A 57,671-nucleotide genomic window follows, 5' to 3' on the forward strand; every position below is an offset into this window, starting at 1 on the left:
ATAGGGACCGCCTATTCCCGACGCGTTTCATCATCCAGGAGCCAATTTATTGATAATAATTCGCAAAAACACCATTGACTCTTGCAAACGCTATTGATAATCATTCCTATAACGAGGCCATAAATTGTAGATGTGAACAGAAGAACGGTTGAGACATGTTGGATAATCAATCCGGTCGCAAAACCAGCAAGCGGATGATTATGCTTGTGGATGAAACCTTGCAAAGTGGCGATTTGTTTGCCCGCGGCAAGGAACTCACGATCGTTCATAACAGTGAATTTTACAAATTGCGGCTTACTGGAAACGGAAAACTGATTTTAACGAAATAAGCAATTAGCCCGCCACCCAGCGAACCGGTACCACCGGCAGCCAGGCAGCAAGCAAACGCGACACAAAAGAAAGTTGTTGTTATGCGTCGACTTCTGCCGCCTGCCTGTCTGGGCATTCTTCTCTGCACGACATCCCTTACGCCGATTTATTCCGCGGTCGCGGACGATACGCCTGCCGTGTCCCTGGACACTGTTACGGTCTACGCCACCCGCACGCCGCAATCCTCCTTCGATGTTCCGGTGATGACATCGAATATTGAGACGGACGCGCCCGGCAATGCGCTTGCCGGGGATACGGGCGACCTGCTTGAATTTACGCCGGGAGTGGAGGTCGCCAACGGGCCGCGCCGGAACGGACAGACGGTTTCCATTCGCGGTTTTGACAATGAAGCAATTATCACCCTGATCGACGGGCGGCGACAGAATTTCGAGGCGGCGCATGATGGCCGGTTTTTCGTTGACCCGTCGCTTCTGAAGCGGGTGGAAATTGTTAAAGGTGCGTCCTCGGCGATTTACGGTGGCGGGGCCATCGGTGGCGTACTGGCCTTTGACACCAAGGATGCGGCTGACATGCTGCAGCCCGGTCAGGATTTCGGTGTCTACACCTCGATGGGTTACCGGACGGCCAATGAGGAATATTCGCCGGTCATATCGGCCTATGGCCGCACGGGTGCGCTGGATATCATCGGCATAGCGGCGCTGCGTAATTCCGGCAATATCCGGCAGGGAGACGGAAGTGAGCTGATTGCCGAGGACAACCTGCTCTCGGGGACGTTCAAGATCGGCTACAGCCTCAATGATTTCAACAGCGTGAAATTCATTTATCAGGGCCTGAATAACGACGGGCAGGAGCCGAACAACGGCGGCGGCGCGATCACGGCCTCCAACCCTGTCGTCGACAAGAAGGTAACCGACAACCAGTTCGGCCTAAAATATGAGTTTGAGGATCCCGGCAACAGCTGGCTGAAACCGAAGCTGCATCTCTATTACAACACGACAAACGTCCGCGAAGAGGATATTTCCGGCACTAATCTGGGACGCGTGCAAATCCGGGATATGGATACCATCGGTTTCACCGCTGACAACCAAACCGTCGCTTCCGTGAGTGAGTCCCAAAAACATACATTCTCTTATGGTTTCGAAATTTATCACGACGAGCAGACGGGTACGATCACCGGCGGCGGCACACGGCCTGGCGTGCCGAATGCGGATGCCACGAACTATGGCTTTTACCTGCAAGACGAAATCGACGTGATGACATCTGCGGGCCGGTTTCTGATCATTCCGGCGGCTCGGTTCGATTCCTATCGCAGCAGCGATGACGCCGGCAATTCCCAGAGCGAGCACAAGGTTTCGCCCAAGATTTCAATGAGTTACTTGCCGACCGAAAATATCATGTTCTTCAGCAGCCTGGCGCAGGCTTTTCGGGCGCCTAACCTGACGGAACTCTATGCCTCGGGCCAGCATTTTCCGGCCGTCCCGCCCTTTTTCCCGGCGAATTTCTTTATCCCCAATCCGGACCTTCGCCCGGAAACGGTGACGACATTCGAAATTGGCGCCGGGATCAATTTTGACGATGTCATCGCCGATAAGGACGAAATGTCGGTAAAGGGATCATGGTTCATCAGCGAAGGCAATGACTTCATTACCCAGGACGTCAATATCTTCGCGGGGACGACGGAATATGTGAATATCCCAAACGCCCGCCTCAGCGGCTTCGAAGTGGATGCCCGTTATCAGCTCCACCCGGTGACGGCGAAGCTGGGTCTTTCCTATGTCGAGGCTGAAAACAGGGATACCGCAGAGTATCTTTCCAACAACCTGCCGCTGACCTTCGTGGCGGATCTTTCCTACAATGCAACGGCGCTAGACAGTATATTTGGGCTGCGCGGGCGGTTCGCCGCGGCAAATGACAAGGTCTCCAGCTCGCAAGTGGCGACACCGGGATACTCTGTCTATGACCTATATTATCGGTGGATCCCGAGTGAAAAAGGCCTCGAGACGCTTACCGTTGATCTTGGTGTCTCCAACGTCCTCGATAAGGCCTATACAACGGCATATGCCGGCCTGCTTGAAGAAGGGCGGAGCTACAATGTGAGGGTTGCCTACAAATGGTAGGGGCGGCGTTCGCACAGTCGGCGGATCGAAGCGGGAGATGGGTTGTCTATCTCGCTTTGTCCCTCTGTGCGAACGCCATTTTCCTGACATTCTTTGCGCCCGCTTTACGCACACAGCCGGAAATCGATATACCGGTTCTCAAGGTAAATCTGATGACCATTGCCCGGCCGACACCGGTTGCACCGTCGCCTGTCGCCATATCGGAGACGCTACCCGATAGCTCACCGATGCCGGAACCGGTGGTGACGGAACCCGTGGTAACGACGGCTTTTGCGCCCGAGAAGATTGCGGTTCTGTCCAAGAAGGCGCAGCCGGGTCCTCGTCCCGTTGTCAAGGCGAAAGCCGCGCCGGTTCCGCTTCCTCGCGTCCGGCCCAAGACGTTAACGGTCGACTTGTCCAAAATTGAACCGGTAAAGGAGCCCGTGACCTCCGCGCTTGCTGCCACGCTGGAACGGCCGGACGACGTCGTGACCGATGACAAATCCGAGCCTGAGCAGAAGCCGGCCGTGGCGGCGGAACCGGTCATCAGCGCAAACAAAGGGCAGGACGAGAGCACGGTCGTCCATGAAGCTCGATATCGTCGCCAGGTGCCGCCCGCCTATCCGCGTCGGGCGCTGGACCTTGGCCAACAGGGCACCGTGACGCTGCATGCGGAAGTGTTGCCAAGCGGTGATCCGCGGGAATTGAAAATCGCCAAGTCATCGGGGCATCGGCTGCTCGATATGGCAGCCCTTGCCGCCGTCAGGAAATGGAAATTCGAACCGACGAGTGTCGACGGGGCCGCCATCGTGAGCTGGGTCCGCGTTCCCGTCAACTTCGTCATCCGCTGAATTTGTCATCATAAGGGATTGGAATACAATGAAGGACTCAAGAGCAACGACGACATCGCTTTCGCCGGAGGATATCCGGGGGAAGTATGAGCAACTGAAATCGGCAGGCGCGATCCGCGCCCGCAACGCGGCGGAGCAGATCGGCGTTTCTGAAGGAGAACTGGCAGCCGCGCGCGTCGGTACCGAGGCGGTACGGCTTTCCGGCAATGCCGAAGCGATCCTCAAGGATATTGCGGCCTTGGGCGAGGTGATGGCGCTCACCCGCAATGAGCATTGTGTCCATGAAAGAAAAGGCATCTATGAGAACGCAAGCTTTTTCACCCATGGTCCCATGCGGACCGGTCTTTTCGTCAATCCGGATATCGATCTGCGCCTTTTCATGTCGCATTGGAAATTCGCATTTGCACTAAGTGAAGATGGTAAGACGGGGATCCGTAAAAGCCTACAGTTCTTTGACGCTGCGGGTCAGGCAATTCACAAGGTTTATCTGACGAGCAAATCAAAAGAGTCCGCCTATGATGATCTGGTTGCAAAACATCGTCATGTGGAACAGGCGACGACAATCGAAACAGAAGGCGCAGCGCCGATTGCAACGGCGCGGCCGGATTCAGAAATCGACTGGGACGGGTTCCGCAACGCCTGGGAAAATCTCAAGGACACCCATGACTTCTTCCCGATGCTCCGCAAGTTCAGGGTCGGGCGGGTCCAGGCATTGCGAAGGATCGGCACGGATTTCGCCGCCGAACTGGACAACAGTGCTTCCCGGCGTGTTCTCGAGCTAGCGCGCGATTGCGATTGCGAGATCATGGTTTTTGTCGGCAACAAAGGTTGTATCCAGATCCATACGGGACCGATCCGGAAATTGGTGGAGGCGGGGAGCTGGTACAATGTCCTCGATCCCAAATTCAACCTGCATCTCGATGAAACCGGCATCAGCCATTCCTGGGTCACCCGCAAGCCGACGGAAGACGGTGTCGTCACCTCCGTTGAGGTCTTCGATAAAAATGACGAACTGATCGTCACCTTTTTTGGCAAGCGCAAACCGGGCATGCCGGAACTCGGCCTCTGGCAGGAAATTGTCGCGAAACTCCCCGGCAAGGAGATGACGAATGTCGCCTGACGCATCCTCCCTGGTTGTCCTGCCGGAATGGTTCATGCAAATGGGCTTGATGGCATGGCCTCTCGCGGTTTGCTCCATTTTGGCGCTGGCCGTGGGGCTGGAACGTCTTGTTTTTCTGGCGCGATCGATGATTGCGCAAAAATCCCGCTATAACCGGCTTGCCGCGTATCTCACGGAACATCAACATCATCCGAAACCCCTCCGCGACGAACTTGCCGGTGTGGCGCTCAATGATCTGAAGAGGTCCTATTACAGCGGGATCAAGCTGCTCCGGCTGATCGGGATGATAAGTCCGATTATCGGCCTTCTCGGAACCATACTCGGCATTATTTCGGCCTTCAGGGTAATTTCCGTCCAGACGGGGCCGGTTGCGCCTTCGCTTATCGCAGACGGCCTGTGGGAGGCCATGCTGACCACCGCCGCCGGGCTGATGATTGCGCTTCCCGCGCTCCTGATGGCGCATTTCTTCAGTGCCTTCAGCGACCGGCAGCTGGATCGGTTTTGCCAGGATCTCAACCGTCTGTCTCTGTCCTTCGAGCTGGTCTCGCGCGGGAAAAGATCGCAGGTGGTGGAGCTGAATGCGGAGGCACGACGGTCTTGATCAAATTGCAATCTGGCGATCCAGATAACAACACTTTGCGCGACCTCGCGCCGGATCTGACGCCCATGCTGGATATCCTGTTTATTTTGCTGGTGTTCTTTTTGCTGACGGTCGGGACCGTTCTTCGGGCGTTCGATCTCGAGCTTCCTTCCGCGGTTGAAGAAGAGTTGTCGCCGATCGAAACCCCGAGACATATCATGCTCGAGATACGGGAGGGGTCCTATGCCCTCGACGGCGAAGCCATCGCCGGTTTCGACGGGCTGAAAGCGGCGATTGGAGAAGCGCTGGCGACAAAACAGGACTATGAGGTGATCGTCGCCGGCGATCGCCGCATTGCCATTGAAGAGTTACTGAAAGTGCTGACCTACCTGCAGTCGCAGGGGATAGAGGCGGCGAATATTCTCATGCGAAAAGAAACCAACCCATGATCAGATTTTTTTGTCTTATTCTCCTGTTGTTGCCAACTGCCGCTTCTGCGGATGCGCCGATGCGCATTGTTTCAATAGGGGGGGCGCTCACCGAAACTATTTATGCAATTGGCGCCGGTGATCGCATTGTCGGCAGCGATACAACCAGCTATTACCCTGAGGCCGCCGCGGCCTTGCCGAAAGTCGGATATCAGCGCGCGCTTAGCGCCGAAGGCATTCTCTCGCTTGGGCCGGAGTTAATCATTATGTCGGATGAATCCGGTCCGCCTGCCGTGCTTGAGCAATTGAAAAAAGCCGGCGTGAACATGCTGACCCTCACTGCCGGCCGGTCGCTGGAAGATGTGAAAACAACTATCGAGACGATTTCAAAGACGCTTGAAAAAGAGAGCGAGGGGGCGTCCTTGATTGCGCAGATTACCGGAATGCAAGATCGGCTACGGGAAGTATCAGACCGCCAGACTGATCCGCCGCACGTTATGTTCATCCTGCAGCACAGCGGCGGCGCGCCGATGGTTGCCGGAAAAAATACGGCCGCCGATAGCATTATCCGTCTTGCGGGGGGCATCAACGCCGTAGCAGATTATGAAGGATACAAGCCGCTGTCCCCGGAATCGGCCGCCAGCCTGGCGCCGGACGTGCTGCTGCTCACGACGCAGGGGTTGGCGCAGGCAGGGGGCGAGGCGTCGCTTCTATCAGTGCCGGGACTATCGCTCACGCCGGCTGCCGGGAACGGCCGGATTATCGCGATGGATGCCCTCCTTCTGCTCGGTTTTGGTCCGCGAACGGCCGAGGCCGCCCTCGAGCTTAACAAGCAGCTCTACAATCCATGACCGCCGCGTCAAAAACCATTGCCATCCCGTTCACGCGCAGGCGCATGAAATTGCCGGCGCTTCTGCTGCTTGTCCTCATTTTGGCAGCAGCGTCTCTTGTTGCGATGTCGATCGGCGCCGTTCCCATTCCCCTGGGCAAGATAATTTCGGTCGGCCTTTCGGAACAGCAGGCTGCGGTCCTGAGTTCGATCCGGTTGCCGCGTGTTCTCCTCGCGATTGTTGTCGGGGCTGCTCTCGCCGTTTCGGGCGCGGCGATGCAGGGTCTGTTCCGCAATCCGCTTGCCGATCCCGGGCTGATTGGTATTGCGACAAGCGCCGCCCTCGCTGTGGCGATAGTCATCGTGCTTGCCGGACCTGTTACAGGATATGTCGGTCTGTACGGAATGAGCGTTGCCGCGTTTATCGGCGCATTGGCCTCCTGTTTCGCGATTTTTCGCCTCGCAAAAGTTACGGGGAGTTTCTCCGGGACCTATATGCTGCTCACCGGCATTGCCATCAATGCCCTCTCGGCGGCTGGTGTCGGGTTTCTGACGTTCCTGAGCGATGATCAGCAATTGAGGTCGCTTACTTTCTGGACGATGGGCAGCCTCGGCGGGGCGTTATGGATTTCCGTAGTCGTCGTCACGAGTATCGTCGTGCCGGCTGGTATTATCATGATCCGTAATGCGCGGGAGTTGAACGTGCTGCTTCTCGGGGAGAACGAAGCCCGCTATCTCGGCGTTGACGCGGAACGATTAAAACGACGGATCGTTATCTGTACCGCGCTGTCCGTGGGCGCGGCAATTTCCGTAAGTGGGATCATTGGGTTTGTCGGGCTTGTCGTCCCGCATCTCATCCGTCTCACGCTTGGGCCGGACCACCGCCTGCTGATGCCGGCCTCCGCATTGCTCGGCGCCATTTTACTGCTGGCGGCGGATACCGCGGCTCGCACGATTGTCGCGCCCGCGGAAATGCCGGTCGGCGTGCTGACCAGTCTGATCGGCGGGCCGTTTTTCCTCTGGCTTCTGGTGCGGCAATATTCCGGAAGGCCCGGGTTATGATTGAAGCAGAGAATATTGTTTATTCCATTGGCGGGGAGCGGATATTGGCAAATATTTATGCGACCTTTCAGCCCGGAAAAATAACCGCGATACTTGGGCCAAACGGGGCCGGAAAATCGACCCTTCTGAAATGCCTGACCGGCGCACTCACGCCCGACAATGGTTCCGTTTTTCTCGACGGAAAGAATCTCTGGGACTACAGTCTTGACGCGCTCTCGCGAATGCGGGCTGTCCTGTCGCAATCGGCACCCGTCAACTTTCCATTCACCGCCCATGAGATCGTTACAATGGGGCGCAATCCCTATTCTTTCGACAAGACGGACGCGTGGAATTCAGAGATCGCCGATGACGCACTGGCGCTTGTCGACGCCTGGCATTTACGGGACCGATCCTTTCCCACGCTTTCCGGCGGGGAGCAACAACGGGTTCAGTTTGCCCGGGTTATCGCGCAAATCTGGGAACGGGACGAAGCGTATCTGTTCCTCGACGAGCCGACCTCGGCGCTCGATCTCAAACATCAGCATCACCTGCTCGATCTTGTACAAAGGTTGTGCAGAGAGAAGCGGCTAACGGTTGTAATCGTCATGCATGATCTCAATCTTGCGTATCACTGCACAGACAATTGTTATTTCATCAAGGAAGGATGGATTCGCGGCGGCGGTGCGAGTCGTGAACTGATCAATAAAGACGTCATCTCCGAAATCTTCGATCTGGCGCCCGAATATGCCGCCATGCGTTTTGGCGGCGAATTGTCGGAATAGGGGCTTGCACCCTATGCGCTTTTGCTCCGCCCAGTAGTTTCGCCTGCCAAAAAAAGCGACATGGCGGGAACCGACACACTTGGATGAAAAAGGTGCTTGCGCACTGGCGGCCTTCTCTGCAAGCATAGGCGCCACAGTACGTCCATGCCGTCATCAGCGAAGAAAAAAACAAGAACAACAACGCGTGAGAAAGAAAAAAAGAAATGCCGAAAATTTCCGCTAACGGGATTGAAATCGAATATGAAACGCGCGGCGATGCCGCGGGCGATCCGCTGGTTCTGATCGGCGGGCTTGGTGTCCAGCTGATGTCCTGGAACGAGACTTTCGTAAAGGCCCTCGCCGACGCGGGATTTTATGTCATTGTTTATGACAATCGCGACGTCGGAAAATCGACGAAATTTGAAGATTGGGGTCCGGCCGACATCCCGGCTGCGTTTGCCCAGGCGCGGGCCAAGGAAAAAGTGACGGCGCCCTATACCCTCGACGACCTGGCTGATGACGCCGCCGAACTGGTTCTTGCCCTCGGATTTGACAAGGCGCATTTTGTCGGGTCTTCGAACGGCGGGGCGATTGCCCAGACGCTAGCGTACCGGCGGCCCGAGTGCGTGAAGTCAATGGCGTCCATCATGGCGACATCCGCCCGGCGGGGATTGCCGCGCCCGGAAGGCGCTGCGGCGGAATGGCTGACCCGGCCGCGAAATCCCGCAGGAACCCGCGAAGGAGCGATGGAGGATGCGGTCGAGACAGCGAAAATTATCGGAAGCCCGGCATTTCCGGTTGAGGAGAGGGTGTTACGGGAGCGCGCTGGCGCTCTCTTCGACAGGTCCTTCTATCCTGATGGCAACGGTCGTCATCTGCTGGCGAGCCTTGCGTCAGGGGACAGCCGGGTGGCCCATCTTGGCGAAATAAAGGCGCCGGTCGTCGTCATTCATGGCCGCGAGGATCCTCTCGTTCCTCTCGGCTGTGCGGAGGACGTTCATAACTCCATTCCCGGATCGGAAATTGTTGTTATAGACGGTATGGGGCATGACATTCCGGACGAAGCCGTTCCGGTGATCGTTGCCGCCATCGTCAAAAATGCGAAAAAAGCTTGAGCTGAATATGGGCGATTAACACGCCCTGATCTGCCGACGTGAATGACAATTGCGGGTGTTTTTGACAGGGATTTTTCGTCCTCGGTTTCCATCTCGCCGGATGAGCGGCCGGGTTAGCAAGTTCATGTGACATGGCGAACGGATTGGCGTAAAATATCCGCAAATGACGAATATTTCGGGAGGATAACATGTCAACTGCATATGAACGGGGCATGCAAAAAGGCGCGCATATGCGAGACGGGCAACCGGTCATTGCGCCCGTCGGCAACAGATCCTATGTCGCAGGGGAAACGTCCAACCCGCTTCGCCGCCAGACAATTCCCGATATGTTGAAAGAGACGGTTGCGAAATTTGGATCGCGGGAGGCGGTTGCGTTCCCGCTGCTCGGAATTTCCCTGACCTATGCAGAATTTGACCGCCATGTAGACGAATTGGCCGCCGGATTATTGGCACTCGGTCTTGAAAAAGGCGACCGTATCGGTATTTGGTCACCCAATAATCTGCAATGGATTCTTACTCAATATGCGACGGCGCGGCTGGGATTGATTCTCGTTAATATCAATCCCGCCTACCGTTTGTCCGAACTCGAATATGCGCTTAACAAATCCGGTTGCCGGGCATTGATCGCCGCGGATAAGTTCAAGACATCGGATTATCTGAAGATGATCCGAACGCTGGCGCCGGAGCTTGAAAATTCCGTACCCGGCCAGCTGAAATCGGCAAAGCTTCCCAAACTTGAGACCGTAATTGGCATAACCGGCGATCCCGGCGATGGCATCTTTCCCTTTGCGCGCGTTCAAAAAATGGGCGCCGCCGCGGACCTAGCGCGCCTTGACAAGATTTCGAAATCGCTCTCTCCCGATGATCCGATCAATATCCAGTTTACGTCCGGGACGACAGGGGCGCCGAAAGGGGCGACCTTGACCCATTTCAATATCGTCAATAATGCCGCCCATACGGTCGGGCGCATGAATTTTACGGAAGAGGACCGGCTCTGCATCCCGGTGCCCCTCTATCACTGTTTTGGCATGGTCATGGGCTCGCTTGGTTGCGTGAATACGGGCGCGGCCATGGTGTTCCCGGGGGAGGCTTTTGATCCCGTCGATACCTTGCAGGCCGTTGCAAAGGCGCGCTGCACGGCGCTTTATGGTGTGCCGACGATGTTTGTTGCCATGGTTGATCACCCGCTGTTGAAGGAGTTGGATATTTCAAGTCTTCGAACGGGCGTGATGGCGGGCGCGCCATGCCCCATCGAGGTCATGAAGAAGGTCAATGACCGCATGCATATGTCGGAGGTGACAATCTGTTACGGAATGACGGAGACCTCTCCCGTTTCCTTCCAGAGCAATGTCGATGATCCGATCGAAAAACGTGTCTCCACCGTTGGTCGGATCCATCCTCATGTGGAAGTCCGGATTGTTGACGAGACTGGCGCCGATGTCCCGGTTGGTCAACAAGGCGAGCTCTGGACGAAGGGCTATTCCGTGATGCGCGGCTATTGGGATGATGAGGAGAGAACCAAAGATGCGATCGTCGATGGCGGCTGGATGCGGACGGGCGATCTTGCCGTTCTCGATGCGGAAGGTTATTGCCAGATCGTCGGACGTCTTAAGGACATGATCATCCGGGGTGGCGAGAATATTTATCCGCGCGAGATCGAGGAATTTCTCTTCACCCATCCAGACATTCAGGAAGTGCAGGTTTTTGGCGTACCCGATAAAAAATTCGGCGAGGAGGTCTGCACCTGGATCGTCAAACGCGACGGATCCCCTCTCGATGAGGACGGAGTAAAGGCCTATTGCAAGGACCAGATCGCCCATTACAAAGTGCCGCGCTATGTGCGATTTGTGTCCGAATTACCGATGACCGTAACCGGTAAGCCGCAGAAATTCATCATGCGAGACGAGATGGTCAAAATACTGTATAAATAGTAGTTAACCGGTTAATTTCTTAGAAATTTTATTTTCGATACTTTATTAGAATAATACTCTAACTATCTGATATATAACATATTTATATATCAGAAATATGTTTATCAAAGATTTTCCTTGCGCGTCCCCATACGCCGCCTTCGATGTCGTCAAGTGTGAGAAGCGAGGGGAACAGCTGCGCGGCATAATCCTCGCTGCTCTCGACCGGCAGCATGGAGGGGAGATTGTCGATCGCCATCACGTCAAGCGGCGGTCGCCCCTCAGATACGCGGATCACCGGATCATCAAAGGAAGTGGCGTGTTCATAGACCGGGATCGGATTAAAGGGACTGCTGGGATCGCAGGAAACATCCGCAATCACTGACAGGCGGCGCGGGGCCGATAGCGCCGATTTTGGAACGAACACGGGCACGCCCTCGCGGGCAAGAATGCAGTTCACGAAAATATCATGATCGAGAATTTCGGGAAAGGGTCCCCCATGTGCCGTTTCCTGCATGTCCCACCGGGTGACGGGGAGGCCGAGGGCCTCAAGGCAATCGCCGGCCCCGGTTCCGACGCGGCCAAGGGCACCGATGACGATGGCGCTTGGTTTTTGCGCGCCCGTCTCCAGCGCCTTTGCAAGACGCTCTTTCAAGTCCCCGATAAGCGTATCCCTGCCGGGATAAACGCCAACCTTCTTCGGTCCCGGTCCTTCGCCGAGTTGCTCCGCCGTCCAGACCATGACGCCGATCGCGGCGCCTGCAAATCCGGCCCAATAGCCGAAGGCGGCGACGCGACGCCCATTTTCGTCCGTCAGGTATTCAAGGTCATAGAGCGTGCCACCGCCTTCCTTGAACCGACGGAGCAGGGCGGGACCATCCGCCTGACCCTTGAAGGCGTGACCGAACATGATATGCCGATGGCGAAGGGGTTCGGCGCTCGCGGGCAATTCTTTGAGGCCGAGGATAATGGCCTCTTCCGGTGCATTCGGCCAGCTGCCTTCCCTGGCGATGGTGCAGCCGGCTTCGAGATATGCCTCGATAGGGAGGGCGCGGCAGCTTGAATCTTCTATGGTGACCTGCATGCCCGCCGCCATGAGCGCCCGCGCGCCTTCAGGTGTGACGCCGACGCGTTGTTCATGTTCGCGCTGCTCGGCGCGTACCCAGAGGTGGGTCATCGATCATCTCTCCTGACAAGTTGCCGGCCCGTTATTTTTGAAGGGCATTGGTATCCTCCTATCTATCGGGATTCGGTTGCAGATGAAAGGGCCGAAATAGGACAAGACCTAACTGGCTGCCGCGGTCGGGCGATGACGGCGCAAAGGGAAGGGATTCATGTCATCCAGTCGTTAAAATGGAACCGAAAGGCTGATCGCGCCGAATTCATCGTCACCTGTCTGTCCCTTATATTCATGAGAGCGAAACACATGCGTGAAGGCGAGCCGCGCGTCATGGATTGTCACCGCGACGCCAACCTGCGCATCGGCGACAAGCGGTTCTTTGTCGACGCTGCGGCTGTCCCGGAACGTGTTTCCGTCGAGAAAGATATTCCTGGCGACGGCGCGGGCATCCAGGCCGGCGAAGAAATAAAGACCGAATACGTCATTCTGCTCGAAAAAGCCGGAGCCCGGAAGGCCCGGTTGAATGCGCGGCGGTCCGTAGTCATTCGGAAGGTTCCAGCCGAAGCGCATGGTCGCGCCGGCGTTGGCATAGGTATAGACATTGCCAAGAGCGCCGCCGATATGCGGTGTCATATCAATGGAGAATCCGTTGATCTCCGTCGAGACCAGCGCCCGCCAGCTCCTTTGATAGGTTATGACCAGTCCGGGCTCATTCTTGAGCTGAGTATCCCAGCCTTGCGGTTTTTCGGAGCCGATAACCTTGTGCACGAATGTTTGCGACTGTTCGGCAAGTGAGGCGGGCCCTATCACGCCGAATTGCAGTTGGAACTGATCAAGCTGCTGCTCCCCGGTTTCAACGACGATGCCGACGGCGGCGTATAACCAACCGGCATAGGGACGCTCGTCCAGCGGCGGGTTGGGATCGGTGATGTCATTCGGCGTGTACATATTCTGCCCGATTGCGTAGCTGGAGCGGACCTTTCCGTCCTCAGGAAAGAAAGGTAGAAGCCGCGCGGTCTTAAGCGCCCAGAGCGGCGCATAATCCGGCTCTGACATCCAGGCAAGCATGATACCGTTTGTATAGTCCCGGTCGCGCCCGAAAAAGAGGTCGTTCTCGAGAACGAAAGTGAAGGTGCCCGTCTCGGCCTCTTCCGTCTCGGAACCATCATCGGCGAGGGCAGCGCTACACAGGGCCATAACGAGGCCAAGGGCAAGAAATGGAATTTTGAAGACGGTCATCCCGTGGCTTTACCTGTCGATGATGGTGATAATTTGTTCGAAAGTGTGCGATTTCATAGCGGAGCGCGGATATTTTAACAAGCCGGGAAACGCCGCCAGGCTATTTAGGCGCTAATAACTCGCCGGTTGCCCTTGCGTCTACTTGATGTGAGGATAGCGCGTCAAGGTCGGCGTTTCGGCGTCCTGCCCGAGAAAAATCAATAATGAAAGGAGCAGAAAATGGCTCAGCTTAGCCTCACGCGGGAAAATCATATCGCTATCGTGAAGTTCAGAAATCCGCCGATGAATTTCATGGACGACAAGACGGAGGCGGAGCTCGACGCGATGCTCGGCGAGATCGAACAAGATGCGGAGATCCGGGTCGTTATCCTGACCGGCGCGGAGCCGAATGTCTTTATCCGGCATTATGATGTCGGTCTTCTTTTTGAACGGAGCAAGGCCATGGCGGAACGCGGCCTCAAATTCGATCCCGCCCGACCCGTGCCCGAAGCTCCGATTCATAGATGCTACAGCCGTATCGAGGCGATGCCCAAACCCTTTATCGCCGCGATCAACGGCACGGCAATGGGCGGCGGGTTCGAGCTTGCGCTCGCCTGCGATATCCGGATTGTAAAGGACGGGCCCTATGACCTTGGCCTTCCGGAAGTGAATTTGGGAATACTGCCCGGCGCCGGTGGCACGCAGCGCATGACGCGTCTCATCGGCAAGGCAAAGGCCCTGGAACTGATGTTGCTCGGTCGGACGCTGTCCCCGCGTGAGGCCGTGGCGATGGGTCTCGCGAGCCAATGCATCGAGGGGGACGTGCTGGAAAGGGCTTTGGAAATTGCCGGGCTTCTGGCCGCGCGATCGTCAAAGGCGGTGGGCCATATCAAGGACCTGATCCAGGGTGTCGATAACCGTGTTCCGGAAGAAGGATTTGCGCGCGAACGGACACTCTTTTGCGATTTGATGGTGGATGAAAGGGGCCTCACGGAAATGGGCGACATGGCCGCCGGAATGCGGGACATCAAGGATCCGGCGTTGGACCGTTTCAAATTTTGAACAGGTCCGACGCACTATAGACCGGGCTTTCTTCTCGCTGATCGCAGTCTGATATTCCGCATCAAGACCATTGACCGGTTGCCAAACCAAGGTGACTGTGGCGAGCCAGATTCAATGTGACCTTTCCGCAGTGCTGCGGATAGCGGAAAAAGAATGCCCTGCCGCGGGCCTGTGCTATGATCGCCGGAGAGAATATATTCGCAGCAGGGGGAAAAGCGGCAACAGACCGCTGGATCCAAAAAAAGAGACAGCGTCAGCACGGGAGGTGACGATGGATTTGAGTCAGTTCAACCGCGACTATTCGGTGGCGGTGAAAAATTTTCATATCGATATTCCGGAAGATTTCAATTTCGCCTTTGACGTTATCGACAAGCGGGCGACGGAGAAGGACGGCATTGCCGTGATTGCGGTTTCGCACGATGGCCAGACGATCCGGAACATCAGCTATTCGGATTTCTCCGACCAATCAAGCCGCCTTGCCAACGCCTTCCTGTCCCTTGGTATAACAAAAGGGGATTTCGGCTGTCTTGTCATTGGCCGGATTCCGGAATGGTACACCGTGCTGTTCGGCTGCATGAAAATCGGCGCGGTGTCGATGCCGGGGACGAACCTCCTAACGGCGAAGGATATTGCCTATCGGGTTCAGAGATCGAATGCGCGCTTCATCGTCGTGACACCGGAACATTGCGCCAAGGTTGATCAGGTGCGCGGCGAATGTCCAACCCTTGAACATTTCATCGTTGTCGGCGGCAGCCATCCGGGCTGGCACTCCTTTGAAGATCTGACGGCTGCCGCGTCTCCGGTTCTTGAACGGAAAGATGCGCCCCCGACCGTGTCCTCCGACATCATGATGACCTATTTCACCTCCGGTACCACTTCGATGCCGAAAATGGTGCCGCGGGATTTCGGTTATGCCCTGACCCATGTGGCGACGGCGCTTTTCTGGATGGACCTGCGGGAGGGCGACGTACATTGGACCCTGACAGACACCGGCTGGGCGAAAGCGGCTTGGGGCCTGCTGTTCCCACCATTGCTCGCCGGATCGAAGGTTGTGCTTTACGACGGGGAGGGGGCGTTTGATCCCATTTTCCATCTCAGGCTGATCGAGCGCCTGGGAGTCTCCACTTTCTGCGCACCGCCGACGGTCTATCGCCTGTTCGCGCAGCAGGATTTGAGTGGGTTCGATTTTTCCTCCCTGCGGCGGTCACTTGGGGCCGGAGAGCCACTTAATCCCGAAGTCATTCGCTACTGGCAGAAAAATACCGGCAATGTCATCGCCGACGGATACGGCCAGACGGAGACGATCAATATCGTCGGCAACTTCCCGGGGATGGAAACGCGCTTTGGCTCCATGGGCAAGCCGGTCCCGGGCTTCGACATTGATATCATCGATGATGACGGCCGCCGCATGCCGGACAACGATGTCGGGCATATCGCCATCCGGACCGAGGGGAGCTGGCCGCCCGGCCTTTTTGACGGTTATTACACCGACGGCGCACCCGATACCGGATCATTCCGAAATGGCTGGTATTATACCGGCGATACCGCGAGAAGAGATGCGGACGGATACATCTGGTTTGAGGGGCGTGCGGATGACCTGATCAGCTCCGGCGCCTATCGGATAAGCCCCTTCGAGGTGGAAAGCGCTTTGCTTGAACATCCCGAAGTTGTCGAAAGTGCCGTCATCGGCGTGCCGGACGAGACGCGCGGACAACTGGTGAAAGCCTTCATCATTCTCAAGACGCCGGAGAAGGCGGGACCCGAGCTCATCGCGGATATTCAGGATTTTTGCAAGAACCTGACGGCGCCCTATAAATATCCCCGGCAAATCGAGTTCGTCGACAGCCTGCCGAAAACGATTTCCGGCAAGATCCGACGGGTAGAGCTTCGCGGCGAAAGCTAAAAATTTGTAGCGGCGCAGGTTATTCCCGCGCCATCTCCGCCTTGCCGACACCGTCGCCGTCGAGGGTTTGCGTCTCCATATGGACCGTTACCTTCCTGAGAAATCCGTCAAATTCGAACGGCGCCTCATAGTCACCAACCGGATTGCCGCGATCCCGTCCGATATCCAGCCCGGACCACGAAATCAGCATGAAGAAGCCCAAATTACTCTCGACTGAGCCCGCGTCCTCGCCGTCGATAGTAAGGATGTAGCGGCTCTTGCCCATGCCCTTGCCCATCTTCGGTTTGGCCTCGCGCGTGAGCCGCTCAACCCGGAGGCCAAGGATATGGCGTCCCGGGGGCACTTTGCTGTCGGAGCGGACAACCACATGCTCCCCACCGATATTGAGGTCATGGACAAGATGTCCGTCCTGCATGAAAAGGCTGTAGCCCGAGGTGGTATCCCCATGGGCGATCAGAACGCCGTTGCTGGCATCATTCAGGATGTCGGCGTCGGCCTCAATCCGGTAATTGCGGCTGCGCAGATCTGGCGCGACGTCAGAGGGGATATGGCCGACACCCCTGTGGAAGATCGCTTTGGTGCGCCCTCCTTGCAGGCGTTCGGCATTTTCGGCGAAACGCGGCGCGAAACGATCATCGAGCGGCAGCACCTGATGCTTCTTCGCTTCCTCCCACCAAGTCTCGATCATTTGCTCCAGCTTTTCGGGATGATCGGCGGCTAGGTCACGGCATTCGGAAAAATCCTCATCGAGATTGTAGAGTTCCCAGGTATCGTTTTCGAATGGTGTTCCCATGGGATGGAAGGCAACCGCCTTCCAGCCGTCCTTCCAGATGCCGCGATGACCGAACATCTCGAAATACTGCGGCTTGTCGCGCGATGGCGCCTCGGGATCGAAAAGGCTGTCCTTGAAACTCTGTCCCTCGATCGGCTGTTGGGGAATGCCGTTGACGCTCGCAGGCGGCTCAATCTTTAGCAGGTCGAGCAGGGTGGGCACGACGTCGGAACAATGGGCGAACTGGTGACGAAGCTCGCCGCGCGCCGGGATCGCCTTCGGCCAGCTGATGATCAGCGGATCGCGGATGCCGCCGCCATGGGTGTTCTGCTTATAGCGTTTCAGCGGCGTATTCGCAGCCATTGCCCAGCCATGGGGGAAGTTTGTATGGGTATCGGGCCCGCCGATATCCTCGATCCGGGCAAGTTTCTCCTCCATTGGTTCGGGCCGCAGATTGAACGGGCCCATCGCATTGATCAGGCCGTTGCGACCGCCTTCCTGGCTCGCGCCATTGTCGGAGAGGACCAGGATCAGCGTATTGTCCATCTGGCCGGTTTCCTCCAGGAACTCGACAATCCGGGCGATATGGCGGTCCGTGTGATCCAACATTCCGGCATAGGCCGACTGCAGGCGGGTGAACAGGCGCTGTTCCTCCGGGCCGAACTCGTCCCAGCCCTTGACGCCGTCATTGCGCGGCGGCAATTCCGTATTTTCCGGAACGATGCCGAGTTCCTTCTGACGGGCGAGGCGCTGCGCCCGTTCCTTGTCCCAGCCGCTTTCGAACATCGGATCATAGCTCTTGATGATTTCCTTCGGCGCCTGATGGGGGGCATGACAGGCGCCGAAGGCGCACCAGAGGAGCCATGGCGTTCCGTCCAAAGCGGCCTCATGCTCGGCCAGCATCTGGATGGACTTATCCACAAGATCCTCGGTCAGGTGATAACCGGAGGCGTAAGTGCCGGGCGGATCGACATGCCCGTTATCGCGGACCAGTTCCGGCGCATATTGATCGGTTTCCGCATCGAGAAAGCCATAGAAGCGGTCGAAGCCCCGAGAAAGAGGCCAGCCGTCGAAGGGACCCGTGGGGCCACTCTCATTGAGCGGATTTACGTGCCATTTCCCGATCATATAATTGCGATAGCCATTGGGGCGCAGCATCTCCGCAAGGGTTCCGGCCGTTTTCGCAATCTTGCCGCGATAGCCGGGATAGCCACTGTCGAAATTGGCAAGGCAGCCGACACCGACGGAATGATGGTTGCGTCCGGTGAGAAGCGCCGCCCGCGTGGTTGAGCACATGGCCGTTGTATGAAAGCCGGTGTAGCGCACGCCCTTTTCCGCGAGTTTATCGATGGTCGGCGTTTTGATCGGCGAGCCGTAGCAGCCGAAATCAGAAAAACCGACATCATCGAAAAGAACCACCAGAATATTCGGCGCGCCCTCAGGGGCGGTAACCGGGTCCGGCCAATGGGGCTTGTAGTCTTCCATATCGCTGTCCTTCTCGCTTTACGCGTTGTTCTTTGTTGTTCGACTTGAGAAATTGCGGGCAGCCTTAAATCCGCACGGTGCCCGTCTTGCCAATCCGCTCGAGGGTTTTCTTCGCAATATTGAGCTGATGGATTTGGCTGGTGCCTTCGTAGAGCCGGAACAGACGGACATCGCGATAGAAGCGTTCGATGCTGCTGTAATCGGCGACATAGCCGGAGCCGCCAAAAATCTGCACCGCCCGGTCCGCGATGCGCCCGCACATCTCGGTCGCGAAATATTTGCACATGGAGGCTTCCAGCGTGATGTCGATGCCGTCGTCCCGCTTGCGCGCCGTATCGAGGATCAGGGTCCGCGCGGCCGCCACATCCACATGACTGTCGGCGATCATCGCCTGAACCAGCTGGAAATCGCCGATGGGATGCCCGAACTGTTTTCTTTCCAAGGAATATTTAGCCGCATCATCCAGCATCCGCATGGCCGGGCCAGTGCTGAGGGCGGAAAGATGAATACGCTGTTTATTGAGCGCCTTCATGGCCGTCTTGAAGCCGACGCCTTCCTCGCCGCCAAGCAGCCTGTCCGGCGTGATCTCGCAATTCTCAAAATGAATTTCCGAGACCGGGGAGCCGGATTGCCCCATCATCTTGTAAGCAGGTCCAACCGTGAGGCCCGGCGTATCGCGATCGACGAGAAAGGCGCTGATGCCGCGGTGGCTGTCATCCGATGGGTCCGTGCGGGCGAAAACGGTGAAAAGGTCGGAAATCGGCGCGTTGGTAATAAAGGCCTTGGAGCCGTTCAGCACATAATGATTGCCTTTTTTGAGGGCTGTCGTTTTAAGCGCCGTCGCCTGTGATCCGGCTTCACGTTCCGTCAGCGCGAAACATCCGACGATCTCTCCGGCGGCGAGTTTTGGCAGATATTTTCGTTTCTGTTCCTCCGTACCGTCGACAATCAAGGATTCGCTGCCGATTCCGGTGTTGGTGCCAACTCGCGCGCGATAGGCGACGGAGCAGTAGGACAGCTCGAACGCCATCAGGACGAGTTCCTCTGTGGTGAGGCCAAGTCCGCCATATTCTTCCGGCACTGCCCAGGCGAAGAAACCGCGCGCCTGCATATCGTCGACCAGATCCTGTGGAACCTCGTTCAACTCGGCGACCCTGTCCTCATTCGGGATAGCGACCTTTTCAACCCATTCACGGACGTCCCTGCGTTGTTTTTCGAGTGCTTCTTTATCACGTATCATTTTATATCTCTTCAGGGATTGGTGGAGGAGGGGTCAGCCGGCGAGCAGCTGGTTCATGTTTGAAAAGGCAGTCTCGCTTTCGGTGACCAGCCGCTGCATGATCTCGTCGACGGTTTTAAGCTCGTTGAACCAGGCGATGCTCTGGCCCGTCGCCTCATAGATAAGCGGTTCGATCTCATGCTCATTGATCCCGGCGATGATATCGGCGGTGAGGACCTGCTGATAGGGCATTTTAAGGGGCTTCGGTGCGTCGGGCCGGTCCCATTCGTCGGTCCATGCGGACTTGATCAGGCGGCAGGACTTGCCGCTATGACTGAGCGAGATTGTGGTATCCAGGCTGTCAGCTTTCAGGAGCTTGGCCAGAAGCGCTTCGCATAGCGCATGTTCCTTTGACGCAAGCCAGGCGGTGCCAAGCCAGACGCCTTGTGCCCCGAGCGCGAAGGAAGCGGCAATATGTCGTCCATGGCCAACGCCGCCCGCCGCGAGGACAGGGATATCGCCCGCAACATCGACAACCTGCGGGACGAGTGAGAAAGTACCGATCGGACCCGTATGTCCGCCCGCGTCATAGCCTTGCGCGACGATCACATCAACTCCGGCCGCCTTCGCCTTTTCGGCATGGCGCGGCGCGCCAACAAGGGAGAAGGTGATCTTGCCGTGGTCCTTGGCCCGCTTGATCATTTCCGGCGGCATGCCGACAGCGGAGGCAAAACTATGGGCCTGGGATTCAAGTGTTGCCGCCATCTGTTCCTCGAATAGCTGCTGGGAGCGGATTTGCGAGGAAAAAAACGTCGGTTTCGTTGCGCGCGGCACCTTGTATTTATCGGCGATCTTGCAGACAAATTCCTTATGCTCGCGGGGAAGCGCCGCCAGACTTGCGCGGCGATCTGTCTCGTCACCGACCGAGGTTGGCAGCATCAGGTCTATCCCGAAGGGAAGGTCGCCGAGTTCCTCCTTCATGATCCGGGCCTCTTCGGCAATTTCCTCGGGCATGCTGCGCGCTGCGCCGAATACCGGATATCCGCCTGCTTTCGCCAGCGCCACCATCACATCGATACTATGGGCGAGGCCGAAGACCGGGTAGCGGATGCCCATTTTCTCGCAGATTGGTGACGTCAGTTTCATGGTCTTGTCCTTGTTTTTGTTGTTTTCAGGTCCCGAAAATATTGAAAAGACGCAGGTTTTGCGCGACCGAGGCAAGGCGCGGCCCGAGGTCATTCTCCACCTCCTCCTTGCGGGCGCGATAGGCAGGGATACCGCAGGAAATTGTCACGTCAAGGCCGTCAGACGTCCGTCCGACGGGCGCCGAAATCGCGTAAATATTTGCCCGCCATTCGCCGAAAGAGGCGCAGAAACCCCGTTCTTTGCAGCTTTTTATGCCTTTTTCGATCCTGTCTCCACTCCGCGCCAATGCGCCGGGATAGGCAAGCTCGATCTCTATAAATTTCTCGGCCCGTTCCTCTTCCGACAGCATGGAGAGAAGAGAGCGACCGGTCGCTGAATCAGCAAGCGGTATGGTCATGCCCATTTCCGGAACATGCGGGAAATTGGAAATGTCACCGGCGGTCTGGATATAAACGGCGTCCGGACCGTTAAAGACGGAGAGATGGGCATTGCCTTTCGCGAAATCAGCGAAATCACGCATTATCCCGATCGCCTGCTGCCGCCATTTCATCGACGACAGGATCGGATAAGAGAGCGCCAGAACACCGGGGGCGAGGCGGAAGCCGCCATTCGGATCGCGCCTTAAATAGCGCATGGAGATGAGCGTCTTGCAAAGACGCGATACAGTTGCCTTGTTGATGCCGACCCGCGCCGCGATCTGCGCGTTTGTCAGGCTCTGTTCCCCGACCTGAAAACAGCCTAGTATTTCCAGGCCGCGAATAAGGGTGGAAGAAAGGGAGCTATCCCTGTCCTCCATCTTATCCAGAGATATACGTCTTTTTTCGACGCGATCTATCAGATTGGTTTGATTGTCGCTCATATAATTCCTCTTTCCCGGTAAGCATCAATATCCTCTCTGCTCATCCCCAGAAATTCTTCAAACACTTTCTCATTATCCGCGCCAAGACCCTTCGCCGTCCATCTTATTTTTCCCGGATTACGGGTAAACTTCGGAACCACTCCCTGTACCCGGACGGAACCGAAATCCTCATCGGGAACGGAGACGATGGCGTCGCGCGCCTGATATTGCGGATCGTTGAAAATCTGCTCGATGGAATAGATCGGCGCAATGGTCCCCTTGGCTTTCGCAAAGGCATCCAGCACCTCATCAAGCGTGTGCGAGGAGATCCAGCTGCCGAAGATCTTGTCAAGTTCGGCCGCATTCTGAACCCGAAGACCGTTCGTTGCAAAGCGGGGGTCGTCGGCGAGTTCCGGTCGTCCGACCGCCGTTGCGTTTCCCCTGAAAGTAGCGTTGGTGCTGCCCGCGAGCGAGACATATTTCTTGTCGCTCGTCAGATACACATCCGACGGCGCGGAATACTGGTTGCGATTGCCGCTTCTCTCGCGCACTTCGCCAAGCTGGTCATATTCGATGGCCAGAAAATCAAGCAGCCGGAAGGTTGCCTCTGTCAGTGACAGATCTATCTCCTCGCCTTTTGCGGTCTCCCCGCTCGCAACCTTATAAAGGGCGGCAAGAATCGACATGGCGCCGAAAACGCCGCCGAACGCGTCGGAGATCGGGTAGCCGGTATGGACCGGCGGGCGGTCCGCATCGCCCGTGATATGGGTGAGGCCGCCCATGGCTTCAAAAATGCGGGCGAAACCCGGCTGGTTGATATAGGGACCGGTCTGGCCGAAGGCCGTGACCCGGAGAATGACCAGCTTGGGATTGGCGTTCCACAGGGTTTCCCGGTCGAGGCCCCAGCGGTCCAGCGTGCCCGGTTTGAAATTCTCGATCAGGACGTCAAATTCCGGCAGCATCTTCAGGAGAATTTCCGCCCCTTCCGGTTTCCGCAAATCAAGCGTGCCGAATTGCTTGCCCCGGTTGGCGGCCTTCCACCAAAGCGATTTTCCCTCCTTGAAGGGCGGGAATCCACGCATGCCGTCACCGGTGCCCGGTAATTCCAGCTTGACCACATCGGCACCGAAATCGGCAAGCAATGTGCCGGCAAAAGGCGCGGCGATAATGGTTGCGATATCAAGGATACGCAGGCCGGAAAGGGGGCCGGATTGGTTGTTGGTCGTCATTCGAAATCCCGTGAGTTGTTTTTATTTTTGCGGCTATTGACATCATTTGTTACTATATATAAAACAAAATAGTCAAACATAAAAAATAATTAAACGACAGGGACTATGGATTTCAATTTAAGCCCGAAAAGCGAAGAAATCCTTCGGTGCGCCGAGGATTTCTTTGACAAAGAAGTTTTACCGCGTCATCGCGAATGGGTGCAGACCGTTTGTCGTGATCGTAAACCGCCTGTTTTCATCAAGGAAATTCAGGAAAAGGCGAAGGAGCTGGGGCTCTGGAATCTCGGGCTTCCCAATCTTGCTGATGACGAACCGGGAACAAGACTCACCAATCTCGAGTTCGCGCCGATCGCCGAAATTCTCGGTCGGCTGCCCTGGGGCTCAATGGTGTTTAATTGCCATGCGCCCGAAGTGCCCAATATGGCGATGCTGCAGGCGCTTGTGACACCGGAACAGAAGGAAAAATACCTCAATCCGCTGCTGAATGGCGAAACCCGTTCTTCCTTCGCGATGACGGAGCCCGATGTTGCCTCGTCAGATGCGACGAATATCGCGACGGAAATACGGGAAGAGGGGGATGAGCTTGTTCTCAATGGCCGCAAATGGTTCGCGACCGGTGGCGCCCATCCCGATTGTTCCTTCCTTATTGTCATGGGCGTTAGCGATCCGGATGCCGGCCGCACGGCGCAGCACAGCATGGTCCTTGTCCCGATCGATACCCCCGGTCTTACCCTCGTGAGGGAGCTCCGCTTTATGGGTTGGGAGGATTTCGTCGCTCCGATCGGCGAATTCCGGCTGGAGAATGTCCGTGTCCCGAAGTCGAACCTCCTGGGCGAGCGCGGGCAGGGGTTCAAGGGGGCGCAGGTGCGCCTTGGTCCGGCCCGGATACATCATTCGATGCGCTGTATTGGTATGGCGGAAATGGTGCTGGCGCAGATGATCGCACGGGCCCATGAGCGAAAGACATTCGGCCGTACCGTCGTCGAATATGACACGGTGCAGAAATGGATCGCCGAGGCGCGCATTGATATCGACCTTAACCGCCTCTTCATCCAAAAAGCCGCCTGGCTGCTTGATACCAGCCCGCACAACAACACCTGGCGCGCCGTTTCGCAGGTCAAGGTTTCTGTACCGCGAATGCTGCAAAAAGTTACAGACCGCGCCATCCAGCTGTTCGGCGCCATGGGCGGCACCGACGATACGCTGATCCACCATGCGCATAGCTATGCGCGCTGGTTTCGCATCGGCGACGGTCCGGACGAGGTGCATCTCCGCCAGATATTCAAGACCGAGCCGGTCCCGGAATGGAGCATCGCAGAATGTCCCTACATCGCGCCCGGCGGGTTTTAGGAATAGGAGCGTATCGGTGGATATCAATTTTAAATCATTGGTGACCTGGGCCGTTTCGCTGATCGGTGTGGCGCTCGCGCTGCAGGCGATTTATGTGGCAATCGTCGGCGGTTGGGACATTACCTACGGACGTTCCTGGATACTTTGCGGCGCGGTTATCATTGCCCTGCTCGGCAATTCACTGGCGGACAGAGCGACCGGATCCCGCCATCCGGTTTTAAGCAAGGCGCCTCTGTGGCTTCTCTGGACAATTGACCTGATCCTGATCGCCATCTTTGTCTACGGAACGCTCAAATTCATCGAGATCCAGATCCTCATTGAAGAAACCATATTTGAGTATGACCCGAAGGATATCGCGATTGCCTTTGCGGCGGTGATTGTCCTGCTGGAGGCAACGCGCCGACTGTTTGGCCTGCCCATCGTGATCATTGCCGCCCTCGGTATTCTCTATTGTCTCTACGGACAGTATCTTCCGGGGTTCCTCCACCATTCCGGCTTCACGCTTAATCGTTCCATGCAGACAATCTGGTACAGTTTCCAGGGAGTTTTCGGCCTGCCAATGGGGGTTGTGCTGCAGGTCGTGCTGATTTTTGTCGTTTTTGGTGTCATTCTGGAAAGTACCGGCGCAAGTGATGCGCTGATCCGCGCCTCCGTTGCGCTTACCGGTAAGACACGCGGGGGGCCTGCCCATTCCGCCGTTGTCGCCAGCGCCGTTTTCGGCAGCATGTCGGGAAGTGTCACCGCCAATGTGGTCGGTACCGGTTCCTTCACAATTCCGATGATCAAGCGCCGCGGATTTTCGCCGGCCATGGCGGGCGGCGTCGAAGCGGCGGCGTCAACCGGCGGCCAGATCGTTCCGCCCGTGATGGGCGCGGCGGCATTTCTGATGGCCGATCTGACGGGGGAGGCCTATACGACGATCTGTATCGCAGCCCTGATTCCGGCACTCTTTTATTATGGATCGCTTTTTGCCTCCATCTCCATTCAGGCGGGCGCGGACGGGATCGAGCCGGTTCCGGAATCAGAGCGGCCTCCGCTTAACCGCAAGGACCTGATCGCCTGTCTGATGTTTATCATTCCCATCGCGACAATCGTTTTCGTGCTGGTGATGGGACGTTCGCCTGCGCTTGCGGGATTCTGGGCGATTGTCGCGGCCGTGATTCTCGGCGCCTTCAACAAGCGCAATCGGGAGAATCCGGCGGTTATCTGGGAGACGCTGAAAAAAGCGGGCCGGTCCTGCGCCTGGATTATTGTGGCAGTGGGTTGTATTGGCGTCATTCTCGGCGTATTGAACCTGACCGGGCTTGGCATTTCCTTCGCCTCCGTGGTCGCGGAATTTAGCGAATTCTCGTTGCTCGCCGCGCTGATGACGACGGCGCTGGCCGCACTGGTTCTCGGCATGGGCATGCCCACGTTACCCGCCTACCTGATTATTATTCTCGTGCTCGGTCCGGTCATGCAGAGGCTGGGGGCGGAACTCTTGGCAACGCATATGTTCGTCTTCTATTTCGGCGTTCTCTCGGCGATTACGCCGCCGGTTGCCATCGGCGCCTTTGCGGCCGCACCGATTGCCAATGCTCATCCATTTACGACAGCGGCGATTGCTGTGCGACTCGCACTGGTCGGATTTATCATTCCGTTTATTTTCGTTTATGAGCCGTCGTTGCTGTTGGTCGGGACGTTCGACCCTGTCAGTTTTTTGCGGGTAACAATATGTCTGTCTCTCGCAATCTGGCTCATTAATACAGCCCTGATAGGGTATGAGAGGCAGCTACTCGGGAAACCGGAGAGGTTGTTGCGCGGACTTGCAGGCGCGGGCCTGTTGATCCAGATACCGACTTTGCAGATTGCCTTCCTGGTGATCGGCCTGTCACTGATCACTTTCGGCACCATCCGGTCCCGCCGCAAATTACCAGGTTAGAAGACGTAATTGTAAAACTAGAAAAGAAAAAGGGAGAAACCAATGAGAAGAAGAAGTTTACTTAAATCAATGGGGGCGGCCGTCGTCGGATTGGCGGCAACGCTGGCTGTGACGCAAACAGTTGGCGCAGCCGAGTCGTTCAAGATGGCGTCTCTTGGCTCGGCGTCTCCGTCGACAACTTTCTCGATTGCAGCGATTGAGATCCTGAAAAAGGAATATGGCTACAAGATTCAGCTTTCAACCGGCGCCCCGGCAACCCGGCAGGCTGTTGACGCGGCCAAGAAAGACCTTGATCTGTTCGTGACTGCTGTATCGATCAATCACTTTATGAAAACCGGCACCAAGATGTATGCCAAGATGGCCGACTCAAAGGAGCTTTTCGCGGAGCTTCGCGGTATCCTCAACTATCCGCTCGGTTCCTACCATGGGATTGTTTGGGCTGATTCCGGTATCGAAACCCTTGATGATATCAAAGGAAAGCGCATCTTTACCGGCCCGCCGTCCGGCGCGGCGCGGACTGTCGTCGAACAGATAATCAAGGGCTCGACGGGCTATGAGCCGAAGAAAGATTTTGACGCCATTAATTTGGATTGGAGTTCTGCCCTGCAGGCATTCCAGGATAAGCAGGTCGACGTCTATTTCGTGCCGACCTCCATTCCCAGCCCGCAGGTCGCCCAGCTGGCGACGATCGGCAAAATCCGGATTCTCGGAATTCCTGATTCAGCCCTCGACTCCGAAGAGATGAAGGCCGCATCAAGCTTGCCGGGGCGTGGCTTCGTCACTCTGCCAAAAGGTCAATATGAAAATCTCGTCAATGAAACCGATGTACGTGTCCTGAACACAATGGTTGGTCTCGGCACGAACAAATGGATGAGTGAAGAAGATGCCTACAAGATCACAAAAGGGATTTTCACCCATAATGCAGAGCTCGCTCAGGCCGCTGCCTGGATGAAGAATATCACCCCTGAAACCGGGCTGCAGCAAATGAATATGCCGCTGCATATCGGTGCTTATAAATACTACAAGGAAGTGGGTGTTGAGGTTCCGGATGAATTGATTCCGCCGGAAGCAAAATAAGCTTTCTCCCAGGAATTGCGCCGCTTGCGCTTATGCGTGGCGGCGCAATTCATGTTTTTGGACTTATTTAACTAACGTGGAAAATTAATGATGCGCGCCCTCATCTGTACGGACTTCGCTGGCCCCCCCTCCCTTCATGTGGAAGACGTACAGACGCCCAGGCCCGAAGCCGGCGAAGTGCTGATCGAGGTCGTTGCCGCGGGTATCTGCTTTGCCGATACGCTGATGAGCCGCAACAAGCACCAGAACAAGCATGAACCGCCTTTTTCGACCGGAATGGAGGTGGGCGGGATCGTTGCCGGCCTCGGGCCGGATGTCGATGGATTAAAGATTGGCGATTCCGTCGCGGCGCTGGTCTATGACGGTGGTCATGCCGAATATGTTTGCGCTAAAGCCTACGAAACATTTCTCCTGCCGGAAGGGTGCGATCCGGTTCAGGCCGCAGCCCTCCTGTCCGTCGCGCTGACCTCGGAAATTGCGCTTGTTGAAAAGGGGCGGGTCGCGCCCGGTGATACCGTTCTGATCGGCGGCGCCGCGGGCGGGGTCGGACTGTCGGCTGTCCAGCTTGCAAAATTTCACAGCGCGAGAGTCATTGCCGCCGTCAGCGATGATGCGAAAGCGGCCGCCTGTCTCGCCGCCGGCGCCGACGCGGCAATCATCTACGGTCCCGACCTTCGCGAGCAGGTGAAAGCGGCAAATGAGGGACGGGATGTCGATATTGTCCTTGATCCGGTCGGCGGATCCTTTGCCGAGCAGGCCGCCCATTGCCTCGATTGGGACGGACGCTACCTCGTCATCGGCTTTGCCGGTGGGGGTATTCCGAATTTCGCCGCCAACCGATTGTTGGTCAAGAACCGATCCGTACTCGGTGTTGTGCTCGGCTATTATCGCTGGCGCAAGCCCGCTCGCCTGGCCGAGGCTGCCGATGTCGTGCTGCAAGCGATCCGTGACGGCGCGCTCAACGTCCCGACTGCCCCCCTCGAAGGTCTGGAAGCCGTTCCGGGGGCCATGCTCCGGATCGAGAACCGGCAGATGATCGGCAAAGCCGTCGTCAAACTCACCTGAGGCGGCTTAAGCCAGCGATTTTTCAGGCTCTTGCGGTTGTGACGCCGGATCCCCCGCGAAGCGGATCCCCTCATAATCGTTGCCGGCGATCGCGGAAATCCGGGCGTTGTATTTCGGTGTTCCGCCGTTATAGACGAAATAGCGGATGCGCCCGGCCTCATGTCCCTTGACGTTGGAGTTGTAGCCGGTAAACCAGGATTTGGCCTTGCGCATCAGCATGATCTTGTACATCTCGGCGACTTCATGGGTCCAGTCCGCCTCCGCCTCGGCCGTTGCTTCCGCGCGTTGGTAGCCATGGCTCCAGATATATTCGAGTAGGTCCATGCACCAATTGACACCGCTTTCGATACCACGGGGATAATTGGTGGAAGCGGAGCCGCTTTGCGGGCCGTTCGGCATCAGCAGGTTCGGGAAGCCGTGAACAAGCATACCTAAGAATGTTTCCGGGCCATCCTCCCATTTATCCTTGAGTTTCGTGCCGCCGACGCCGCGGATGTCGATATGATCATACGCGCCGGTCATCGCATCGAAGCCTGTAGAATAGACGATCACGTCGAGGTCATAGTCTTGCGCCGTTGTTCTCAAACCCGTTTCCGTGACGCGTTCAAGCGGCGTTTCGGCGAGGTCGACCAGATGAACGTTGTCGCGATTATAGGCTTCGAAATAGCCGGTCTCCAACGGTACGCGCTGCACGCCGAAGCCGTGATCTTTCGGAATGAGCTTGTTGGCGACCACCTGGTCCTTCACCCGCTGGCGGATGCGGTTCGCGATATATTCGGAAAATTCGGCATTCGCCGCCTCATCCATGAAGATTTCGCGGAAATTGCTGAGCCATATGCCGAAGCCGGGTTCGTCATAAAGGCGATCCCATAGGGCGATCCGCTCTTCCTTCGTCACATCATAGAAGGAGCGGCGGTCCGGTCGATGCACGAAACCGCCGGGCGTCTTGCTGCAGATATCGAAGATTTTATCGTATCGGGAGCGGATATCCGCCATTTCCTCTTTCGAGATTTCGCTGTTGTTAAGCGGCGCGCTCCAGTTCGGGCGGCGTTGAAAGACGAAGAGGTCTCCCGCGTCCTCGGCGACGACCGGTATAATCTGGATGGCCGTCGCGCCGGTTCCGATAATTCCGACCTTCTTGCCCTTGAGATCGATCCCATCATGCGGCCAGTAATAGGTATGGAAAGACGGCCCCTTGAAATCGTTGATACCTTCCAGTTTCGGTAGCGTTGGCTGAGAGAGAAGGCCAACGGCCATGATCACGAAACGGCAGGTTAGTTCCCGCCCGTCGCCGGTCTTTAGCCGCCAGATATTCTCATTCTCCTCAAAATAGGCTGCCTCCACCTTGCAATTGAATTGCATATTATCGCGCAGGCCGAATTTGTCGGCGACGAAATTAAGGTAGCGGAGATTCTCCGGCTGGCTCGAAAACCGTTCTTTCCAGTGCCATTCATCGAGAACTTCGGGCGAGAAGGAGTAGCCATATGTATAGCTTTCGGAGTCGAATCTGGCGCCGGGATAGCGGTTATTATACCAGGTGCCGCCCAGATTATCGCTGGCCTCCAGCACCGTCGCACGAATACCTTTGTCGAGGAGGCGCTTGATCTGGTATATCCCGGCAACGCCGGCGCCAATGACAATTACCTCATAATCCGTTTCATGCCGTTGGGTCATGTTTTGCTCCTGGTCTTGTTTATTTTTATTGCCGGTTCGCAAATCAAAGATGAGCAGTTCTTTATATTAAAGATCATTACGGGCCGTGTCACAAGGTACTTTTCATGGGGCCGAACGCGTGCAGATTGACAGGGGCAAAGCAAGACAGTAATCAGGAAGACGCAGTAGAACCCCGAATGCTGTCGTTCTGTCGCCAAAAAAAGGATCAATAAAGATGGCGCGCCAAAATGACTTTCAACCCGACGCGGAAGAATATCTCGCTCCCGCGGAATATGTCGACAGCGACGCCCCCGCCGTTCGGGATTTTGTCGCCGCCGCCTTGAAAGGATTGCCGGCTGACGCATCGGCCAGCGACAAAGCCATTCGATTGTTCGAGGCCGTGCGGGACGGATTACGCTACGATCCCTATAAGATTTCGCTGGATCCTGACGCCTATCGCGCGAGCACGATTGCGAAGGCTGACGCAGGATATTGTGTGCCTAAGGCGATCCTGCTGACCGCCTGTCTGCGCGCGGCGGGAATTCCGGCGGCGCTCGGCTTTGCCGACGTGCGCAACCATCTCAACACGGCAAAGCTTACCGAACTTATGGGCACCGATCTGTTTATCTATCATGGGTACGTACAGCTCTGGCTCGGCAATGAAAGCTACAAGATTACGCCGGCCTTCAATATTGAGCTGTGCGAGCGGTTCGGCGTAAAGCCCCTTGTTTTCAACGGAACGTCAGATGCCCTCTTTCACGAATACAATCAGAACGACCAACGGCATATGGAGTATGTGAATGATCGCGGGCTTTTCAGGGATGTTCCGATCGATCAATTCCTCAAGGATTTTCGCGAAGCCTATCCGAATATGGTCACCCATATCGACAGGGGAGAGGCACGAGACATCAAAGACACCTTTACAGCCGATGAGAGCCGGAAGGAAAAAAAAGGGGAGATATCCGCATGACCGATCGCTACGCCGCGTATACGAAGCTGAAGTTTGACTATCCAGCGCCGCGCGTCCTTCGCCTGACATTCAACCGGCCGGAAACCTTCAATTCGGTCGATGCCGAGACGCATACCCAGATCACCGACGTCTGGCGGGACATCGATCGGGACCCCGACGTCAACGCGGTCATCGTGACGGGAACCGGCAAGGCTTTTTCCGCCGGTGGCGACTTCGGAATGATCGAGGATATGACCGGTAATTTCGATGCGGTGATGCGCACCTGGAAAGAGGCAAAGGATCTCGTCTACAATATTATCAACTGCAACAAGCCGATCATTTCTGCGATCAACGGCCCGGCGGCGGGGGCGGGACTGGTTGTCGGTATCCTTGCGGATGTATCGATCGCCGGCAAGGCGGCAAAAATCGTTGATGGTCATCCGCGCCTTGGTGTGGCGGCCGGCGACGTCGCGGCGATCATATGGCCGCTCCTCTGCGGCATGGCGAAGGCGAAATACTATCTTCTCACCTGCAAGGCGGTAAGCGGAGAGGAAGCTGATCGTATCGGACTTGTCTCCATGTGCGTCGAGGATGATGTCCTGCAGGAAACGGCCCTGCAGATCGCGACGGATCTCGCCAGCGGATCACAAAGCTCTATCCGCTGGACCAAATATTCCCTGAATAACTGGCTTCGTCAGGCGGGACCGATTTTTGACACGTCGACGGCCCTCGAAATGCTTGGCTTCATGGGCGAGGATGTGAAGGAGGGGGTTGCCTCCCATCGCGAGAAACGCCCGCCCGAGTTCCGCAAGGATTGCCCGCTTTGAACGGGTCGCCTAACCATGCATGGTGAGACCGCCTGATACGGAAATTGTCTGGCCGGTGATGAAACCGGCGTCGTCAGAGGCCAGAAAGCAGACAATCCCCGGAAAATCCGAGGGCTCAGCAAGACGGCGCATCGGGATGGCCCGCTTTAACCCTTCCGCGATTTTCGCTCCCTTGTCGCCGACCGCGACGGCCGCAAAAAGGGGCGTGTCCGTCGGGCCGGGGCAGACGACATTTACTTGAATTCCGGCGCGGGCCAGCTCCCGTGCGACAGTTTTGCTAAAAGATATGATCCCGCCCTTGCAGGCCGAATAGACCGCTTCGCCGGAAGAACCGACGCGGCCGGCATCGGAGCTGATGTTGATGACCCGGCCGCCGCCGTTTTTGACCATTCCGGGAAGCACAGCGTGATGCATATGAAGCGGGCCGTAGAGATTGATATCAATCACTTTTTTCCACAGATCCACATCCGTTTCGAGAAATGTTTCCATCCGGTCCCAGCCGGCGTTATTCACCAGAAAATCGATGGGACCGCTGTCTTCCGCGGCCCTTACTGCCGCGTCTATCTGGGCTCTGTCCGTAATATCAACCGCAAATGCCGACGCGTTTCCGCCGGCGGCTTCGATCATGGCGACGGTTTCCTCGGCGCCGGGGCCATTTGCGTCAAAGATAATGACGTCCGATTCTTCTTCTGCGAAACGACGGGCGATGCTGCGCCCAATACCACTTGCGCCGCCCGTTATAATAACGCGCTTTCCTGCCAGTCCCCGCATTAAAATCTCCCTGGTTAAACCGATGATTGATTTGCGTTCTTATTTGCGTTTAACTCCGCTCCGATTTAACGTTATCGCACTGTCCGATGGACTGTCCAGCGATCTGGAAATAAATGGGAACTGTTCTTTGAGCGCGAAGCACGACAGGGAGACTGGCGGGAAAAGAGGGCGCCACAAGTCCGCGCAGACACGGGACATGATCCTCGCCGCCGCCGCGCGGAGCTTTCGCAGCAAAGGCTATTCCGCAACAAAACTCAAGGAAATAGCCGCCGCCGCCGGTATCGAGGCGGGCAGCCTTTACTACTATTTTTCTTCAAAAGAAGAATTGCTTGACGATGTCCTTGATATCGGCTGCCGGTCGGTGATCAAGGCCGTTGGAAATGCGCGGGCTGGCAGCGAAGCCAGCGGAGGCAGCTTTCGCGAGACTTTCGGTGCCATGGTCTATGAGCATCTGAACTATATCCTCCAAGCCGACGATTTCACCGCGGCGAATATGCGCAATTTTTCCATGCTGCCGCCACCGATCAGGGCGCGCCATCGCCGGGGCTTCGATGAATATGGAAAAATCTGGTTCGATTTTCTGACCAAAGCCCGGGACAATGGTGATCTTCGATCCGATATGGATATCAGAACGTTGAGGCGGGTCATCTTTGGCGCGCTTAACTGGTCAGTCGAATGGTTCAATACGGAGCAATTCTCGGTCCGGGAATATGCGGAAAAGGCAACGTCGTTGATGCTCGATGGCATGCTGATCCCGACGCACAGGTGGAAGGGACAGATCGCCTCCGGCGTTCATGTAGAGCCGATGTCCGCCGAACTGGCGGGCAAATCGAAAGCCGCGCAAACCAGACTGCATATTCTGATTTCGGCCTCACGAGTCCTTCGCGAAAAGGGATATGAAGGAATAACGTTGCGGCATATCGCCGAAGTTGCGGGCATAGAAGCGGGAAGTATTTATTATCATTTCGCCTCGAAGGACGAAATTATTGACGAAGTGCTCACAGGGGGGCTCAGGGAAATTACCTCTGGCGTCACCGAAGTGCTCGAAAACGAAACCGACTACCCGGAGACAATCGAGCGCATAGCGGCGGGTGTCCGGGCGCATATGCTGTATCTTTATGCCCGCAATGACTTTGTCACCATGAATATCCGGATTTACGGTCAGTTACCGCAAGAGGTTCGACAGCGGCACCGGCCGATCCGGCAGCAATATGTCGGGATCTGGAGCCGTATTCTGAAACAAGGGCAAGCAACCGGTAAGATACATACAGATCTGGATATCGTTCCGGCGCGTCAGCTGATGCTAGGCGCCCTAAATTGGACCACAAACTGGTTTAATCCCGAATTCAACTCGATGTACGAATCTAAATCGCTGGAAGATCTGATCAATTTGATCCTGATATTGTTCATGGACGGGTTAGACGGACGCCGCGAGGACAGGTAATTCGTTTCTTCTGCCTGTTTCGCGCCTTATCGGCGGGGGACAAAAATGATCAGTTTATCGTCCGACTGTATTTCCAGACGCTTGCAGGAGGCAGATTCCGAAAGACAGTTGTCGCCCGTTCGCCTTTAAGGCCAAAGCGGCTCGTCATTTCATCCGAAAACGGCGCCCGGGCGGAATAGGTATATTGTATCAGCGTTCCGCGCTCGTCCAGAAGTGCAACGATCTGCTCGAGTATGCTGATCCTGTCGGCGGTATTCATGTTGAGAAGCGGCAGGCTCGAAAAAACGATATCGATCGCGCCTTCGCTGTTCACCTCGATCAAGCCGGAAACGGCCCGCGCATCGCCCGTTATAACCCGGATGTCCGGGAATTTTACGGCGAGATATTTGGCAAGCCTGTTGTCCCGCTCAAGCAAGCAAAGGTGCTTGCGCGACGCGCCGCTCGCCAATAATGCTTCGGTTATGGCACCCGTGCCCGGACCGATTTCTAATATTCGCTTGCCGGCCAGATCAACGGCCCTCGCCATGGCGCGCGCCAACGGTTGACCGCTCGGGGCGAGAGCGCCGATCTGGCGGGGGTTGCGCAACAGAGCCAAAACAAAGGATTGATACATACGAAATTCGGGGCCTCGCAGCAGGCAGGGTTTCTTAGTTGGTTACGTCCGATCAGGTCCTATTGGGATTAGATCATAAAGTTCCGGCTGACGGAAGAGCTTCGGCGCAACATGATACAGTTGTTTATTTCATTTTACCGGAAATCATGAAATTTTCATGGCGAAACGCGAAAGAAAAAAGGGCTATGGGCATGGATATGCGGCCTGCGGGAACGGGTCCATAGCTACCGGCTCCGTCATCAATGTCGATGGCGGACCTGTTGGCAACCTGGGCCGTATTACCTGCTTGATCAGGCGGCCACGCCGTTGCGTAGGAGCTTGCCTGGCAGTGCCGCGATGTCTGGAACAGCCTGATTGTCGTCGATCAGCAACTCGCCATTGACGATTACCTTATGAATACCGCGTGCCGGTGCAACAAGTCGGTCGGCGCCCGCGGGCAGATCATGGACCCGTTCCAAACCTCCCGCGGCAATCTTCCCGGGATCGAAAATCACCATATCCGCCATCTTGCCCTCGGCGATGACGCCACGCCCCTCGATGCCAAACAACTCCGCTGGTTTTTGCGTTAGCATGTGGATGGCATGCTCAAGTTGAAGCGTTCCGCGCTCCCGCACCCAATGGCCAAGAAGATGGGTTGAATAACAGGCATCGCAAAGCTGGCTCGCATGCGCTCCCGCATCGGAGAGGCCGAGAATCATATTGTCATCCTGCAGCAGTTCCGCAACTTCTTCCTCGTCGTAATTCAGGATGGGGAAGCGGAAACGAGCGACGAAATCGGTCTCAAGAGACAGATCAAGCGCGAAATCGACGGGATCTTTGCCCTGACTTTCCGCGACGTCGCGAAGCGGTCGCTCTTCCCATTCTGGATGGTCCGGCGCCATGGAAACCACACAACGCTCGATCCAGCCCGCCACCGCATTCCGCGCGCCACTTGCCGTATCCTCGCGGAACGCGTCACGGAAGGCCGGATCGCGATACAGCGCCTTGCGGCCGTCGCGATCCGCTTGCATCACCTGTTTAAACAGGGGGCGCATCTCGAAGGGGAAGGGCTCGTTGAACTCGAAATCGAAATTGATCGGGCGGCAGGCAACCTGTGGATAAATTCTGGTTCCTTCCTCCCGCTGACGCCGGGTGATTTCCTGATGCCGCCTGTGGGAACCGGGCCCTGACATGCCGGAGAGCAGCGCCGTCCAGGTAACCGGAATATCATGCTTTTGCGAGAGGAGTGAAAGCTGGTCGTGAAACAGCGTGGGGCCAACGGTTGCCTGCACGATTTTTGCGCCGCCCAGTCGTGCGGCGGAAACCAACCTGTCGATTTCAATCAAATCGGCAAGCCGGCTTGGAACCGGCTTTCCGCCATAGCCATGATGGGTCGTGGCCTGAGAGGTGGAGAATCCGATGGCGCCTGCCTCCATCGCCTCGCGAACGATTGTCGCCATGCTGGCGACCTCTTCATCTTCGGCTATGCGCTCCACGGCGTCGGGTCCCATGACATAGGTCCGGATCGGAGTATGGCCGGCGAGAACCGCCAGATTGATGGCGCTCCCCTTTGCTTCGATCGCGTCCATATATTCGGCGAAGCTTTCGAACGGCCAGTCATCACCGAGACCGTCTGAAAGTGCGTCAAAGGACATGCCTTCCACTTTTTCGAGGGTGCGCATTATTCCGGTCCGGTGCTCCGGCCGGGTTGGCGCAACGCCGAAACCGCAATTGCCGATGACCGCCGTGGTCACCCCGTGCCAGGGAGAGATGGACAGCATCCGGTCCCAGATAACCTGCGCATCGTAATGGGTATGGATGTCGACAAAGCCCGGCGCGACATAAAAGCCGTCCGCGCTTATTTCGCGCGTTGCCTCGCTGTCAATCTCACCGATGGCAACGATCCGTCCATCCTTAATGCCGATATCACCCTTAAAGGCAGGGGCGCCGGTGCCGTCGATAATCATGCCGCCGGTAATTTTGAGATCCAGTGTCATTGCGTGATACTCCCTAGTCGCGGCCGGACGGTTCGTCGCCTCTTGCGCCGCTAATATTTTTTCAAGTCGGCCGTGTCGTCATCCAGGGCCAGAGATTGTCGGCCTCCTGTTCGAGGACGAGGCCGCCGATCCAGTCGGCCCAGTAGCTGTCGGAGCCGAATTCATCCCGCCAGGACCAAAGCCGTCGGGTTCGGAAATGCAGATCATGCTCATAGGTGAAGCCGATGGCGCCATGAATCTGATGGGCGTGGGATGCGACGACGCCGGCCGCTTCACTAATCCGGGTTTTGGCAGCAGCGGCTTCGAACGTGCCGTCTATCTCGCCGGAAGCCGCAAGATCTGCCGCCTGGAAGGCGCCAAGCGCGGCGGCGCCGGAGGCGGCGGCAAGGCCGGCCATCTCCGCCATGTTCTGTTGGATGGCCTGGAACTTGCCGAGCGGACGGCCGAACTGGACACGGTCATTGGCATATTGCACGCTTGCCTCCAATATCCATTCAATCGCCCCCGCCATTTGCGACGACCGCATCATTGCGCCAAGCGCAAGGACGGCGAAAGACGTCAGACCCGCTGGGTCTTCTCCGGCGGCAACCACGGCCGAGTTGTCGAATTGGAGGGTATCCCGCGGTTCCGCCGCGATGCTCTGGTTTTCCGTGATTGAATAGGTTCCACCCCGGACCAGCGCGATGCCCTGATCCGTCACGACAACGACATGATCCGCCTTGCGGCCCCAGGGAACGCGCGTCGCCGTTCCTGTGACACAGTCTTTATCAAGCGTCAGTTTTTCGTCGATGCGGACGGGCGCAAGCACTGTAATGCCTTCAGGAGGCTCGATCCCGGCCTGCGCGAGAAGGTAATTCGCGAGTATATTTTCGACAACGGGAAGCGGTACTGCATGACGACCAACGGCGCGGGCAATAACTTCTGCATCCGCGAACTGGCCCCCCACGCCACCCATATTTTCCGGCACCAGGACATGCAAAAGACCGTTCTCGGCAATCGCCTTCCACAATTTTTCAGGAAAGACGGAAGTTTCCGCTGCTTCCTTCATGTCTTTCGTTACCTGATCGGAAAACAGCTTTTCCACCGTATCGGCCATGATTTGTCGAAGTTCGTTCATCGCAGGCCGAGCCCCCGTGCAATAATTCCCCGCAATATTTCCCGTGTTCCGCCCCGCAGCGAAAAGGATACGGCCGCCTGTGTGATGTAGGCGCGAACCTGTTCGAAATCGCTGGCGGCGGTAAGGCTTGCCTCGCCGCGGCCATACCGATGGGCGATCTCCGGCATATCCTGCTCGTAGATGGCGCCGAGATCCTTGACGACGGAGGCTTCAAGCGCCGGGTTCGATTGACTTTCCAGCTTGCCCGCAACCGAAATGGACATTCGTCGCAACGTCGCAAGATGGGCAATCAGGCGTCCGATCTGCTCCTGCGCGCGGCGGCTCGGGTCCATTTTTGCTTCCCGGATCAGCTCGATCAGCAGCTGGATCGACGACATATACCGTTCAGGACCGGAACGCTCGAACGCGAGCTCGGCCGTTACCTGCTGCCAGCCATCTCCTTCCGCGCCGATGCGGTCTTCCTCAGGCACGAAGAAATCTTCGAAAACCACCATGTTGAAATGTTTCTCACCGGCAAGATTCTTGATCGGATCGATGGTCAGGCCTTTGGTCTGCTTCAGGTTGATCAGGAACTGGCTCATCCCGGCATGCCGGTTTTCGGAGGGCGGGCTTGTCCGTACCAGCGCGATCATCCAATCGCAGTGATGGGCCCCGGTTGTCCAGACTTTAGTTCCGTTGATGAGATAACCGCCATCGACCTTTTCCGCTTTGGTGCGGATTGAGGCAAGGTCGGAGCCGCTATCCGGCTCACTCATCCCGATGCAGAAGAAAGATTCCCCCTTGATGATGCCGGGGAGGATGCGGTGGCATTGCTCCTCGGTTCCGAAGCGGAGGATCGTGGGGCCGCTCTGGCGGTCGGCGATCCAGTGGCTGCCGACCGGCGCGCCGTAGGCCAGCACTTCCTCCAGCAGGGCGTAGCGCTCAAAAAAGCTCCGTTCGCCGCCGCCGTATTGTTTCGGCCAGGTCATGCCGATCCAGCCTTTTTCGCCCATCTTGCGGGAAAAGTCGGGATCAAGTCCTGCCCAGGACCTGGACCTCAACACTGCCGGATAGTCGGCGAGTTCCGTTAGTAGAAAATCGCGCACTTCCTGCCGAAGGGCCTCCGCCTCCGGCGGCAGGCTGTATGGATCAAAATTGAAATACTGCATGGTAATCCGGTGTCCTCAAGTAACTTGTTATTATTTGTATGTGTCACCTGAATTGTAACGTCGTTCCTCAATTTATGACGGGTTAAGCCGATAACGTCAATTGATTGGCGCTTGTCGTGTCAATATACTGTTCGGATGATCGTGGAAAATTGACGGGGGAGAGGGTTATTTTTTGACGGCAAAGTCCTCCCAGAGCAAAGCGAAATATGTCGGGCTGGTCGGCGCGGTCTGGATTTCCGCATTTCTTGTCAGCCTTGATTATTCGGCCGTGACGCTCGCCTTGCCGACGATCGCCGTCCATTTTCATGCCGGGACCAGCATGGTTTCATGGGTCTCGATTTCTTATATGCTTGTGACGATTTCGCTGATGTTGCTTGCGGGCCCTTTTATCCGGCGGATCGGGTACCGGCGGGCGCTCTTTATCGGACTGTCGTTATTTACGATCGGCGCTATCGCCGCCGGATTCGCGTCGTCCCTCTTGATCTTCATCTTGATGCGTGTCTTCATCGGCTTGTCCCGCGCGTCTATTCCGGGATCGGCAGTTCTGCTTTCGCTTTTCGCGGCGGTGTGCGAAGCAGGAGCAAAAGCGGCGCCGAGGCCAGCATCACCCACATCATGAGGCTGAAATCATTGAGGAAGGCGATGGTTGCGGCCTGACGGGTTATTTCTTCATTCAGCGCGATAAGTCCGCTTGGTAGATGCCAGTTCCAGGCGTCCGGCAGCCAGGGCGATTGCATCGCGGCTCGGAAGGGAGTCATCCTGTCGGCCATACTGGCATGGTTCACTTGCGTATTCCGGGCCAGCATCGTGAAGACGATGGAGATGCCGATACTGCTGCCGATATTGCGCATCAGGCTGAACATGGCCGTCCCCTCATTGCGAAAATGCGGGGCAAGCGTCGAGAAGGAGAGGGTGCTGAGCGGCACGAAGATAAAGCCGAGACCGATCCCTTGCGTGATCCCGGTCCAGACAATGGTCGAGATGGATACTTCCGTCGTGAAACCGGACATTTCCCAAAGGGAAAACGAGGTCAGGCTGATACCGAACAGGATCAGGAGACGGGTATCCACCCGGCCCATGAGGCGGCCGACAACCACCATGGCCATCATCGTCCCGATGCCCCGCGGCGCCAGCACATAACCGGTCGTCAGCACCGGGAAGCCCATGAGGTTCTGCATAAACGGCGGCAGCAGCGCCATGGTCGCGAGCAGGATGACGCCGACCAGGAAGATCAGGATGAGGCCGACGGCGAAATTCCTGTCCTTGAACAGGCCGGGCTCGATGAAGGGCATTTTCGCCGTATACATATGGACGAGAAACATATAGAGGCAAAGGCCGGCAACGACCGCCTCGATGAGGATTTCATTGGACGAAAACCAGTCCTGGGACTGGCCACGGTCGAGCATCATCTGCAAGGAGCCGATGGCAAGGCTGAGAAGCGCAAAGCCGAAAAAATCGAAATTGCGCGCCTTGTCGCGTACTGTTTCGGGGACGAACGCGAGGATGCCGAGGAGTGCCAGAATGCCGAAGGGCAGGTTGATATAGAAAACCCAGCGCCAGTTGTAATATTCAGTGAGATAGCCGCCGAGGGTCGGGCCGAGGATCGGGCCAACCATGACGCCCATGCCCCACATGGCCATGGCGGAGCCATGCTTCTCCGTCGGGTAGGTATCGAGAAGGACGGCCTGCGAGAGCGGCACCAGCCCCGCACCGAAGACACCCTGAAGCAATCTGTAGAAAACAAGTTCGGTGAGCGACGTCGCCGCGCCGCAGAGCATTGAGGTGATGGTGAAGCCGGTGACCATGATCGCGAACAGGCGCTTGCGTCCGATGCGCGCGGCCAGCACGCCGGTCGGCGGTGTCATGATCGCGGCGGCCACGATATAGGAGGTGAGCACCCAGGAAATCTGGTCCTGGGTCGCCGACATGGTGCCTTGCATATGGGGCAGCGCCACATTGGCGATCGTCGTATCGAGCGCCTGCATGATCGTCGCCAGCATGATGGAACCGGTGATCAGGCCGCGCTCAAGAGGGGTGCTCCCGGTCGCCTGGGCGGTCATTTCCGGCTGGCCGTCTCGTCGGCGGTGGCCGCCGATACGCCATCAAACCACGTCAGCGCCGTGCGCACGAATTCGGGCATTGCGCGTTGGTGGCCCGTGTCGACCTCTATGGTCGCGCTCATCCCGGCCCGGAGCGGCGGATCATCCTTGTTCGCGATTACCTTGATCCGCAAGGGAATGCGCTGGACGACCTTGACCCAGTTCCCGGTCGCGTTTTGCGGGGGGATCACGGAAAATTCGGCGCCGGTCGCCTGACTTAGGCTCAGGACGGTGCCTTGCCATTCGCGATCCGGATAGGTGTCGACATGGATCGTCGCTGTCTGGCCGGGCTTGACATGGGTGAGGTCGGTTTCCTTGAAATTGGCCTCAACCCAGAAGTCCTTGTCAGCAATCAGGCTCATCACCGGGCTGCTGAAGGCGCCGTTGCCAATAACCTGCTGGCCGACGTCGGGCGTATTGCTGGCGATGCCGGCAAACGGCGCGCGGACGACTGTGCGCTCGAGGTTGAGCGCCGCCCGGTCTTTTGCCGCCATGGCGGCCTGATACAGCGCGTGCTCTTCAACGGGGATATCCGGATTGCCGCCAAGCTGCGCGGTGATTTCCGACATTTCCTGCTTTATGACGCGGACCTGTTGCTCCGCGACATCAAGGTCATGACGCGTCGCATCCAGCTTGCTGCGGGACAACGCGCTGCTCGCGATCAGTTTTGCCTGGCGTTCATATTCCTTTTTGGCATAGCCGATATTGGTGCGGGCGAGGGTTAGCTCCTCGCGTTTCTGGCGGTAGGTGGCTTTCAGGCTGGCGATTTCATCGCGCGCGCCGGCAAGGCCGGCTTCGGCTTCGGCAATGGCGATCCGGTAGGGCCTGTCATCGATGGTGAAGAGCACATCTCCGGCGGCAACCGGCTGGTTCTCATGCACGGGGACGGAGGAAATAAGGCCTGAAACTTCCGCCGCGATCATTACTTTATCCGCCTTGACATAGGCGTTGTCCGTCTCGACATAGCGGCCGCCGGTGATATAGATGGCGCCGCCGACGATAATGACCAGAAGCGGGCCGAGCAGCAGCAGCGCGTTCCGGATCCAGCGTTTTGAACGCGGGGGCGCTTTGCTGTCCTCTGCGCCCAGGTTCACGATCGCAGGTGTATCGGGCTTGCTTTCGTCCGGCACCGCAGGACTTTGCGATGGATCAGCTGCTCTTCGCGGCATTTGCAAGCCCTTTTTCTTCAAGATCATCATCCGCATCCACCCGGCAGCCTTCCGTTATCAGCAGGCTTTGCTTTATCCGTTGCAGCGACTTGATGAGATTTTCTCTCTCAGTCACCGAAAGATCGGCCATGGCGTCGTCCTGCGTCTTGGCTGCGCGTTCCCACATTTGGTCGAGCAGGGGCTGCGCTTCCGCCGTCAGGTATAACCGCACCGCGCGCCGGTCGTCCGGATCGGGCCGCCGGGTGACAAGACCTGCCTCCTCCAGGCGGTCGATCATCCGGGCGAGGGTAATCGGCTGCACCTCCAGTGAATCGGCGAGGGTAATCTGCTTCACCCCTTGCTTCCGCGACAGAAAGGCGAGGGCTCGCCATTGCGCCTGTGGAAGGCCCAGATCCTGCGCTCGCCGGTTAAGGTTCCGCCGCATCAGCCGCGTCACATCATTAATCAGAAAGCCGATGCTCTTCTCGGGGTTTTGCATATGAGTTCCTTATACTAAGGTATACATATAGTAAGCATAGTATATGAAATTTCAATAGCCTTAATCACAAAAAAACGCGCGCAGAATTTTTTTCAACGCGCGTCCTTCCTGTATTCCCCGGTCCGGGATGGTCGTCGCCAGCTTAGGCGGCTTTTTTCTCGCTTGCCCGTAGTTTGTCGAGGGCGCCCCGGGAAATATTGAAACGCTCGCCATATGCATCGGCAAGCTCCGCCGCCCGTTTGGCGAAGGCATCTATTCCAACGCCATGAACAAACTGGAGCGCGCCGCCGGTATGCGCCGGGAAACCGATGCCGAAAATGGAGCCGACATTTGCCTCCACCTCGTTTCGCAATACACCCTCATCGTAACAGCGAATTGTCTCGATCACCTGGCGGTATATGATCCGGTCCTCGACATCCCGCATCGGGATTTCGCTATTGCCCTTCATGAACTGCTCGACGCCGCGCCAGATGGATTTGCTGCCATCCGGGTTATAATCATAGAAGCCGCCACCATACTGTCGGCCACCGCGCTGCATTTCGACCATCTTGTGGTTGACGGCGATCGTGGCATCATTCCGGCTCGGGAAGCCGTTTTCAAGGCCGAGCCTCTTGTCGAGAACCTTATGCGTATCATGCACCTTTTTCTGCAGCACAAGGCTCACTTCATCCGCAACCGCGAGAGGTCCGACGGGCATGCCGACTTTCCAGGCCGCCCGCTCGATCAGGACCGGATCGACACCATCGACAATCAGGCTCGCCCCTTCGTCGGTGAAGGTGCCGAAGACGCGGGACGTGAAGAAGCCGCGGCTATCGTTGACGATGATCGGGATCTTGCCGATCTGCATGACATAGTCATAGGCCTTGCGGACGGTTTCTTCGCTGGTCTTTTCGCCGACGATCAGCTCCACGAGTTGCATCTTGTCGACAGGGGAGAAGAAATGTATGCCAATGAAACGCGCCGGATCCGGGCAGGATTGTGCCAGCAGGGAAATCGGCAAGGTTGAGGTATTGGAGCCGTAAATTCCGTCCGGCCCGAGTTGCTTGAAGGTTTCGGGGATGACTTTTTCTTTAAGCTCGATATCTTCGAAAACCGCCTCGATAATGATATCGGCACCCTCGAAATCGGCGTCATTGTCCGTCGGCGTTATGCGATCCAGCAATTCCTTGCCGGCCGCTTCTTTCATCTGGCCGCGTTTAATCCGTTTCTCGACGAGACCCTCGGAATAGGCCTTGCCCTTTTCCGTCTTCGCCATATCGGTATCTTTGAGGTAGACCGGCAGCCCGCGCGAGGCATGGGCCCAGGCAATCCCGGCGCCCATCATTCCGGCGCCGAGAACAGCGGAGCTTTTCGCTGCCCAGCGGTCGCCGGCCGGGCGCAGCTTGCCGTTCTTGATACCGTTGAGGCCAAAGAAAAAGGTGGAGATCGCCGCCTTGGCCTCGGGCGTTGCGACGAGGGCGCAGAGACCCCGGCTTTCCTGCCGAAGCGCACTTTCAAATCCCATGCGCATTGAATTCACGGCGATATCGACAATTTTCTCGGGCGCTGGCATCAGTCCTCGCGTCCGCTTGAAGAGCAGTGTCGGGGCCACCGTCGCCGTCATGCGGATGTTCGGTGCGTCCGCGTGCCCTCCCGGATATTTGAACCCTTTCTGGTCCCATGGCTGCGCTGCATTGCCGGGATTGGCCTTGATCCAGGCCTTCGCGGCCGGAACAAGGTCCTCTTCCGTCGCGACGATTTCATCGACCATGCCTTCCTTCAGCGCATCGGCGGGCTTGGCCGGCTTGCCTTCAAGGAGGCGCGGCAGCGCCTTTTCAAGGCCGAGCAGCGCGGTCAGGCGGACAACGCCACCGGCGCCTGGCAACAGTCCAAGCGTCACCTCGGGAAGCCCGACGATGGCCTTGGGGTTGTCAACGACAATGCGATGATTACAGGCGAGGCAAAGCTCATATCCGCCGCCGAGCGCCGCGCCGTTGATGGCGGCGACGACCGGTACCGGCAGTTTCTCGATGCGCCGGAAATACCCCTTGGAAGTCTCAATATAATTGAAGAAATCTTCCGTGCTCGTGCCGGTGCTGAGGATGGAGTTGAGATCGGCGCCGGCAAAAAACGTATTCTTGGCAGAGGCGAAGATGACGCCTGTGAGACCTTCTTCCGTTTCGAGGCGGGAAATCGTCTCGCTCATGAAGCCGTCATAGGCGTCGCTCATGGTATTTGCCGATTGGCCCGGCATATCCATGGTCACAGTGACGATGCCGTCAGCGTCTTTTTCAAAAATAAATCCTGACATGTCAGCGGCCTCCCTTATACGCGTTCAATGATGGAGGCGATCCCCATGCCACCGCCGACACACATGCACAGAAGCGCCCGCTTCAATTTGCGCCGTTCAAGCTCGTCCAGCATCGTTGAGACGAGACAGCCGCCGGTTGCGCCGAGCGGATGGCCCATGGCGATTGCGCCGCCGACCACATTGAGCTTCTCGTCCGGCACGTTGAGATCGCGCTGCAGGCGGAGGGCGACGGAGGCAAAGGCCTCGTTGATTTCGACAAGGTCGATATCGTCAATGGTCAGGCCCGCCTTTTCCAGCGCCTTCTTCGACGCAGGACCGGGGCCCGTCAGCATGATCGTGGGATCGGTCGCGGTCAGTGCGATGGCGCGAACCCGTCCGCGAGGTGTCAGGCCAAGTTCCTTGCCAATCTTTTCATTGCCGACCATCACGAGCGACGCCCCGTCCACGATGCCCGAGGAATTGCCGGGCGTATGGACATGGTTGATCCGCTCGACATGGGGGTAGCGGACGAGCGCCACCTCGTCATAGCCCATTGCGCCCGGACCCGCGAAACTCGGCTTCAGGCTGCCGAGAGTCTGCATATCGGTATCCGGTTTGATGAAATCATCTTTTTCCAGAATGATCAGGCCGTTTTCGTCGCGAACCGGGACGACGGACCGGTCGAACCATCCGCTGTCCCGCGCCTTCGCGGCAAGCTTCTGGCTGCGAACGGCGAATTCGTCGACGTCATCGCGGCTCCATCCCTCGATCGTTGCGATCAGATCGGCGCCGATGCCCTGCGGCACGAAACCGGTCGCAAGCACCGTTTCAGGATCTTCCGCGAAAGGGCCGCCGTCGCTTCCCATCGGTACACGGCTCATGCTTTCGTAGCCGCCGGCGCAGACGAGGTCTTCCCAGCCACTTGCGACTTTTGCTGCGGCGGTATTGAAGGTATCGAGGCCGGAGGCGCAGAAACGGTTGAGCTGCGCGCCCGGCACACTTTCGTCCCAGCCGGCGACCTGCAGGGCCACCTTCGGGAGCACCGAACCTTGTTCCTTGACCGGCGCAACGCATCCGAGCATGACGTCATCGACGCGGGAGGTGTCGAGGTCATGCCGCCGCTGCATTTCGTTCAGCAATGTCGTTACGAGTTGGATGGGTTTCACTTCGTTGAGCGAGCCGTCCGCCTTGCCCTTCGATCGGGGCGTGCGGATTGCGTCATAAATGAAGGCTGCTTCTGTCATTGCCATTATCTCCTGATGAGGTACCTTGCCGGTCCTGATTATTCTTTTTTTCGGCGACAAATAGGGCACCAGTCTACGCCCGGGCGCGCCGGGGCGTCAATGGCGACAGACTGGCAGCAGGAAAATAAAATGAAGAAAGGCGAGCTGGATTAAGCCTGGTCTTTCAACGCCGCGCCGATAAATTCCATCGCATCGCCGAGAGAGGCAATTCCGGCGATTTCGGCGGCTGAAAACTGCATGTCGAAGGTGTATTCCAACTCCTCGATCAAGGCCATATGGGCGAGGGAATCCCAGCCGTCCGTATTGAAGGGCGTCGAGTCGGCCGACAGGCCCGAAGCATCGACGTTGAAGCAGCTGGCGGCGACCGCGCAGACTTTTTCTTCGAGACTGGCGGTGTCATCGACGGCTTCCGCTCCGCTTCCGTCGACCTCAGGCGCTGCCTTAGCGGCAAGCGCCTTCAGCTCCGCCATCTGGACCTTGCCGGAGGCACCTCGCGGTAACGCGTCCATGATCCGGAATTCGGCGGGCGTTCGCTCGGCGCTTAAGTGCTGACGACAGAAGGCGAAGGCGTCGGCGGCGGTAATCGTCTGTCCGGGCTGCGGCGCAAGGGCGGCCACCAATTTCTCTCCGCGTGTTGCATCGGGAAGGCCGAAGGCAACGGCCTCGGCAACGCCCGGCATCGTCGAGAGGACGATTGTTATCGATTCCGGATGGATCGTCGCGCCCGCAGAGACAATCGCCGTTTTCTTCCGGCCGACAAACTCATAAACTCCGTCGCTGCCAACCCGGACATAATCGCCGGTATGAAAGGCGCCGTTGCGCAGGACTCCCGCCGTTATCTCCGGCGCGTTGAAATAGCCGCGCATGATGGTCGGCCCGGATAGGACGAGTTCGCCGAATTCCCCCTCCGCAACCGGCTGGAGATTGTCATCAAGGACGGCGGCGGTGCAGCCATAGGGCCGACCGAGCGATCCTATCCGCCGCGTCTCGTCCGCAGGTCCGGCAAAAAGCGCGTCGCAAACGACTTCGCTCAGGCCATAGGCATTGACGACGGGTACGCCGAAGGTCTCCTCGACGTGGCTCCAAAGCTGCGCATCAAGGAGGTCGGCGCTGCAGAGAATGAAGCGGAAATGATCTCCTTGAAAGGCGTCTTTTCGATCACCGGCAAGGCGCGCCACGATCCGGAGCATGGCGGGCACCGTAATGAAATGGGTTATCTTCTCGGCGCGGATCGCATCGAGGATGGTCGGAACATTCTGGACCGAGAAGGGAATGCGCCGGTAGAGCGAACCGCCGAACCACAGGGCGGATAGGGGACCGCGGATCAGTCCGTCCACATGATGGAGCGGGAGCAGATTCAGCAGCCGCATTTCGCTATCAAAGCCATAGACATCCGCAAAGATGGCAAGCTGCGCGATCAGATTTTCGTAAGTCAGTTCCACCGCCTTCGGCGTCGAGGTTGTCCCGGAGGTCAGAACCAGAAGCGCGACGTCCGGTTTTTGTCCGGCGTCCGGCCATGGCACCGGGTCCGTATCCGCCAATGCGGCCGACAAGAATTCCCTGATTTTCCGGATACGGGGGGCCGCCATCACGCCATCCAGATTGGCGGCCGTTATCATGCTCTCATCTGCGAAGAGCGCGGCGGGATCGCAAACGCCGATCAGCTCAGCGAGTTCCGGCCCGGTTGTTTGCGCATCGCCGATGACCGGCGTGATGCCGGCACGGAGTAGGGTGAGGAAATATTTCACCGTCGCATCCTCGTCCTTGGAGACGATCAGAACGCGGTCTCCGGGCGTAAGGCCGAATTCAAGGAGGGCTGTCCCGAGGCGGTCAATATCGGTCGCGAGATCGCGATAGGTGAGGGAGCCGTTCGCGAGGTCAGCAAACGGCTTTTGGCGGTTCTCGCCGAGTGCCGCGTCGAAACGGGCGCAGAAAAAATCGAAGGGATGAATGCCAGGATTGATCGGCATCTCAAACATTGTCTTGTTCCTTATTTGTTAACAGTTGTCGTAGCTTGCCGGCCAGAACCGCCGCATTGTCCGGATTGCTGAGCATGGTCAGATGATCGCCCGGCACGGTTATCAGCGATAAGGGACCGTCGATCATGGACGACCAGCCCAGGTCATCCAGACGATGACCCCAGCGTAAATCCATTGCGCGAAAGACAGTTGCTGAGCCGGTCCAGGGGCGGGGTCGGTATGTCGCCATCTTTCCATAGAGTTGGCGAATAATCATCCGGTGTGCTTCGGCATGCCGGCTTAGATCCATTCTGATCTGGCCATAGCGATGCAGGATCAACGGGTTCTGCCCCCCGGGTAAAAGACGTTTCCAGTTATGTGCGATAAAGCGGGCGCAATAGAATAATTCCTGCACGGGATAGAGTCTCAGACGGGCCAGGAATTCCCTTGGCTGGATGCGCATGTCGAGAATAATCAGCTGTCCCGCATTTGCGGCCGGATCATTTACATGCCGTGCTGTCTCAAAAGCAAGCAGACCGGCGAAAGAAAATCCGGCGATATGAAGGGGTTGCGGCAGATTTGCGCGTCGAAGGTCCTCTGCGAAGCGTTTTGCAATATCGACAAGGCTCAATCTATCAAGATTTTCCACCATCTCCGGCGCAAGACGCATGCCGTAACAGGAAATGTCTTCCACAAGTGCCCGCACCAGCGGTTGCGCATAGATCACATTCCCGCCAAAATCTGGCAGAAACACAAGACTGCCGGCCTTCGCCGTCTTGTTCATCCGGACAATAGTGCGCGGCATTTCGGGCGCGGTCATTTGCATATTCAAATCCCGTTTTCCTTGTGCGCGACTTTATGAAAAGGGAGCCGCGCATTGCCGGTGGTGCGTTCAATTTCGGCGGCATCGCATTTTCGCTTGAGGCCGGCTTCGGCAATCTCGTTAAATTCAGGTTCGCGAAACCAGAAGGCATTGTAGGTCGCTTCAAGCCCCACGCCGCGTTCCGCTTTATGTTCGCCGGTCGTTCCGAAATCAACCGCCTCTACGCCTGTTTCAATCGCGTATTCGATGGTCTGGTATAACCCTTGTTCGAAATGGAGAAAGCGGATTGTCCCGTCATGTCCCCAATGTTGACCAAAGAGCTTGTCGGGGGCAATAAACGTGAGCTGCGCCGCGACCGGTTCCGTTCCCAGATAGGCGATAGTAAGTTCGAGGTTCTCTGGCATGGTCCGAAATAATTGTTCGAAATAGGCCTTATTATGCCAAATTTTCGTATGATTATAATCGTATGTCGACTGATATAGTTTAAAGAATAAGGGCGCCAGTTCCGGGATAACCGATTTGTCGCAGTAACGTTTGAAGCAGATGTTTTGTTCGCTGATTTTGCGGCGTTCCTTCCGAATGCGATGTCGGCCTCGCTTATTCATACGCGTCAGGAAATCTTCGAAACTTTTGTCTCCGGCCTGGCGCCAGACATAGACGTTGCCTTCGCTTTGCAAAAAACCGGCGGCGTTTGTGGCATCCCTGTCCACCGCCGTCATATAAGCAATCTGGACCGAAGAGGCATTTTCTTTTTCAGCGAGCTTTTTAAGCGTTTCAAGAAGCATACTGCGTGATCGTGTTTCATTAACACCTTCGCGGACAAGAAGTCGCGGGCCGGTGATGGGAGTCATCGGCACTTCAACTTGCAGTTTCGGATAATAGGGCCCGACGGCGCGTCCGTGAGCCATAGCGAAACCAAGATCGACGCCAAGCTCGCCTTCCGAATGCTCCTTGAGATATGCCGGCGCCGCCGCGATGGCCTGGCCCATGGCATCACGGATCAGGATATGGCGGGGAGTAAAGCCGTTTTCGGTGCTGACAATTCCGCTTTCTTCAAGTGCGAGGAGATGCTGATGCCAAACATAAGGATTGGTCGGTCCGGCGCACAAATCCCAATCTTCGGGCGCGATATCGGAGATTGCTTCGTGGATGGTTACGGTCCAGCCGTCAATATTCGAAACGGCGTTCATTTGTCCGTCCTCTCGGGTTTGCTTGACTTTAGGCGCTGACCGCTCGCTCTGCGAGGGTCGGCGACAGCCTGCAGGCCGTCGCTGGGATCATCGGCGACAAGGCAGATGGAGGGGCGACTGATACCGCTTGCGGCACCAAACGCTGATTTGTGGCCACGTGCCGTCAGGGCATCCAGAAAATCTTCATTGATGGCCTCTTCCACCATGACCTTATCGGCTGAGGCGAGGTGCGGTTCGGTTGACGACGGAATGCTATGCGTAAAAACACGGGGCGCGGCAACGGCATCGACAAGGGGGAGACCCTGGGCAATATGTCCGGCGAGAGTTTGTGCCATCGCCTGCAATTGCAGGTCCGCGCCGGGACCGCCGCCGGCGATGACGCCGCCGTTGGCCGTTTTAAATATCATCGGATAGGCGCTGACGCGGGGGCGTTTGCCGGGCCGGAGGGAGGCTGGATGATCACCCGCGACATAACTTTGCGCACCGCGAGTGGAAAGAACAAAGCCAAGCTCCGGGACCACGGGTCCGTCAAAGGATGCGTCGCTTGGTGTCGACGCAAAGATGTTCCCCTCGCCGTCGATAATGGCCGCTACGGAGGTATCGAGTGACAATTCCCCGGTCTCCGGTGCCGTCATTCCGCTTCTCATGGCAGTTGAGTGCCCCCGAAACTCCCCCGCCGGAGGGAGCGGGCTGGCGGCTTTATGTTTGTCGATCAATGAGGCGCGCGCTTTCGTATATTCCGGTGACAGCAATTCCGTCAATGGGACATCGATGAATTCCGGATCACCGTAATAGGCCTCCCGATCGACGAGCGCGAGCTTGAGTGCCTCAATGATCAGGTGAAAGGCATCGACCGAGCAAGAAGGTAATTTACTGATCCCATAGGCGTCCAGAATCTGCAGCGCCTGCGACAGGGCGGGGGCCTGCGTCCAGGGACCGGGGGTGAAGAGGGTTCCGCTGAAAACACTTGCGGTGGTCGCGGATACAACGGGCGTTTTGTGGGCGGCCAGATCGGCATGCGTCAGCCATCCGTCATGATTCTTGACGTGACGGATCATGATATTGGCCATGTCGCCCTTGTAGAAAAGATCGCGGACGGCCTGAAGTCCGCCGGTTCGTCCCTTTTTTGCGCTGCCTTTGCGATCCGCATCAACAAGCGTGCCAATGCAGTCGGCGAGTTTCGACTGGACAAACAAGTGGCCGACGTCTATCGGCGCGTCATTCACGAGCCAGAATTTGGCATTTTCGCCCATCCGCATGTACGACCGCTGGAACTGGGCGGAGCAGGCCGCAAGATCCTCATGCGCGGGGAATCCCTCTTTCGCCAGCGATTGTGCGGGAGACGCCACATCGGCAAAACTCATGCTGCCAAAGCGCGCGAGCGCCGTGAGCCAGGCATCGGGTGCCGCGGGAACCACGGTCCTGAGAATGCCTTGCGGGATCCGGCCGCGATGGTTGGTTTCAAAATATTGTGGATCGGCGCTGGTGGGCCATCGGCCGGCGCCTTCAATGGAATAGCAGCGGTCTTCTCCGGCGAGATAGACGAGGATGGGCGCAACGCCGCCGAACTGGACCTGTTCGGAATGCAGAACCGTCAGCGCGATGGAGGCGGCTACTCCGGCGTCGACGGCATTGCCGCCGACATCAAGAATATCTGCGGCAATTCCGGCGGCCAGATCATGGCCCGCGGATACCGCATAGCTGTTGTTTTTCGTAGCCATAGTTGCGCTCTTCTGGCTCGCTTTATTTCCCAATTTTATATTCCAAGCTGACCGGTCACGGATTGTTGCCGCAGTATGGCGCAAATTGGGTTAAAATTTTCTTTAATGGCACATCAATGGGGGCTGGCAGGAACGCAGAAAGCTGCAAATTTCGGCTAGTAACAGCCCAGCAATCGGGCTTTTTGCCGAAGCAGCGCAACCACCGTATCGATGGTCGGCGTTTCATGGCCGGTAATCGCGCCCAGTTCCTGAACAGCGGTGACGAGTGCGTCAATTTCCATCGGCCGGCCGCTTTCCATGTCGACCAGCATCGAGGTTTTGTGCGGGCCGACCCCGGCGGCGCCCTCAATCCTTTTGTCGACGTCAATTGCAAATTTGACGCCAAGGGATTCGCCGATAGCTTGCGCCTCTACCATCATACGCCGCGCAACCGCGCGTGTCTCCGGATTACCCGTGATTTTATCGAGCGTGGCATGCGTCAACGCCGAGATTGGATTGAAGCTCAGATTGCCCCAGAGCTTTACCCAGATATCGGAGCGGATATCGGTCCGGACCGGAGCCTTGAGCCCTGCGCCAATCAGAAGGCTGGAGAGCGTCTTCACGCGCTCCGTCCGTTCTCCCGTGGGTTCCCCGACGGGAAACCGGTCGCCCGCCATATGAGCGATAACCCCCGGTCGGGGGACGTCCGCCGCCTGGTAAATGACGGCGCCGATGGCCCGCTCGGGCCCGATGCCGTCCCAGATTTTCCCTTCCGGATCCACGGCCTTGACACGCTGGTTTTCCTTATCGCCCTTGAGCCCATAAAAATACCACCATGGAACGCCATTTTGCGCGGTGACAACGGCGGTATCCGGTCCCAGAAGAGGTTGCATCTTATCGACTATCGCCGCGACGGAATGGGCCTTCAGCGCGACGATCACATAATCCTGTGGCCCAAGTTCGGCGGGATTGTCCGTCGCCCGGATGTTATCGAGAGTGAAATTCCCGTCCGGCCCTTCTATCCGGAGGCCTTTTTCGCGAATGGCCGCCAGATGGGGGCCGCGAGCAATCAGCGAGACCTCCGCATCGCCCTTTCTCGCAAGAAGTCCGCCGACAAGACCGCCGATGGCACCGGCGCCGTAAATACAGATTTTCATTATGCCAATCCCAGTTTCTCGGCGAGGCCGATCCGTTGCAGTTTTCCCGTGGCTCCCTTGGGAATTTCATCGAGCAGGGTGATGCTGCGCGGCACCTTGAAGGCGGCGAGGCTTTTTGCCGCAAATTCCCGGAGTTCCGCCTCACTGGCGCTCTGCCCGTCCTTCAGGACGACGGCCGCGGCAACGTCTTCTCCAAGTTTCTCGTGGGGCAGGGCGAAGGTGACCGCCTGCTCGACCGACGGGTGGTTCATCAGTATTTCGTCCACCTCGCGCGGGGAAATCTTCTCGCCGCCCCGGTTGATGATCTCTTTCAGGCGCCCTGTTATGGTGAAATATCCCTCTGCCGTCATAATCCCCTGATCGCCCGTCCTGAACCAGCCGTCCGTGAAGGCTTCCGCATTGGCTTTCGGATTGTTCTCATAACCTTTCGTGACGTTCTCGCCGCGGATGACAATCTCGCCGGTCTCGCCGGGCCCCAGTAATCGTCCGTCTTCCGACATGATGGCGACGTCCGGTCCCGAGGCGATGCCGACGCTGCCGGCAATGCGTTTTGCCGGCGGGAGCGGATTTGCCGCCATCTGGTGGGAGGCCTCGGTCATGCCATAGGCTTCGATCACCGGACAGCCCCACATTTCCTCAAGCGATTTCATGACCTGCGGCGGGAGCGATGCCGAGGATGAGCGGATGAACCGGAGCTTTGCCTTGGCGACCGTCTCCTGATTGCGTGCGCCGCGCGCGAGGATGGCCTGGTGCATGGTCGGCACGGCGGTGTACCAGCTCGGCTTCACTTCGTCGAGCCAGGAGAAGAATTTGAGCGCGTTGAAGCCGGGCGTGCAGGTCACGCTCGACCCGGCGCGGAGCGAGGACAATACCGCCGCAATGAGCCCGTGAATATGAAACAGCGGCATGATATTGAGGCATTTGTCATTCTGTGTCAGTGCGAGGGATCGAGCGATGTTGCGCGCCGAAGCGGTGACATTCCGGTGGCTCAGCGGCACGATTTTTGGTCGCGAGGTTGTGCCGGAGGTATGCAGGATAAGGGCCGTATCTTCGGCCCCGGCGGCGCCGGACTTTGATGCCTGTCCGATAGGCTCCCCCTTCAAGACGAAGGCGCCCGCCGCCGCGCCCTCAGGCACGGCAAGCTCGATAATCGCAATGCCCAGCTTTTCCGCGACCGCAATGGCCGGGCTGGCGCTTCCTTCCTCGACAAGGAGTGCTTTCGCCTTGAGATCATCAAGATAGAACTCAAATTCTTCGGCCTTGTAATCGGGATTGAGCGGTGCGGTCGTCGCCGCGCAGGCCACGGTTACGAAGGCGCTCGCCATTTCCGGGCCATTGGGGAGCACGATGGCAACGCGATCGCCGCGCCCGATACCGAGCGCGTTAAGCTGTTCAATCACGCCGGACGCCAGGCTTCGAAACCCGTCATAGCTAAGCGCATCCCGCCCCGGCGCTCCGATCGCGGGATCTGTCGCAGCGCCGGTCGTGATAAGTTCAATCATGGTTTTGGCATCAGTCATTGACGGTATCTCTTTCTTTTAATATTCCGGCGTGTCTTTACGCCTCAATCGTCGGCAATCTTTCCCGCAATTCGTTCTTGGCGATTTTCTCAAGCGTCGAGCGTGGAAAATCGTCGAGGATGATAACATCACGTACGACTTTGAAATCAGCCAGATTTTGCCGGCAGGCATCAATCAGGCTGTCCTTCAGGTTTTCCGGCGCGCCCGCCTTCGGAATGACGAAGACGACCGGGACTTCGTCAAGCATGTAATGTTTCTGGCCGACCACGGCGCATTCCTCGATCCAGCCGGTTTCCATGACAACCGTTTCTATTTCGGACGCCGCGACATTCTCCGCGCCGACTTTCAGCATGTCCTTCTCGCGATCGCCGAAGTAGAGATTTCCCTCTTCATCCATACGGATGACATCGCCGGTTTCGAACCAGCCCTCCGCATCGAAAGCTTTGGCATTGGCTTCGGGATTGCGGAAATATTCCTTGAACATGCTGACCCCGCGTACCCCGCGGATATAGAGGAGGCCGCGCTCTCCGGGCTTTATATGGTTGCCGTCCGGATCGCGGATTTCGATATCATATCCGGGCGCAACGCGCCCGATGCCCATCGCCGGACCGGGTTGTTCAATATCGCCGACAATGCCTTGCGTGATGGTTTCCGTCATTCCCCACCAGCCATAGGTCTTGATGCCGTAAATTTCTTCAACGTCGGGAAGGCGCACAGCGGGACACCAGAAGCGGAAGCTGTGGTCGGGCGGTGGATCCTGCGCCAGCAGCGCCTTCACGCAGAAGGGGATCAGGGACGCCCACGTACATTTATTTCTCCGCGCGACATCCCAGAATCGGGAGGCGGAGAACTTCGGTTGAACAACAACCGTGCCACCTACCCATAACATACTCAGCATTGAATATGATTGTGCATTGGTATGAAAGAGCGGGAGGAAACAAAGACAGATATCATCACAGGAAAGCCGCATATTCGCGACATTTGCCTGCGCCCCCCAGATGGCATTTGCGTGGGTCCAGAGCACCGCCTTGGGCCGCGACGTTGTGCCGGACGTGAATTGTACGCCGAGATCCGCGAAGGGATCTGTCGGTCGTGTCGGGCAGGGGCTGGTCTCGGCGCGCAGATCGGCGAAGAGGATATGCGGAACGTCCGCCGGAACCGGCGCCGGAACTCCCGCGTCATTATCGGTAACAGACAGAAACTTGATGTTTGGCGCCGACTCAAATACCAGCTTCGCGAAGGAGGGCTGGGTGATGGCCGCGACAATCTGCGCATGATCGGCAAAATAGGTCATGTCACGGGCGACGGAGCGCGTGTTCGTGGATACCGCCACAGCGCCGATATGGGCGCAGGCAAACCAGGAGATGAGGAATTCAGGGCTGTTGTCGAGATGCAGCATCACCTTGTCGCCGAACGCCACGCCGTTTTTATGAAGTGCCGCCGCAACGCGCTCCACCTCGGCGCTGAATTCCGCGTAGCTGAAACTTTCCGATTGACCGTCGAACGGTTCCCAGATCAGAAAGGTCGTGTTGGGGCGACGCTCCACCCACTGGCGGAGTAGCCAGGGAATATCGCGTCCTTCGACCATTGCCTTGTGGGATTGCTCAATCGCTGTGATTAATGTCATGCCCGTGTCCCTCATTCTTGTTTTTTGAAAATCATAGGAAGGAAACGCGGGAAATTCCAGCGCCGTATTGTGGAAGGCCTGCTTTTTCACATCATGAAATGATCCGGTTCGCCGGGGAGTTCGTAAATGGGTATATGAAACAACTAAGGAGATGCCGGATGCCGAGACAAGGACGGACCGCGTGGGGCGTACGGTGCTTCCGGGGCGCGGCAACATGACAAACGACTCCATCTGGATCGTCGGCGCCAGTTCGGGAATTGGCCGGGAAGTCGCCAGGCAGCTCGCGGATAACGGCAATAACGTAATCATTAGCGCGCGAACCGCCGATGCGCTGGCGGAATTTGCGGCATCAAAACCGGATGCGCTCTCTGCTCTCCCGCTTGATGTGGCGGACAAAGCGTCGGTCACAGCCGCCGTCGATCGGCTTTACGCGGCTGACGCAGGACCCGAAACCGTCCTTCTGAATGCGGGCTCCTATCAGCCTATGTCATTCGATCATTTCTCGGCCGAAAAAGCCATGCATCTGATGGATGTGAATTATTTCGGGGTTGTCCGGGTAATCGAGCAACTTCTTCCCCGTTTCCTTGAACGCAAAGCCGGACGGATAATCGTCGTGGCTTCGGTAGCCGGATATCAGGGGCTACCGCTTGCCCTGGCTTACGGCCCGTCCAAAGCGGCGTTGATCAATTTATGCGAAGCGTTACGCGTCGAGCTTGAGGGGAGCGGGGTGACGATACAGCTGGTCAATCCGGGTTTCGTCAAAACGCCGCTGACGGCCGGCAACAAGTTCAAAATGCCGTTTCTGATGGAGGTTGAAGACGCCGCGAGCCGAATCATTCGCGGAATGGAAGACAACGCTTTCGAGATTGCCTTCCCACGCCGCTTTGCCTGTATCCTCAAGTTTATCCGAATGTTGCCTTATGCCATATCCCTGCCGCTCATACGAAAAGGAACAGGTGGATGACGATACCTGAAAACCGCCGCCGTCTTCTTGATGATTATGTCCGTTACTTCGAGGCGCTGACGCCCGAGACGATTGACGATCTGGACCGGCTCGCCGCCGAGGACATGATTTTTGAAGATCCCTTTAACCGGCTGACGAGGCGGAGTGACGTCAAACGACTGTTCCGCGAGATGTTTGAAGATACGAAAAATCCCGCATTTAAAATCAGCGACATATTCTGGTCGCCGGACGCCACGAAGGCTATTTTGAAATGGCGCTTTACCGGAAGCGCGCGGGTGATCGGGGCGTTCGATTTCGACGGTTTGTCGGAAATCTGCTTCGACGAGACCGACCGCGTCTGCAGCCATATCGATTACTGGGAGGCGGCGACGCATTTCTATGGGCGGATTCCCGTCATCGGCACATTGATCAGGCTTGTCCGTAACCGGCTGCGCCTTTCCTGAACCTCCCATTCGGGGTGATTACCGGTGGATTTCGAATATCACGACGTCGATTGTTTGCTGGCGAAA

At 57.2% G+C, this 57,671-nt stretch carries 49 protein-coding genes (1 of these 49 cut by a window edge); 23 read left to right on the forward strand and 26 right to left on the reverse strand.

All coding sequences use genetic code 11. From position 1 onward, the window contains the following. Positions 1-155: 155 nt before the first annotated feature. From hemP to GQF03_RS10995, 11 genes are all read left to right on the forward strand, one after another. Complete coding sequence (gene hemP / locus GQF03_RS10945; protein ID WP_277346462.1) at positions 156-329, forward strand: hemin uptake protein HemP; 174 nt, start codon at positions 156-158, stop codon at positions 327-329. 81 nt (positions 330-410) lie between these two features. Further along, positions 411-2,447 (forward strand): TonB-dependent hemoglobin/transferrin/lactoferrin family receptor, encoded by a 2,037-nt coding sequence (locus GQF03_RS10950; RefSeq protein WP_161339306.1) that lies wholly within the window; start codon positions 411-413, stop codon positions 2,445-2,447. Then, on the forward strand, positions 2,441-3,277 hold the full coding sequence (locus GQF03_RS10955) for an energy transducer TonB (protein ID WP_161339307.1): 837 nt from the start codon (positions 2,441-2,443) through the stop codon (positions 3,275-3,277). The genes GQF03_RS10950 and GQF03_RS10955 overlap by 7 nt, the downstream gene beginning before the upstream one ends. Before the next feature lie 28 nt (positions 3,278-3,305). After that, positions 3,306-4,397 carry a hemin-degrading factor gene (locus tag GQF03_RS10960; protein WP_161339308.1) on the forward strand — a complete coding sequence of 364 codons (1,092 nt, stop codon included), beginning with the start codon at positions 3,306-3,308 and terminating at the stop codon, positions 4,395-4,397. After that, positions 4,387-4,998: a MotA/TolQ/ExbB proton channel family protein gene (locus GQF03_RS10965; RefSeq protein WP_161339309.1), complete on the forward strand. Its 612-nt coding sequence runs from the start codon at positions 4,387-4,389 to the stop codon at positions 4,996-4,998. The genes GQF03_RS10960 and GQF03_RS10965 overlap by 11 nt, the downstream gene beginning before the upstream one ends. Next, positions 4,995-5,426 (forward strand): biopolymer transporter ExbD, encoded by a 432-nt coding sequence (locus GQF03_RS10970; protein ID WP_161339310.1) that lies wholly within the window; start codon positions 4,995-4,997, stop codon positions 5,424-5,426. The genes GQF03_RS10965 and GQF03_RS10970 overlap by 4 nt, the downstream gene beginning before the upstream one ends. After that, on the forward strand, positions 5,423-6,256 hold the full coding sequence (locus GQF03_RS10975; RefSeq protein WP_161339311.1) for a heme/hemin ABC transporter substrate-binding protein: 834 nt from the start codon (positions 5,423-5,425) through the stop codon (positions 6,254-6,256). The genes GQF03_RS10970 and GQF03_RS10975 overlap by 4 nt, the downstream gene beginning before the upstream one ends. Then, a complete protein-coding gene (locus GQF03_RS10980) occupies positions 6,253-7,296 on the forward strand; it encodes a FecCD family ABC transporter permease (protein WP_161339312.1) in 1,044 nt (347 codons plus the stop codon). The genes GQF03_RS10975 and GQF03_RS10980 overlap by 4 nt, the downstream gene beginning before the upstream one ends. Then, a complete protein-coding gene (locus GQF03_RS10985; protein ID WP_161339313.1) occupies positions 7,293-8,057 on the forward strand; it encodes a heme ABC transporter ATP-binding protein in 765 nt (254 codons plus the stop codon). Before GQF03_RS10980 ends, GQF03_RS10985 begins: the two co-directional genes overlap by 4 nt. A gap of 203 nt (positions 8,058-8,260) precedes the next feature. Then, positions 8,261-9,151 carry an alpha/beta fold hydrolase gene (locus GQF03_RS10990; RefSeq protein ID WP_161339314.1) on the forward strand — a complete coding sequence of 297 codons (891 nt, stop codon included), beginning with the start codon at positions 8,261-8,263 and terminating at the stop codon, positions 9,149-9,151. A gap of 188 nt (positions 9,152-9,339) precedes the next feature. Further along, positions 9,340-11,082 carry an AMP-binding protein gene (locus tag GQF03_RS10995; RefSeq protein WP_161339315.1) on the forward strand — a complete coding sequence of 581 codons (1,743 nt, stop codon included), beginning with the start codon at positions 9,340-9,342 and terminating at the stop codon, positions 11,080-11,082. Positions 11,083-11,164: 82 nt separating this feature from the next. Here the strand turns inward: GQF03_RS10995 and GQF03_RS11000 are convergent, their stop codons facing one another. Together GQF03_RS11000 and GQF03_RS11005 are read right to left on the reverse strand one after the other, a co-directional pair. Continuing rightward, positions 11,165-12,238, reverse strand: coding sequence for a saccharopine dehydrogenase (locus tag GQF03_RS11000; protein ID WP_161339316.1), 1,074 nt, complete (start codon positions 12,236-12,238; stop codon positions 11,165-11,167). Positions 12,239-12,409: 171 nt separating this feature from the next. Further along, the gene (locus GQF03_RS11005; protein ID WP_161339317.1) at positions 12,410-13,420 is read right to left on the reverse strand and encodes a lipid A deacylase LpxR family protein; all 1,011 of its coding nucleotides are present in this window, start codon (positions 13,418-13,420) and stop codon (positions 12,410-12,412) included. A 219-nt stretch (positions 13,421-13,639) separates the two neighbouring features. On the opposite strand from GQF03_RS11005, the gene GQF03_RS11010 reads away from it, so the two are divergent. Both GQF03_RS11010 and GQF03_RS11015 read left to right on the forward strand, forming a co-directional pair. Continuing rightward, entirely contained in the window at positions 13,640-14,461 is an 822-nt protein-coding gene (locus GQF03_RS11010; RefSeq protein ID WP_161339318.1) for an enoyl-CoA hydratase/isomerase family protein, read from the forward strand. Between the two features lie 271 nt (positions 14,462-14,732). Beyond that, on the forward strand, positions 14,733-16,364 hold the full coding sequence (locus GQF03_RS11015) for an acetate--CoA ligase (protein ID WP_161339319.1): 1,632 nt from the start codon (positions 14,733-14,735) through the stop codon (positions 16,362-16,364). A 19-nt stretch (positions 16,365-16,383) separates the two neighbouring features. Here the strand turns inward: GQF03_RS11015 and GQF03_RS11020 are convergent, their stop codons facing one another. The 5 genes from GQF03_RS11020 to GQF03_RS11040 form a co-directional block, all read right to left on the reverse strand. Then, positions 16,384-18,621, reverse strand: a complete 2,238-nt coding sequence (locus tag GQF03_RS11020) for an arylsulfatase (RefSeq protein ID WP_161339320.1) — start codon at positions 18,619-18,621, stop codon at positions 16,384-16,386. 64 nt (positions 18,622-18,685) lie between these two features. Then, positions 18,686-19,861, reverse strand: a complete 1,176-nt coding sequence (locus GQF03_RS11025) for an acyl-CoA dehydrogenase family protein (RefSeq protein WP_161339321.1) — start codon at positions 19,859-19,861, stop codon at positions 18,686-18,688. 33 nt (positions 19,862-19,894) lie between these two features. Further along, the gene (locus GQF03_RS11030; protein WP_161339322.1) at positions 19,895-20,986 is read right to left on the reverse strand and encodes an NAD(P)H-dependent flavin oxidoreductase; all 1,092 of its coding nucleotides are present in this window, start codon (positions 20,984-20,986) and stop codon (positions 19,895-19,897) included. Between the two features lie 25 nt (positions 20,987-21,011). Then, on the reverse strand, positions 21,012-21,845 hold the full coding sequence (locus GQF03_RS11035; RefSeq protein WP_161339323.1) for an IclR family transcriptional regulator: 834 nt from the start codon (positions 21,843-21,845) through the stop codon (positions 21,012-21,014). Next, positions 21,842-23,053 carry a CaiB/BaiF CoA transferase family protein gene (locus GQF03_RS11040; RefSeq protein ID WP_161339324.1) on the reverse strand — a complete coding sequence of 404 codons (1,212 nt, stop codon included), beginning with the start codon at positions 23,051-23,053 and terminating at the stop codon, positions 21,842-21,844. Before GQF03_RS11040 ends, GQF03_RS11035 begins: the two co-directional genes overlap by 4 nt. A 105-nt stretch (positions 23,054-23,158) precedes the next feature. Between GQF03_RS11040 and GQF03_RS11045 the strand changes: the two genes are divergently transcribed. From GQF03_RS11045 to GQF03_RS11060, 4 genes are all read left to right on the forward strand, one after another. Further along, positions 23,159-24,403 carry an acyl-CoA dehydrogenase family protein gene (locus GQF03_RS11045; RefSeq protein WP_161339325.1) on the forward strand — a complete coding sequence of 415 codons (1,245 nt, stop codon included), beginning with the start codon at positions 23,159-23,161 and terminating at the stop codon, positions 24,401-24,403. 16 nt (positions 24,404-24,419) lie between these two features. Continuing rightward, on the forward strand, positions 24,420-26,324 hold the full coding sequence (locus tag GQF03_RS11050) for a TRAP transporter fused permease subunit (protein WP_161339326.1): 1,905 nt from the start codon (positions 24,420-24,422) through the stop codon (positions 26,322-26,324). Between the two features lie 42 nt (positions 26,325-26,366). Beyond that, positions 26,367-27,401 carry a TAXI family TRAP transporter solute-binding subunit gene (locus GQF03_RS11055; protein WP_161339327.1) on the forward strand — a complete coding sequence of 345 codons (1,035 nt, stop codon included), beginning with the start codon at positions 26,367-26,369 and terminating at the stop codon, positions 27,399-27,401. An 87-nt stretch (positions 27,402-27,488) separates the two neighbouring features. Then, positions 27,489-28,466, forward strand: coding sequence for an NADPH:quinone oxidoreductase family protein (locus GQF03_RS11060; protein WP_161339328.1), 978 nt, complete (start codon positions 27,489-27,491; stop codon positions 28,464-28,466). A gap of 6 nt (positions 28,467-28,472) precedes the next feature. Here GQF03_RS11060 and GQF03_RS11065 read toward each other — a convergent pair whose 3' ends face one another. Then, on the reverse strand, positions 28,473-30,140 hold the full coding sequence (locus GQF03_RS11065; protein ID WP_161339329.1) for a flavin-containing monooxygenase: 1,668 nt from the start codon (positions 30,138-30,140) through the stop codon (positions 28,473-28,475). Between the two features lie 214 nt (positions 30,141-30,354). Between GQF03_RS11065 and GQF03_RS11070 the strand changes: the two genes are divergently transcribed. Next, positions 30,355-31,089: a transglutaminase-like domain-containing protein gene (locus tag GQF03_RS11070; RefSeq protein ID WP_161339330.1), complete on the forward strand. Its 735-nt coding sequence runs from the start codon at positions 30,355-30,357 to the stop codon at positions 31,087-31,089. Continuing rightward, a complete protein-coding gene (locus GQF03_RS11075) occupies positions 31,086-31,895 on the forward strand; it encodes an enoyl-CoA hydratase/isomerase family protein (RefSeq protein ID WP_161339331.1) in 810 nt (269 codons plus the stop codon). Before GQF03_RS11070 ends, GQF03_RS11075 begins: the two co-directional genes overlap by 4 nt. A gap of 9 nt (positions 31,896-31,904) precedes the next feature. Here GQF03_RS11075 and GQF03_RS11080 read toward each other — a convergent pair whose 3' ends face one another. Beyond that, positions 31,905-32,666, reverse strand: a complete 762-nt coding sequence (locus tag GQF03_RS11080) for a glucose 1-dehydrogenase (RefSeq protein ID WP_161339332.1) — start codon at positions 32,664-32,666, stop codon at positions 31,905-31,907. A 127-nt stretch (positions 32,667-32,793) separates the two neighbouring features. On the opposite strand from GQF03_RS11080, the gene GQF03_RS11085 reads away from it, so the two are divergent. Beyond that, positions 32,794-34,110, forward strand: coding sequence for a TetR-type transcription factor C-terminal domain-containing protein (locus GQF03_RS11085; RefSeq protein WP_161339333.1), 1,317 nt, complete (start codon positions 32,794-32,796; stop codon positions 34,108-34,110). 49 nt (positions 34,111-34,159) lie between these two features. Here GQF03_RS11085 and GQF03_RS11090 read toward each other — a convergent pair whose 3' ends face one another. The 4 genes from GQF03_RS11090 to GQF03_RS11105 all read right to left on the reverse strand — a co-directional run bounded on the left by GQF03_RS11090 (position 34,160) and on the right by GQF03_RS11105 (position 38,964). Next, entirely contained in the window at positions 34,160-34,723 is a 564-nt protein-coding gene (locus GQF03_RS11090; RefSeq protein ID WP_161339334.1) for a class I SAM-dependent methyltransferase, read from the reverse strand. A 290-nt stretch (positions 34,724-35,013) separates the two neighbouring features. Beyond that, positions 35,014-36,699 carry an N-acyl-D-amino-acid deacylase family protein gene (locus tag GQF03_RS11095; RefSeq protein WP_161339335.1) on the reverse strand — a complete coding sequence of 562 codons (1,686 nt, stop codon included), beginning with the start codon at positions 36,697-36,699 and terminating at the stop codon, positions 35,014-35,016. A 61-nt stretch (positions 36,700-36,760) separates the two neighbouring features. Continuing rightward, positions 36,761-37,816, reverse strand: a complete 1,056-nt coding sequence (locus tag GQF03_RS11100) for an acyl-CoA dehydrogenase family protein (protein WP_161339336.1) — start codon at positions 37,814-37,816, stop codon at positions 36,761-36,763. Next, entirely contained in the window at positions 37,813-38,964 is a 1,152-nt protein-coding gene (locus tag GQF03_RS11105) for an acyl-CoA dehydrogenase family protein (protein ID WP_161339337.1), read from the reverse strand. The genes GQF03_RS11100 and GQF03_RS11105 overlap by 4 nt, the downstream gene beginning before the upstream one ends. A 172-nt stretch (positions 38,965-39,136) precedes the next feature. Here GQF03_RS11105 and GQF03_RS11110 point away from each other — a divergent pair, with 172 nt between their 5' ends. Continuing rightward, positions 39,137-39,583 (forward strand): MFS transporter, encoded by a 447-nt coding sequence (locus GQF03_RS11110; protein ID WP_161339338.1) that lies wholly within the window; start codon positions 39,137-39,139, stop codon positions 39,581-39,583. On the opposite strand, the gene GQF03_RS11115 is transcribed toward GQF03_RS11110, so the two are convergent. The 12 genes from GQF03_RS11115 to GQF03_RS11170 form a co-directional block, all read right to left on the reverse strand. Continuing rightward, positions 39,489-41,024 carry a DHA2 family efflux MFS transporter permease subunit gene (locus GQF03_RS11115; protein WP_162858465.1) on the reverse strand — a complete coding sequence of 512 codons (1,536 nt, stop codon included), beginning with the start codon at positions 41,022-41,024 and terminating at the stop codon, positions 39,489-39,491. The two genes, GQF03_RS11110 and GQF03_RS11115, sit on opposite strands and share 95 nt — an antisense overlap. Then, positions 41,021-42,232, reverse strand: coding sequence for an HlyD family secretion protein (locus GQF03_RS11120; RefSeq protein ID WP_161339339.1), 1,212 nt, complete (start codon positions 42,230-42,232; stop codon positions 41,021-41,023). The genes GQF03_RS11115 and GQF03_RS11120 overlap by 4 nt, the downstream gene beginning before the upstream one ends. Further along, complete coding sequence (locus GQF03_RS11125; RefSeq protein ID WP_161339340.1) at positions 42,213-42,710, reverse strand: MarR family winged helix-turn-helix transcriptional regulator; 498 nt, start codon at positions 42,708-42,710, stop codon at positions 42,213-42,215. The genes GQF03_RS11120 and GQF03_RS11125 overlap by 20 nt, the downstream gene beginning before the upstream one ends. A 142-nt stretch (positions 42,711-42,852) precedes the next feature. Beyond that, on the reverse strand, positions 42,853-45,000 hold the full coding sequence (locus GQF03_RS11130; RefSeq protein ID WP_161339341.1) for a 3-hydroxyacyl-CoA dehydrogenase NAD-binding domain-containing protein: 2,148 nt from the start codon (positions 44,998-45,000) through the stop codon (positions 42,853-42,855). A 14-nt stretch (positions 45,001-45,014) separates the two neighbouring features. Then, a complete protein-coding gene (locus tag GQF03_RS11135; protein ID WP_161339342.1) occupies positions 45,015-46,223 on the reverse strand; it encodes an acetyl-CoA C-acetyltransferase in 1,209 nt (402 codons plus the stop codon). Between the two features lie 149 nt (positions 46,224-46,372). After that, on the reverse strand, positions 46,373-48,202 hold the full coding sequence (locus tag GQF03_RS11140; protein WP_161339343.1) for an AMP-binding protein: 1,830 nt from the start codon (positions 48,200-48,202) through the stop codon (positions 46,373-46,375). Continuing rightward, positions 48,195-49,007 (reverse strand): thioesterase domain-containing protein, encoded by an 813-nt coding sequence (locus GQF03_RS11145; protein ID WP_161339344.1) that lies wholly within the window; start codon positions 49,005-49,007, stop codon positions 48,195-48,197. The genes GQF03_RS11140 and GQF03_RS11145 overlap by 8 nt, the downstream gene beginning before the upstream one ends. A gap of 2 nt (positions 49,008-49,009) precedes the next feature. Then, entirely contained in the window at positions 49,010-50,194 is a 1,185-nt protein-coding gene (locus GQF03_RS11150) for a GNAT family N-acetyltransferase (protein ID WP_161339345.1), read from the reverse strand. Further along, the gene (locus GQF03_RS11155; protein WP_161339346.1) at positions 50,191-51,915 is read right to left on the reverse strand and encodes a gamma-glutamyltransferase family protein; all 1,725 of its coding nucleotides are present in this window, start codon (positions 51,913-51,915) and stop codon (positions 50,191-50,193) included. The genes GQF03_RS11150 and GQF03_RS11155 overlap by 4 nt, the downstream gene beginning before the upstream one ends. A gap of 155 nt (positions 51,916-52,070) precedes the next feature. After that, positions 52,071-53,051: a 2-dehydropantoate 2-reductase gene (locus GQF03_RS11160; RefSeq protein WP_161339347.1), complete on the reverse strand. Its 981-nt coding sequence runs from the start codon at positions 53,049-53,051 to the stop codon at positions 52,071-52,073. Beyond that, a complete protein-coding gene (locus tag GQF03_RS11165) occupies positions 53,051-54,571 on the reverse strand; it encodes an acyl--CoA ligase (RefSeq protein WP_161339348.1) in 1,521 nt (506 codons plus the stop codon). The genes GQF03_RS11160 and GQF03_RS11165 overlap by 1 nt, the downstream gene beginning before the upstream one ends. Positions 54,572-54,608: 37 nt before the next feature. Next, on the reverse strand, positions 54,609-56,198 hold the full coding sequence (locus GQF03_RS11170) for an AMP-binding protein (protein WP_161339349.1): 1,590 nt from the start codon (positions 56,196-56,198) through the stop codon (positions 54,609-54,611). Positions 56,199-56,412: 214 nt separating this feature from the next. Here GQF03_RS11170 and GQF03_RS11175 point away from each other — a divergent pair, with 214 nt between their 5' ends. Together GQF03_RS11175 and GQF03_RS11180 are read left to right on the forward strand one after the other, a co-directional pair. Continuing rightward, entirely contained in the window at positions 56,413-57,162 is a 750-nt protein-coding gene (locus GQF03_RS11175) for an SDR family NAD(P)-dependent oxidoreductase (RefSeq protein ID WP_161339350.1), read from the forward strand. Then, a complete protein-coding gene (locus GQF03_RS11180) occupies positions 57,159-57,605 on the forward strand; it encodes a nuclear transport factor 2 family protein (RefSeq protein WP_161339351.1) in 447 nt (148 codons plus the stop codon). Before GQF03_RS11175 ends, GQF03_RS11180 begins: the two co-directional genes overlap by 4 nt. An 18-nt stretch (positions 57,606-57,623) precedes the next feature. Here GQF03_RS11180 and GQF03_RS11185 read toward each other — a convergent pair whose 3' ends face one another. Then, positions 57,624-57,671, reverse strand: the final stretch of a protein-coding gene (locus GQF03_RS11185; RefSeq protein WP_161339352.1) for an SAM-dependent methyltransferase. The gene runs 1,200 nt beyond the window's last position; 48 of the gene's 1,248 nt are visible here — the last part of the coding sequence; the start codon falls outside the window, past its right edge; it ends in the stop codon at positions 57,624-57,626.

Origin of the sequence: Sneathiella chungangensis (assembly GCF_009882935.1) — a bacterium.
In the GTDB taxonomy this organism is placed as follows: domain Bacteria; phylum Pseudomonadota; class Alphaproteobacteria; order Sneathiellales; family Sneathiellaceae; genus Sneathiella; species Sneathiella chungangensis.

Bases quoted from the DNA above. Each gene is read 5' to 3' on its own strand.
- hemP (WP_277346462.1), top strand. From the start codon at position 156: ATGTTGGATAATCAATCCGGTCGCAAAACCAGCAAGCGGATGATTATG.
- GQF03_RS10950 (WP_161339306.1), top strand. From the start codon at position 411: ATGCGTCGACTTCTGCCGCCTGCCTGTCTGGGCATTCTTCTCTGCACG.
- GQF03_RS10955 (WP_161339307.1), top strand. From the start codon at position 2,441: ATGGTAGGGGCGGCGTTCGCACAGTCGGCGGATCGAAGCGGGAGATGG.
- GQF03_RS10960 (WP_161339308.1), top strand. From the start codon at position 3,306: ATGAAGGACTCAAGAGCAACGACGACATCGCTTTCGCCGGAGGATATC.
- GQF03_RS10965 (WP_161339309.1), top strand. From the start codon at position 4,387: ATGTCGCCTGACGCATCCTCCCTGGTTGTCCTGCCGGAATGGTTCATG.
- GQF03_RS10975 (WP_161339311.1), top strand. From the start codon at position 5,423: ATGATCAGATTTTTTTGTCTTATTCTCCTGTTGTTGCCAACTGCCGCT.
- GQF03_RS10980 (WP_161339312.1), top strand. From the start codon at position 6,253: ATGACCGCCGCGTCAAAAACCATTGCCATCCCGTTCACGCGCAGGCGC.
- GQF03_RS10985 (WP_161339313.1), top strand. From the start codon at position 7,293: ATGATTGAAGCAGAGAATATTGTTTATTCCATTGGCGGGGAGCGGATA.
- GQF03_RS10990 (WP_161339314.1), top strand. From the start codon at position 8,261: ATGCCGAAAATTTCCGCTAACGGGATTGAAATCGAATATGAAACGCGC.
- GQF03_RS10995 (WP_161339315.1), top strand. From the start codon at position 9,340: ATGTCAACTGCATATGAACGGGGCATGCAAAAAGGCGCGCATATGCGA.
- GQF03_RS11000 (WP_161339316.1), bottom strand. From the start codon at position 12,238: ATGACCCACCTCTGGGTACGCGCCGAGCAGCGCGAACATGAACAACGC.
- GQF03_RS11005 (WP_161339317.1), bottom strand. From the start codon at position 13,420: ATGACCGTCTTCAAAATTCCATTTCTTGCCCTTGGCCTCGTTATGGCC.
- GQF03_RS11010 (WP_161339318.1), top strand. From the start codon at position 13,640: ATGGCTCAGCTTAGCCTCACGCGGGAAAATCATATCGCTATCGTGAAG.
- GQF03_RS11015 (WP_161339319.1), top strand. From the start codon at position 14,733: ATGGATTTGAGTCAGTTCAACCGCGACTATTCGGTGGCGGTGAAAAAT.
- GQF03_RS11020 (WP_161339320.1), bottom strand. From the start codon at position 18,621: ATGGAAGACTACAAGCCCCATTGGCCGGACCCGGTTACCGCCCCTGAG.
- GQF03_RS11025 (WP_161339321.1), bottom strand. From the start codon at position 19,861: ATGATACGTGATAAAGAAGCACTCGAAAAACAACGCAGGGACGTCCGT.
- GQF03_RS11030 (WP_161339322.1), bottom strand. From the start codon at position 20,986: ATGAAACTGACGTCACCAATCTGCGAGAAAATGGGCATCCGCTACCCG.
- GQF03_RS11035 (WP_161339323.1), bottom strand. From the start codon at position 21,845: ATGAGCGACAATCAAACCAATCTGATAGATCGCGTCGAAAAAAGACGT.
- GQF03_RS11040 (WP_161339324.1), bottom strand. From the start codon at position 23,053: ATGACGACCAACAACCAATCCGGCCCCCTTTCCGGCCTGCGTATCCTT.
- GQF03_RS11045 (WP_161339325.1), top strand. From the start codon at position 23,159: ATGGATTTCAATTTAAGCCCGAAAAGCGAAGAAATCCTTCGGTGCGCC.
- GQF03_RS11055 (WP_161339327.1), top strand. From the start codon at position 26,367: ATGAGAAGAAGAAGTTTACTTAAATCAATGGGGGCGGCCGTCGTCGGA.
- GQF03_RS11060 (WP_161339328.1), top strand. From the start codon at position 27,489: ATGATGCGCGCCCTCATCTGTACGGACTTCGCTGGCCCCCCCTCCCTT.
- GQF03_RS11065 (WP_161339329.1), bottom strand. From the start codon at position 30,140: ATGACCCAACGGCATGAAACGGATTATGAGGTAATTGTCATTGGCGCC.
- GQF03_RS11070 (WP_161339330.1), top strand. From the start codon at position 30,355: ATGGCGCGCCAAAATGACTTTCAACCCGACGCGGAAGAATATCTCGCT.
- GQF03_RS11075 (WP_161339331.1), top strand. From the start codon at position 31,086: ATGACCGATCGCTACGCCGCGTATACGAAGCTGAAGTTTGACTATCCA.
- GQF03_RS11080 (WP_161339332.1), bottom strand. From the start codon at position 32,666: ATGCGGGGACTGGCAGGAAAGCGCGTTATTATAACGGGCGGCGCAAGT.
- GQF03_RS11090 (WP_161339334.1), bottom strand. From the start codon at position 34,723: ATGTATCAATCCTTTGTTTTGGCTCTGTTGCGCAACCCCCGCCAGATC.
- GQF03_RS11095 (WP_161339335.1), bottom strand. From the start codon at position 36,699: ATGACACTGGATCTCAAAATTACCGGCGGCATGATTATCGACGGCACC.
- GQF03_RS11100 (WP_161339336.1), bottom strand. From the start codon at position 37,816: ATGAACGAACTTCGACAAATCATGGCCGATACGGTGGAAAAGCTGTTT.
- GQF03_RS11105 (WP_161339337.1), bottom strand. From the start codon at position 38,964: ATGCAGTATTTCAATTTTGATCCATACAGCCTGCCGCCGGAGGCGGAG.
- GQF03_RS11115 (WP_162858465.1), bottom strand. From the start codon at position 41,024: ATGACCGCCCAGGCGACCGGGAGCACCCCTCTTGAGCGCGGCCTGATC.
- GQF03_RS11120 (WP_161339339.1), bottom strand. From the start codon at position 42,232: ATGCCGCGAAGAGCAGCTGATCCATCGCAAAGTCCTGCGGTGCCGGAC.
- GQF03_RS11125 (WP_161339340.1), bottom strand. From the start codon at position 42,710: ATGCAAAACCCCGAGAAGAGCATCGGCTTTCTGATTAATGATGTGACG.
- GQF03_RS11130 (WP_161339341.1), bottom strand. From the start codon at position 45,000: ATGTCAGGATTTATTTTTGAAAAAGACGCTGACGGCATCGTCACTGTG.
- GQF03_RS11135 (WP_161339342.1), bottom strand. From the start codon at position 46,223: ATGACAGAAGCAGCCTTCATTTATGACGCAATCCGCACGCCCCGATCG.
- GQF03_RS11140 (WP_161339343.1), bottom strand. From the start codon at position 48,202: ATGTTTGAGATGCCGATCAATCCTGGCATTCATCCCTTCGATTTTTTC.
- GQF03_RS11145 (WP_161339344.1), bottom strand. From the start codon at position 49,007: ATGCAAATGACCGCGCCCGAAATGCCGCGCACTATTGTCCGGATGAAC.
- GQF03_RS11150 (WP_161339345.1), bottom strand. From the start codon at position 50,194: ATGAACGCCGTTTCGAATATTGACGGCTGGACCGTAACCATCCACGAA.
- GQF03_RS11155 (WP_161339346.1), bottom strand. From the start codon at position 51,915: ATGGCTACGAAAAACAACAGCTATGCGGTATCCGCGGGCCATGATCTG.
- GQF03_RS11160 (WP_161339347.1), bottom strand. From the start codon at position 53,051: ATGAAAATCTGTATTTACGGCGCCGGTGCCATCGGCGGTCTTGTCGGC.
- GQF03_RS11165 (WP_161339348.1), bottom strand. From the start codon at position 54,571: ATGACTGATGCCAAAACCATGATTGAACTTATCACGACCGGCGCTGCG.
- GQF03_RS11170 (WP_161339349.1), bottom strand. From the start codon at position 56,198: ATGACATTAATCACAGCGATTGAGCAATCCCACAAGGCAATGGTCGAA.
- GQF03_RS11175 (WP_161339350.1), top strand. From the start codon at position 56,413: ATGACAAACGACTCCATCTGGATCGTCGGCGCCAGTTCGGGAATTGGC.
- GQF03_RS11180 (WP_161339351.1), top strand. From the start codon at position 57,159: ATGACGATACCTGAAAACCGCCGCCGTCTTCTTGATGATTATGTCCGT.